This is a genomic window from Nonomuraea sp. NPDC049400 (genome assembly GCF_044466425.1).
GTDB lineage: Bacteria > Actinomycetota > Actinomycetes > Streptosporangiales > Streptosporangiaceae > Nonomuraea.
The window spans coordinates 56,959-112,940 of record NZ_JBITMP010000014.1 but is presented as its reverse complement, the minus strand read 5'-3'; the positions used below and the strand labels follow the sequence as shown (position 1 = coordinate 112,940).

54 protein-coding genes (2 of these 54 only partly in view) are annotated in these 55,982 nt (G+C 70.0%); 37 read left to right on the top strand and 17 right to left on the bottom strand.

Features of this window, described 5'->3' with window-relative positions:
- The 13 genes from ACIBVN_RS23455 to ACIBVN_RS23395 form a co-directional block, all read left to right on the top strand.
- Positions 1 to 659 carry the 3' portion of an endonuclease/exonuclease/phosphatase family protein gene (locus ACIBVN_RS23455; protein ID WP_397139603.1) on the top strand. The gene continues 190 nt to the left of window position 1, outside the view, so 659 of the gene's 849 nt are visible here — the last part of the coding sequence; the start codon falls outside the window, past its left edge; its stop codon occupies positions 657 to 659.
- 52 nt (positions 660 to 711) lie between these two features.
- Complete coding sequence (pdxT, locus tag ACIBVN_RS23450; RefSeq protein WP_397139601.1) at positions 712 to 1,326, top strand: pyridoxal 5'-phosphate synthase glutaminase subunit PdxT; 615 nt, start codon at positions 712 to 714, stop codon at positions 1,324 to 1,326.
- A gap of 3 nt (positions 1,327 to 1,329) precedes the next feature.
- A complete protein-coding gene (locus ACIBVN_RS23445; RefSeq protein WP_349451082.1) occupies positions 1,330 to 2,079 on the top strand; it encodes a YebC/PmpR family DNA-binding transcriptional regulator in 750 nt (249 codons plus the stop codon).
- Positions 2,080 to 2,237: 158 nt separating this feature from the next.
- Entirely contained in the window at positions 2,238 to 3,974 is a 1,737-nt protein-coding gene (locus ACIBVN_RS23440; RefSeq protein ID WP_397139599.1) for a hypothetical protein, read from the top strand.
- An 11-nt stretch (positions 3,975 to 3,985) separates the two neighbouring features.
- Positions 3,986 to 5,128: an enhanced intracellular survival protein Eis gene (gene eis / locus ACIBVN_RS23435; RefSeq protein ID WP_397139597.1), complete on the top strand. Its 1,143-nt coding sequence runs from the start codon at positions 3,986 to 3,988 to the stop codon at positions 5,126 to 5,128.
- Positions 5,129 to 5,244: 116 nt separating this feature from the next.
- Positions 5,245 to 5,775 carry a crossover junction endodeoxyribonuclease RuvC gene (gene ruvC, locus ACIBVN_RS23430; RefSeq protein WP_397139595.1) on the top strand — a complete coding sequence of 177 codons (531 nt, stop codon included), beginning with the start codon at positions 5,245 to 5,247 and terminating at the stop codon, positions 5,773 to 5,775.
- A 148-nt stretch (positions 5,776 to 5,923) separates the two neighbouring features.
- Complete coding sequence (gene ruvA / locus ACIBVN_RS23425) at positions 5,924 to 6,544, top strand: Holliday junction branch migration protein RuvA (RefSeq protein ID WP_397139593.1); 621 nt, start codon at positions 5,924 to 5,926, stop codon at positions 6,542 to 6,544.
- 249 nt (positions 6,545 to 6,793) lie between these two features.
- On the top strand, positions 6,794 to 7,825 hold the full coding sequence (ruvB, locus tag ACIBVN_RS23420; RefSeq protein WP_397139591.1) for a Holliday junction branch migration DNA helicase RuvB: 1,032 nt from the start codon (positions 6,794 to 6,796) through the stop codon (positions 7,823 to 7,825).
- A gap of 212 nt (positions 7,826 to 8,037) precedes the next feature.
- Positions 8,038 to 8,427 carry a preprotein translocase subunit YajC gene (yajC, locus tag ACIBVN_RS23415; protein WP_397139589.1) on the top strand — a complete coding sequence of 130 codons (390 nt, stop codon included), beginning with the start codon at positions 8,038 to 8,040 and terminating at the stop codon, positions 8,425 to 8,427.
- Between the two features lie 43 nt (positions 8,428 to 8,470).
- Complete coding sequence (secD, locus tag ACIBVN_RS23410; protein ID WP_397139587.1) at positions 8,471 to 10,273, top strand: protein translocase subunit SecD; 1,803 nt, start codon at positions 8,471 to 8,473, stop codon at positions 10,271 to 10,273.
- Position 10,274: 1 nt separating this feature from the next.
- Positions 10,275 to 11,270: a protein translocase subunit SecF gene (gene secF, locus ACIBVN_RS23405; protein WP_397139585.1), complete on the top strand. Its 996-nt coding sequence runs from the start codon at positions 10,275 to 10,277 to the stop codon at positions 11,268 to 11,270.
- A gap of 117 nt (positions 11,271 to 11,387) precedes the next feature.
- A complete protein-coding gene (locus ACIBVN_RS23400) occupies positions 11,388 to 11,906 on the top strand; it encodes an adenine phosphoribosyltransferase (protein WP_397139583.1) in 519 nt (172 codons plus the stop codon).
- Positions 11,907 to 12,090: 184 nt separating this feature from the next.
- The gene (locus ACIBVN_RS23395; RefSeq protein WP_397139581.1) at positions 12,091 to 14,280 is read left to right on the top strand and encodes a RelA/SpoT family protein; all 2,190 of its coding nucleotides are present in this window, start codon (positions 12,091 to 12,093) and stop codon (positions 14,278 to 14,280) included.
- Positions 14,281 to 14,485: 205 nt separating this feature from the next.
- On the opposite strand, the gene ACIBVN_RS23390 is transcribed toward ACIBVN_RS23395, so the two are convergent.
- The 3 genes from ACIBVN_RS23390 to ACIBVN_RS23380 form a co-directional block, all read right to left on the bottom strand.
- A complete protein-coding gene (locus ACIBVN_RS23390; RefSeq protein ID WP_397139579.1) occupies positions 14,486 to 15,577 on the bottom strand; it encodes a cupin domain-containing protein in 1,092 nt (363 codons plus the stop codon).
- 242 nt (positions 15,578 to 15,819) lie between these two features.
- Positions 15,820 to 17,049 (bottom strand): DUF349 domain-containing protein, encoded by a 1,230-nt coding sequence (locus ACIBVN_RS23385; protein WP_397139577.1) that lies wholly within the window; start codon positions 17,047 to 17,049, stop codon positions 15,820 to 15,822.
- A 62-nt stretch (positions 17,050 to 17,111) separates the two neighbouring features.
- A complete protein-coding gene (locus ACIBVN_RS23380) occupies positions 17,112 to 17,996 on the bottom strand; it encodes a peptidylprolyl isomerase (protein ID WP_397139575.1) in 885 nt (294 codons plus the stop codon).
- Positions 17,997 to 18,134: 138 nt separating this feature from the next.
- Here ACIBVN_RS23380 and ACIBVN_RS23375 point away from each other — a divergent pair, with 138 nt between their 5' ends.
- Genes ACIBVN_RS23375 through aspS form a run of 3 tightly spaced genes read left to right on the top strand, consistent with a single transcriptional unit; the run spans position 18,135 to position 21,819 of the window.
- Positions 18,135 to 18,815, top strand: coding sequence for an MBL fold metallo-hydrolase (locus tag ACIBVN_RS23375; RefSeq protein WP_397139573.1), 681 nt, complete (start codon positions 18,135 to 18,137; stop codon positions 18,813 to 18,815).
- A complete protein-coding gene (gene hisS / locus ACIBVN_RS23370; protein WP_397139571.1) occupies positions 18,815 to 20,071 on the top strand; it encodes a histidine--tRNA ligase in 1,257 nt (418 codons plus the stop codon). Before ACIBVN_RS23375 ends, hisS begins: the two co-directional genes overlap by 1 nt.
- Positions 20,068 to 21,819, top strand: coding sequence for an aspartate--tRNA ligase (aspS, locus tag ACIBVN_RS23365; protein WP_397139569.1), 1,752 nt, complete (start codon positions 20,068 to 20,070; stop codon positions 21,817 to 21,819). Before hisS ends, aspS begins: the two co-directional genes overlap by 4 nt.
- Before the next feature lie 55 nt (positions 21,820 to 21,874).
- Here aspS and ACIBVN_RS23360 read toward each other — a convergent pair whose 3' ends face one another.
- A complete protein-coding gene (locus tag ACIBVN_RS23360) occupies positions 21,875 to 22,780 on the bottom strand; it encodes a peptidylprolyl isomerase (protein ID WP_397139567.1) in 906 nt (301 codons plus the stop codon).
- Positions 22,781 to 22,948: 168 nt separating this feature from the next.
- Between ACIBVN_RS23360 and ACIBVN_RS23355 the strand changes: the two genes are divergently transcribed.
- The 10 genes from ACIBVN_RS23355 to ACIBVN_RS23310 all read left to right on the top strand — a co-directional run bounded on the left by ACIBVN_RS23355 (position 22,949) and on the right by ACIBVN_RS23310 (position 33,261).
- Entirely contained in the window at positions 22,949 to 23,431 is a 483-nt protein-coding gene (locus tag ACIBVN_RS23355) for a DUF2231 domain-containing protein (RefSeq protein ID WP_397139565.1), read from the top strand.
- Positions 23,432 to 23,500: 69 nt separating this feature from the next.
- Positions 23,501 to 24,742, top strand: a complete 1,242-nt coding sequence (locus ACIBVN_RS23350; RefSeq protein WP_397139840.1) for a replication-associated recombination protein A — start codon at positions 23,501 to 23,503, stop codon at positions 24,740 to 24,742.
- A 576-nt stretch (positions 24,743 to 25,318) separates the two neighbouring features.
- A complete protein-coding gene (locus ACIBVN_RS23345) occupies positions 25,319 to 25,753 on the top strand; it encodes a DUF948 domain-containing protein (protein ID WP_397139563.1) in 435 nt (144 codons plus the stop codon).
- A complete protein-coding gene (locus ACIBVN_RS23340; protein ID WP_397139561.1) occupies positions 25,750 to 25,980 on the top strand; it encodes a hypothetical protein in 231 nt (76 codons plus the stop codon). The genes ACIBVN_RS23345 and ACIBVN_RS23340 overlap by 4 nt, the downstream gene beginning before the upstream one ends.
- Positions 25,981 to 25,997: 17 nt before the next feature.
- Positions 25,998 to 28,670, top strand: a complete 2,673-nt coding sequence (alaS, locus tag ACIBVN_RS23335; protein ID WP_397139559.1) for an alanine--tRNA ligase — start codon at positions 25,998 to 26,000, stop codon at positions 28,668 to 28,670.
- Position 28,671: 1 nt separating this feature from the next.
- Positions 28,672 to 29,151 (top strand): Holliday junction resolvase RuvX, encoded by a 480-nt coding sequence (ruvX, locus tag ACIBVN_RS23330; RefSeq protein ID WP_397139557.1) that lies wholly within the window; start codon positions 28,672 to 28,674, stop codon positions 29,149 to 29,151.
- On the top strand, positions 29,148 to 29,291 hold the full coding sequence (locus ACIBVN_RS23325) for a hypothetical protein (protein WP_397139555.1): 144 nt from the start codon (positions 29,148 to 29,150) through the stop codon (positions 29,289 to 29,291). Before ruvX ends, ACIBVN_RS23325 begins: the two co-directional genes overlap by 4 nt.
- Positions 29,288 to 30,763, top strand: a complete 1,476-nt coding sequence (gene mltG / locus ACIBVN_RS23320; protein ID WP_397139553.1) for an endolytic transglycosylase MltG — start codon at positions 29,288 to 29,290, stop codon at positions 30,761 to 30,763. Before ACIBVN_RS23325 ends, mltG (ACIBVN_RS23320) begins: the two co-directional genes overlap by 4 nt.
- Before the next feature lie 214 nt (positions 30,764 to 30,977).
- On the top strand, positions 30,978 to 32,141 hold the full coding sequence (gene mltG, locus ACIBVN_RS23315; RefSeq protein ID WP_397139551.1) for an endolytic transglycosylase MltG: 1,164 nt from the start codon (positions 30,978 to 30,980) through the stop codon (positions 32,139 to 32,141).
- 265 nt (positions 32,142 to 32,406) lie between these two features.
- Complete coding sequence (locus ACIBVN_RS23310) at positions 32,407 to 33,261, top strand: shikimate dehydrogenase (protein WP_397139549.1); 855 nt, start codon at positions 32,407 to 32,409, stop codon at positions 33,259 to 33,261.
- On the opposite strand, the gene ACIBVN_RS23305 is transcribed toward ACIBVN_RS23310, so the two are convergent.
- Positions 33,236 to 33,472: a PIN domain-containing protein gene (locus tag ACIBVN_RS23305; protein ID WP_397139547.1), complete on the bottom strand. Its 237-nt coding sequence runs from the start codon at positions 33,470 to 33,472 to the stop codon at positions 33,236 to 33,238. The genes ACIBVN_RS23310 and ACIBVN_RS23305 overlap by 26 nt on opposite strands.
- A 181-nt stretch (positions 33,473 to 33,653) precedes the next feature.
- Positions 33,654 to 33,929 carry a type II toxin-antitoxin system Phd/YefM family antitoxin gene (locus ACIBVN_RS23300; protein ID WP_397139545.1) on the bottom strand — a complete coding sequence of 92 codons (276 nt, stop codon included), beginning with the start codon at positions 33,927 to 33,929 and terminating at the stop codon, positions 33,654 to 33,656.
- 328 nt (positions 33,930 to 34,257) lie between these two features.
- Between ACIBVN_RS23300 and infC the strand changes: the two genes are divergently transcribed.
- From infC to ACIBVN_RS23265, 7 genes are all read left to right on the top strand, one after another.
- The gene (gene infC, locus ACIBVN_RS23295) at positions 34,258 to 34,845 is read left to right on the top strand and encodes a translation initiation factor IF-3 (protein ID WP_090945400.1); all 588 of its coding nucleotides are present in this window, start codon (positions 34,258 to 34,260) and stop codon (positions 34,843 to 34,845) included.
- A gap of 125 nt (positions 34,846 to 34,970) precedes the next feature.
- Positions 34,971 to 35,165, top strand: coding sequence for a 50S ribosomal protein L35 (rpmI, locus tag ACIBVN_RS23290; RefSeq protein ID WP_043622108.1), 195 nt, complete (start codon positions 34,971 to 34,973; stop codon positions 35,163 to 35,165).
- Between the two features lie 24 nt (positions 35,166 to 35,189).
- The gene (gene rplT / locus ACIBVN_RS23285; protein ID WP_349451110.1) at positions 35,190 to 35,573 is read left to right on the top strand and encodes a 50S ribosomal protein L20; all 384 of its coding nucleotides are present in this window, start codon (positions 35,190 to 35,192) and stop codon (positions 35,571 to 35,573) included.
- Between the two features lie 87 nt (positions 35,574 to 35,660).
- Complete coding sequence (locus ACIBVN_RS23280) at positions 35,661 to 36,464, top strand: TrmH family RNA methyltransferase (protein WP_397139542.1); 804 nt, start codon at positions 35,661 to 35,663, stop codon at positions 36,462 to 36,464.
- A 49-nt stretch (positions 36,465 to 36,513) separates the two neighbouring features.
- Entirely contained in the window at positions 36,514 to 37,605 is a 1,092-nt protein-coding gene (locus ACIBVN_RS23275; RefSeq protein WP_397139540.1) for an ATP-binding protein, read from the top strand.
- Positions 37,606 to 37,734: 129 nt separating this feature from the next.
- Entirely contained in the window at positions 37,735 to 38,775 is a 1,041-nt protein-coding gene (gene pheS, locus ACIBVN_RS23270; RefSeq protein ID WP_397139838.1) for a phenylalanine--tRNA ligase subunit alpha, read from the top strand.
- The gene (locus ACIBVN_RS23265) at positions 38,775 to 41,330 is read left to right on the top strand and encodes a phenylalanine--tRNA ligase subunit beta (RefSeq protein WP_397139538.1); all 2,556 of its coding nucleotides are present in this window, start codon (positions 38,775 to 38,777) and stop codon (positions 41,328 to 41,330) included. The genes pheS and ACIBVN_RS23265 overlap by 1 nt, the downstream gene beginning before the upstream one ends.
- A 42-nt stretch (positions 41,331 to 41,372) precedes the next feature.
- On the opposite strand, the gene ACIBVN_RS23260 is transcribed toward ACIBVN_RS23265, so the two are convergent.
- Positions 41,373 to 41,960 (bottom strand): Uma2 family endonuclease, encoded by a 588-nt coding sequence (locus ACIBVN_RS23260; protein ID WP_397139836.1) that lies wholly within the window; start codon positions 41,958 to 41,960, stop codon positions 41,373 to 41,375.
- Positions 41,961 to 42,040: 80 nt separating this feature from the next.
- Between ACIBVN_RS23260 and ACIBVN_RS23255 the strand changes: the two genes are divergently transcribed.
- Positions 42,041 to 42,274, top strand: a complete 234-nt coding sequence (locus tag ACIBVN_RS23255; RefSeq protein ID WP_397139536.1) for a hypothetical protein — start codon at positions 42,041 to 42,043, stop codon at positions 42,272 to 42,274.
- A 6-nt stretch (positions 42,275 to 42,280) separates the two neighbouring features.
- Here ACIBVN_RS23255 and ACIBVN_RS23250 read toward each other — a convergent pair whose 3' ends face one another.
- Positions 42,281 to 42,859: a Uma2 family endonuclease gene (locus tag ACIBVN_RS23250; protein ID WP_397139834.1), complete on the bottom strand. Its 579-nt coding sequence runs from the start codon at positions 42,857 to 42,859 to the stop codon at positions 42,281 to 42,283.
- A 148-nt stretch (positions 42,860 to 43,007) separates the two neighbouring features.
- Here ACIBVN_RS23250 and ACIBVN_RS23245 point away from each other — a divergent pair, with 148 nt between their 5' ends.
- Entirely contained in the window at positions 43,008 to 43,748 is a 741-nt protein-coding gene (locus ACIBVN_RS23245; protein ID WP_397139534.1) for a metallophosphoesterase family protein, read from the top strand.
- A gap of 75 nt (positions 43,749 to 43,823) precedes the next feature.
- Here the strand turns inward: ACIBVN_RS23245 and ACIBVN_RS23240 are convergent, their stop codons facing one another.
- The 6 genes from ACIBVN_RS23240 to ACIBVN_RS23215 form a co-directional block, all read right to left on the bottom strand.
- Positions 43,824 to 46,838, bottom strand: a complete 3,015-nt coding sequence (locus ACIBVN_RS23240; RefSeq protein ID WP_397139533.1) for a BRCT domain-containing protein — start codon at positions 46,836 to 46,838, stop codon at positions 43,824 to 43,826.
- A gap of 64 nt (positions 46,839 to 46,902) precedes the next feature.
- Positions 46,903 to 48,192, bottom strand: a complete 1,290-nt coding sequence (locus ACIBVN_RS23235; RefSeq protein ID WP_397139532.1) for an MFS transporter — start codon at positions 48,190 to 48,192, stop codon at positions 46,903 to 46,905.
- A gap of 52 nt (positions 48,193 to 48,244) precedes the next feature.
- Complete coding sequence (locus ACIBVN_RS23230) at positions 48,245 to 48,598, bottom strand: nuclear transport factor 2 family protein (RefSeq protein ID WP_397139530.1); 354 nt, start codon at positions 48,596 to 48,598, stop codon at positions 48,245 to 48,247.
- 24 nt (positions 48,599 to 48,622) lie between these two features.
- Positions 48,623 to 49,033 (bottom strand): hypothetical protein, encoded by a 411-nt coding sequence (locus tag ACIBVN_RS23225; protein WP_397139528.1) that lies wholly within the window; start codon positions 49,031 to 49,033, stop codon positions 48,623 to 48,625.
- Between the two features lie 119 nt (positions 49,034 to 49,152).
- Positions 49,153 to 50,814, bottom strand: a complete 1,662-nt coding sequence (locus ACIBVN_RS23220; RefSeq protein ID WP_397139526.1) for a class I adenylate-forming enzyme family protein — start codon at positions 50,812 to 50,814, stop codon at positions 49,153 to 49,155.
- Positions 50,815 to 50,902: 88 nt separating this feature from the next.
- Positions 50,903 to 51,409 (bottom strand): cupin domain-containing protein, encoded by a 507-nt coding sequence (locus ACIBVN_RS23215; protein WP_397139524.1) that lies wholly within the window; start codon positions 51,407 to 51,409, stop codon positions 50,903 to 50,905.
- A gap of 279 nt (positions 51,410 to 51,688) precedes the next feature.
- On the opposite strand from ACIBVN_RS23215, the gene ACIBVN_RS23210 reads away from it, so the two are divergent.
- Entirely contained in the window at positions 51,689 to 53,302 is a 1,614-nt protein-coding gene (locus ACIBVN_RS23210; RefSeq protein WP_397139522.1) for an endo-1,4-beta-xylanase, read from the top strand.
- Between the two features lie 203 nt (positions 53,303 to 53,505).
- Entirely contained in the window at positions 53,506 to 53,820 is a 315-nt protein-coding gene (locus ACIBVN_RS23205; RefSeq protein ID WP_397139520.1) for a hypothetical protein, read from the top strand.
- Between the two features lie 48 nt (positions 53,821 to 53,868).
- Here ACIBVN_RS23205 and ACIBVN_RS23200 read toward each other — a convergent pair whose 3' ends face one another.
- The 3 genes in view from ACIBVN_RS23200 to ACIBVN_RS23190 are tightly spaced (each overlapping or abutting the next) and all read right to left on the bottom strand, a layout consistent with a single transcriptional unit that may run on beyond the window.
- Positions 53,869 to 54,690 carry a carbohydrate ABC transporter permease gene (locus ACIBVN_RS23200; RefSeq protein ID WP_397139518.1) on the bottom strand — a complete coding sequence of 274 codons (822 nt, stop codon included), beginning with the start codon at positions 54,688 to 54,690 and terminating at the stop codon, positions 53,869 to 53,871.
- A complete protein-coding gene (locus ACIBVN_RS23195; protein WP_397139516.1) occupies positions 54,687 to 55,601 on the bottom strand; it encodes a carbohydrate ABC transporter permease in 915 nt (304 codons plus the stop codon). Before ACIBVN_RS23195 ends, ACIBVN_RS23200 begins: the two co-directional genes overlap by 4 nt.
- Positions 55,598 to 55,982 carry the end of an extracellular solute-binding protein gene (locus ACIBVN_RS23190; RefSeq protein WP_397139514.1) on the bottom strand. It continues 971 nt past the right edge of the window, so 385 of the gene's 1,356 nt are visible here — the last part of the coding sequence; the start codon falls outside the window, past its right edge — the gene reads right to left on this strand; the stop codon is at positions 55,598 to 55,600. Before ACIBVN_RS23190 ends, ACIBVN_RS23195 begins: the two co-directional genes overlap by 4 nt.

Sequence of the window (55,982 nt, the reverse complement as noted above, 5' to 3'; positions counted from 1 at the left end):
TCCTGCAGGAGTTCTGCACGGGCGCGGCCGGCACGCTGGAACTCTGGCTCGAACAGCGCACCGGACGGAGCTGGACCATCGGCTCATGGGGCCTGACCTCCCTTGACGGCACCCCGTACGCCTGCCACCCCGACCGCCTCGGCCGCCCGCGCGGCGCGCAGAGCATCGCGGTCGCCGTGGCGGGTGACGCCGCCACCTTCGAGACCCACCCGCTGCCCGCCCCGCCCTGGTACGTCACGCGCGCCGCCCTCTGCGCCATCATCCCCGCCAAGAAGGTGCGCGCCTGCGGCACCCACCTGTCCTCCGGCCGGGCCGACGACGACCGCCAGCCCGGTGCCCCCTACCGGACCAGGCAGATCAGGCGGCTGCTCGAGATCGCGGCCAAGCCGGGACACCGGGCGATCCTCGGCGGCGACCTCAACGTGGCGCCTCCGGACAGCGAATACGGCAGCGCCGCCGGCCGCCGGGCCGTCGCGCCGCTCTACCGGAGGTACCAGGAATGCGACCAGCGCGGCGCGCGGCGCACCGGACGGTGGACCAGGGAGGGCAAGAAGCTCGACTACCTGTTCGCCCCCAAGGGCACGGTGCGGGGCTGCCGCGTCGCGCAGGACGTGAAGCTGTCCGACCACAAGCCCGTCCACGTCAAAGTGGTCCTCTAGGCGTGGACTGCGGCGGGCGCTGAAGGAAGATCCCAGGCCATCCTGGTGTTGAATGGTCGGAACCCGCACCCAGACGGAAGGATCGACTGTGCCCACGATCGGTGTACTCGCTCTCCAGGGAGACGTGCGCGAGCATGTGCGCATGCTTCAGGAGGCAGGCGCGTCGGCGACCGCCGTGCGCAGGCCGGCGGAGCTGGAGGCGGTCGACGGTCTGGTCGTCCCCGGCGGGGAGTCGACCACCATGTGGAAGCTCGCCGAGACCTTCGACATGCTGGAGCCGCTGCGGATGCGGATCAAGGAAGGCATGCCCGCCTACGGCTCCTGCGCCGGCATGATCATGCTGGCCGACAGGATCGAGGACGGCATCGCCGGCCAGCAGACCATCGGCGGCATCGACATGGTGGTCAGGCGCAACGCGTTCGGCCGCCAGGTCGACTCGTTCGAGTCCGACCTGGACTTCGCGGGGGAGCGGGTGCACGCGGTGTTCATCCGCGCGCCCTGGGTCGAGTCCGTCGGCGGCGATGTCGAAGTGCTGGGCCGGTGCGAGCCTGGGGATAGGATCGTCGCGGTCCGTCAAGGGCCGCTGCTCGCGACGTCGTTCCATCCCGAGCTGACCGGGGACACGCGCGTGCACCGTTACTTCGTAGACATGGTGAGGGAGCTCTAGGTAATGTCCGGCCACTCCAAATGGGCGACGACGAAGCACAAGAAGGCCGCACTCGACGCCAAGCGCGGCAAGCTGTTCGCGAAGCTCATCAAGAACATCGAGGTGGCGGCACGGACCGGTGGCCCTGACCCGGACGCCAACCCCACCCTCTTCGACGCCATCTTCAAGGCGAAGAAGAACTCCGTGCCCAACGACAACATCGAGCGCGCCCGCAAGCGCGGCGGCGGCCTCGAGGCCGGTGGCGCCGACTGGCAGACGATCATGTATGAGGGCTACGCGCCCGGCGGCGTCGCGGTGCTCATCGAGTGCCTCACCGACAACCGCAACCGCGCCGCCTCCGAGGTACGCGTGGCGCTGACCCGCAACGGCGGCTCGCTGGCCGACCCGGGCTCGGTCTCCTACATGTTCAACCGCAAGGGTGTCGTGATCGTCCCCAAGAACGGGCTCGACGAGGACACCGTGCTGATGGCCGTGCTCGACGCGGGCGCCGAGGAGGTCAATGACATCGGCGACTCGTTCGAGGTCGTCTGCGAGGCCGGCGACCTCGTGCCGGTGCGCAAGGCCCTGCAGGACGCCGGGATCGACTACGACTCGGCGGAGTCGAGCTTCCTGCCGACGATGAGCGTGGCGCTGGACGAGGAGGGGGCCAAGAAGGTCTTCCGCCTCATCGACGCGCTGGAGGACAGCGACGACGTGCAGAACGTCTTCGCCAACTTCGACGTCTCCGACGAGGTGCTGGCGGCGCTGGACTAGCGCGGCAGGCTCGTGGCGGGCTCGGCTCGGCGCCGGGCCCTTTGCTCGTGCGTGCGCCGTTCACCGGCTCTGCACGAGGGGCTTCCGGCCGGGCCCGGCCGGCTCCGGAGCGCTCTCCGGGTGCGCGAAAGGGGCGGGGCAGCGTAGGGTCGGGCGACGTGACTCCCCCCACCACCACTACACAGGCACCTCATCGGGCGCTCGGCTGGCTGCTGGCCGTGCCGGCGCTGTTCGGCACCCTCATCACGCTCGTCCTGCCGACCGTGCAGACGATCTGGCTCAGCCTCCAGAGCGGCGGCGTCCTGCGGGAAAGCTCCTTCGTGGGGATGGACAACTACCACGAGCTGGCCAGGCGCGGCGAGGTCTGGCGGGCGCTGTGGTTCACGTTGTCGCTGACCGTGGTGCCGTTGCTGGTGGCCGTGGTGGTGGCGCCGCTGCTGGCGCTGGCGCTCGAGCGGGCGGGCACGTGGCCGAGGCGGGCCGGGCGGATCGCGCTGTCGCTGGCCGTCGTGACGTTCTCGCCCGTGGGGGTGGCGGCGGCCTGGATGCGCGGGCTCATGCCGGACGCCCCGGGCCTGGCCGGCCTGGCCCAAGAGCTGCGCGAGCCGGCGAGCGCCCCTGGAGCGCTCCGGCTGATCGTCGCGGCCGCCACGTTCGGGGTGGTGTGCGCTCTGGCGGTCATGGCGTTCCTGCCCGCCCTGCGCGCCGGCTCCGTCCCATCCGGCGGCTCCGTCTCATCCGGCGGCTCCGTCCCACATGCCGCCGGCGGGGCCGATCCGAGCGGGGGCGCTCTTCCTCCCGGCGCCCCCGGGCAGCGCGGTGGTGCGGTGGCGCCCGCGATGCTCGTGGTGGGGGCGCTCCTGGTGATCACCATGCTCGCCGTCGGGCTCCAGGCCTTCTCGATAGGGCTGACGCTCACCAGGGGAGGCCCTGAGCGCTCCACAGAGACGCTCGCGGGCCTCGAGTACGACCTCGCCTTCAGAATGGCCCAGTTCGGCCCTGGCGCGGCCGTTGCGACGCTCACAGGGGTGATCCTTGGCGTGCTGGGCATCATCGCGACCGTCATCGCGGCGGCCTCGCGGCTGAGCATCACGCTGACCCCGCGCGTCACGCGGGAAGACGGGGGAGAGGCGGCGGCCGAGCGCAGGCCCGGCGCCGCCGGCCTGGCCGTCGGGGTGACGGCGCTGATCGTCTTCGTGGCCGTGGCCCTCGTGTGCGCCTGGCCGTGGATCGACGGCGTGCTCGCCTCGCCCGACTCCGCGGCGGGCGCCCTCCGCGCCCAGGTGAACACCTGGGTGCCCGCGATCGCCGGAGCGATCATCTCGGTCGGCGTCGCCTACCTGGCCGCGCTCGGCATCGGCGGCCTGCGGCCGCTCGGGCGCGGGAGCGAGTGGCTGCTGCTGGCGTTCGCGCCGTGGCTGTTCGTCGGCCCCGGCCCGCTCGGCGTCGCGAACTGGCAGAACGTCCGCAACATGGGCCTCATCGACTCCTTCCTGGCTCTCTTCCCGCCCCTCCTGGTCAGCGTCCCCGCCCTGCTGGTGCTCACCCTGCTGTGCAAGGGGCTGGCGGAGCGCACCGACAAGGACTTCTTCAGCGGCGTCTTCCTCCCGTCGCTGCCCATGGCGGGCATCCTCGCCGGGGCCGTCGCCCTGGTGAACGCGCAGGACCTCCTCTGGCCGCTGCTGGTGGCCCAGAAGCCCACCCTGTACACCGCGCCGGTCGCGCAGGTGGCCCAGCTCAGCGGCTTCTCCGGCACCGGACCGGACGTCGGCGCCGCCACGCCGCTCCTCGTCGTTGCCGTCGCGCTGATCGCGGTCGTGGCCGCCCAGCTGCTCTATCTGGACAGGCTCGCCCTCACGACAAATGGTTCGCGACCGCGTACCCCCGCTGCATAGGTTGTCGTTTCGTGGAAATTCGCGACCTGACTCCTGAGGATCTGGACGACGTCCTCGACATCCGCAAGCGCTCGTTCGGCCCGCTGGCCGCGGGCGACGCCGACAGGTGGCGCCAGGCGGTGTTCCCGGCGCTCGGCGAGGGCCGCTACCTGGGGGCCTTCGACGGCTCCAGGCTCGCCGGCGCGGCCCGGCTGCGCCAGTTCACGCAGTGGTGGCACGGCAAGCCGCAGCCGATGGCGGGGATCCAGGGGGTCACCATCAACCCCGAGGACCGCGGCCGCGGCATGGGCACCCGGCTCATGCGTGCCGTCGTCGAACGGGCCGCCGCGCTCGGCGACGCGGTCTCCGCTCTCTATCCGGCGACAACGCCCCTCTACCGCTCGGTCGGCTACGAGCACGCCGGAGCCCAGCACAACGTGACGCTCCCCGCCGAGGCGTTGCGCCAGATCAGACCGTCCGGGCAGGTCAAGCTGCGCAGGATGGGACCGGGCGACGCCGCCGAGCTCGTCTCCGTGCTCCACCGCGTCCACGCCGCCGCCCGCTCCAGCGGCCCCGTCGCGTGGGACGAGGACACCTGGAGCCTGTGGCTCGGGATCGAGGACGACTTCCTCTACCTCGCCGATGACGGCTTCGTCGTCTACCGCTGGCGCGGCGACGACATCCTGGTCGACAACCTCGTCGCCGGCTCCGGCGAGACCGCCAGGGCCCTGTGGTCCATGGTGGGCAGCGCGTCGACGATCGCGCGCAACGTCATCGCCCCCGTGGCCCCGGACGACCCGGTGCTGTGGCTGCTGCGCGAGCGGTCGAGGGAGGAGGTGAAGCAGGCGCGGTGGATGTTCAGGGTGCTGGACGTGGCCGCCGCGGTCGAGCGCCGGGGCTATCCGGCGTACGTGACCTGCGACGCCGTGGTCACCGTGGAGGACCCGTTGCTGGGCGCGGGGACGTGGCGGCTGGAGTTCGCGGGCGGGTCCTGCGCGGCCACCGCGGTCTCCGAGCCTGGGGTCGTGCTCAGCGTGAACGCGTTCTCGGCGCTGTATGCCGGGGTTCCGACGGCCACGCTGCGGATGAGCGGGCTCATGTCCGGCGACGAACGGTACGACGAGGCCCTCGACACGGCCTTCGCCGCGAAGCCGTACATGCTGGACTCCTTCTGACCGCTCAGGGCTGGTCGATTCCCCGGGCGTACGGGCGGTTCCGGTGCGTGGGGCACCGCTGCCGGGGTAGAGTCTCGTGCCGAACAGATGTTCGGCAGTGCGGGAGGGGTGGGCCGGTGCGGGTGATGGGCGTCGATCCCGGGCTGACCCGGTGCGGCGTGGGCGCCGTGGAGGGGCGGCCTGGAGCGCCGCTGCGGCTGGTGGCCGTCGGGGTGGTGCGCACGGGAGCCGACGACGAGCTCGGCGCCCGGCTCGTCGGCATCGAGGCCGGGATCGAGCAGTGGCTCGACGAGGTGCGGCCCGACGCGGTGGCGGTCGAGCGCGTCTTCAGCCAGCACAACGTACGCACCGTCATGGGCACCGCCCAGGCCGCCGGGATCGCCGTGCTGTGCGCGGCCCGGCGCGGGCTGCCGGTGGCGCTGCACACGCCGTCCGAGGTCAAGGCGGCCATCACCGGCAGCGGCACGGCCGACAAGAAGCAGATCGGCGCCATGGTCACCCGGCTGCTGCGCCTGACGGAGATGCCCAGGCCCGCCGACGCGGCAGACGCCCTCGCCCTGGCCATCTGCCACGTCTGGCGCGGCGGCGCCCAGCACCGCCTCGCCGAGGCCCTGGCCAAGGCCACCCGGAAGGACACCAGGTCGTGACGTTCCGGGAGACGGGCCTTGCCGGCGATGCGACGCGCCGCCGCACCGCGTGCCCGCGGCGTGTCGTCACCGGTCATGCGAGAGGATGTCGGGCTGTGATGCTTGCCGGCGGCGTGCGGGCCGTGGCGGCGTGGAAGGATGGTGGGCTGTGATCGCGTCGGTGTCGGGCAAGGTGACCGCGATCGCTCCCGACGGAGCCGTGATCGAGGTCGGCGGCGTCGGCATCCTCACCCACTGCACTCCGGGCACGCTCGCCACGCTGCGGGTCGGCGAGGAGGCGCGCCTGGCCACGTCGCTGGTGGTGCGGGAGGAGTCGCTCACGCTCTACGGGTTCGCCACCGACGACGAGCGGGCCGTGTTCGAGCTGCTGCAGACGGCCAGCGGGGTCGGGCCCAAGCTGGCGCTGGCGATGCTCGCCGTGCACACGCCCAACGCGCTGCGCGTCGCCGTGGCGAGTGCCGACCTCAAGGCGCTCACGCAGGTGCCGGGGATCGGGCAGAAGGGGGCACAGCGGATCGTGCTGGAGCTGAAGGACCGGCTCGGCACGCCCGAGGAGGCCGTCAACGCCGCGCTCAACGGGGACCGGCGGGCGGCGGCGTGGCGCGAGCAGGTCCACTCGGGACTGGTGGGGCTGGGCTACTCGAGCAAGGACGCCGACGAGGCCGTCGCCATCGTGGAGCCGCGCGCCGACGCCGACCTCGCCGCCGGCCGCCAGCCCCAGGTCGCCGCGCTCCTGAAGGCCGCACTCCAAGCCCTGAGCCTTCGATGAGCGCGCCCGTCAGCCGTCCGCACGTCGGGGCCGGCGTGGCTCCGAGCCGTTGGCATCGGGCTGAGCCCTGCCGCACGACAGCCCGCCGATGCGGTGCTGTGCGGGCGAGCGTGATGGTGGTGCCGCGGCGTCCCAGCGCCCCCGTGGGCGGCGGCCGTTGTGACGGGCTCCGCTGGGCCGCGTTTCGCCGTCGTGGTGTGGTGACGGGAGAGCGTGCCGGTGGGGGAGCTGTCTGGAGGAGGCGGGGACGTGGGGTTTGAGCGGGAGCTCGTGTCGCCCGATGCCGGGGGCGATGAGCTGCAGATCGAGGCGGCGCTCCGGCCCAAGCGGCTGGGCGAGTTCATCGGCCAGGGCCGCGTGCGTGAGCAGCTCTCCCTGGTGCTGGAGAGCGCATTGCGCAGGCAGCGGCCGCCCGATCACGTGCTGATGAGCGGGTCGCCGGGGCTGGGCAAGACCACGCTGGCCATGATCATCGCGGCGGAGCTCAACGCGCCGCTCAGGATCACCTCGGGCCCCGCGCTGGAGAGGGCCGGGGATCTCGCCGCCATCCTGTCCACACTCGCCGAGGGCGAGGTGCTGTTCATCGACGAGATCCACCGGATGGCCAGGCCCGCGGAAGAGATGCTCTACCTCGCCATGGAGGACTTCAGGGTCGACATCGTCGTCGGCAAGGGACCGGGAGCCACGGCGATCCCGCTGGAGATCGCGCCGTTCACGCTCGTCGGCGCCACCACGCGCGCCGGGCTGCTGCCGGCGCCGCTGCGCGACCGGTTCGGGTTCACCGCGCACATGGACTTCTACGAGGTCGGCGAGCTCGAGCAGGTGCTTTACCGGTCGGCCAAGCTGCTCGGCGTCACGCTTCCTGAGGACGGGGCGCACGAAATCGCCCGGCGGTCCAGGGGGACGCCCCGAATCGCGAACCGCCTGCTCAGGCGAGTGCGGGATTTTGCGGACGTGAGGGCCGATGGGGTGATAAATCGGGAAATCGCCGCAGCGGCGCTCAACCTGTACGAGGTCGACGCCGAAGGGCTCGACCGGCTCGACCGGGCGGTGCTGGGCGTGCTGCTGAAGAAGTTCGGCGGCGGTCCGGTCGGGCTGTCCACGCTCGCCGTGGCCGTGGGGGAGGAGCCGGAGACCGTCGAAGTGGTGGCCGAGCCGTTCCTCGTACGCCAGGGACTGCTGGCCAGGACGCCGCGCGGCCGGGTCGCGACCGCCGCCGCGTGGAGCCATCTCGGCATGACCCCGCCCCCCGACGCGTTCGGAGCATCCCTTTTCGACTGATCACAGAACGGTTGCAACCGTTTCACAATGGGAACTTCCCCGCGCGCCGAAACGCTGCCTCGTTGCCGCGTTTCGCAACAAGCGCCTACACTCCGTGGCTTGGCTGGCTGTGTAGGCTGACGGGCTGATGCGGCGCGGCCCGACGCAACGCACGGAATTTCCGGCGCGAGGCCGGTGTCAACTTCCTTGTACGACAATGAAGGGTGCCCCTTATGGACATGGGACAACTCGGAAGTATCCTGCCGCTGATTCTTCTGGTGGTGGTGTTCTACTTCCTGCTGATCCGCCCCCAGCGCAAGCGCCAGCAGGAGGCGATCCAGATGCAGAACTCCTTGGCCCCCGGCGCCCGGGTCATGACCACGACCGGTCTGTTCGGCACCGTGGTCGCGGTGGAGAATGAGGATGTGATCCTCGAGGTCGCGCCAGGGATCGAGACCCGCTGGGTGAAGGCCGCGATCGGCCGGGTCGTGACGCCCGGCGACGCTCCCGCGGACGACGAGTCCTCGGCCGGCGAGGCCGAGACCGGCGAGGAGGGTAAGAAAGAGTCCGAAGCCACCGCTGAGCGCGAAGGCGGCCAGGACTCCAGCACGAAGCAGTCCTGACTAAGCTCTGCGACAAACCTCTACCCGAAAGAACTGACGACCAGTGGCCCGACCGACCAGCCGCCACAGCAGACCGGGGCGCACGCTCCTGGTGCTGCTGGCGCTCATCCTCGCCCTGGGCGGGACGATGTTCTTGCAGAAGGCGTTCACGCCGAAGCTGGGACTCGACCTCGCCGGCGGCACGACGATGACTCTGCTTCCCGTGACTCTCAACAACGCGCCCCCGCCGGAGGAGGTGCTCGACCGCGCGGTCAGCATCATCCGCGACCGGGTCAACGGCACCGGCATCTCCGACGCGGAGGTCGCCAAGTCCGGCAGCAACATCGTCATCTCGATCCCGGGCGTCGGACAGAGCGAGGCCCTCAAGCTGGTCTCCACCACTGCGGAGATGCGTTTCCGCCAGGTGCTTGCCGCGGAGGCGACCCAGGCGCCGCAGGATCTGGCCACCAGCGCGCCGACGCCGACCCCGTCGGCCTCGGCGAGCCCGACCGCCACCCCCAAGTCCGGCAAGTCCGGCAAGTCCAGCCAGGTCTCCACGCCCGAGCCCAGCACGTCCCCGACGGGCAAGGCGCTGTCGTCGGCGCTGACGGCACCGACCCCCAGCGCGTCGGCGGAGGCGCCCAGCGTCTCGGCCAGCGCGGAGCCGTCCGCGGCGCAGAGCCCGCAGAAGCAGCAGAAGGGCCAGAAGGCCACGCCGAAGGCGACGCCGACCGGCCAGCCCAGCACGCCGCCCGCGCAGGACCCGGGCATCAACACCCAGGGCATCGACCCCGCGGTGCTCGCCCAGTTCAACAAGCTCGACTGCGCCAAGAAGGAAAACCGCGGCCAGGGCGTCCAGGACGACCCGAGCAAGCAGTACGCCGCCTGCGAGAGCGACGGCAGCGTCAAGTACGTGCTCGACGTCGCCAAGGTCGTCGGCACGGACATCGACTCGGCCTCCGCGGGCATCCCCCAGGGCAGCGTCAACTGGGCCGTCGAGCTCAACTTCAAGAGCAAGGGCGCGGGCGAGTGGGCCAAGCTCACCACGGCCGCCTACAACGCCCAGCCGCCGCGCAACCAGGTCGCGGTCGTGCTCGACGGCGTCGTCATCACCGCACCCAACATCGAGGGCCCCATCCCCGGCGGCCGGGCTCAGATCACCGGCAACTTCGACCAGGTCAGCGCCACTCAGCTGGCCGACCAGCTCAAGTACGGCGCGCTGCCGCTGAAGTTCAACCGCGGTTCCATCGTCACGGTCTCCTCGACCCTGGGCCAGGACCAGCTCGAGGGCGGTCTGATCGCCGGACTCATCGGCCTGGTGCTGGTGGTGGTCTACGCCATGCTGTACTACCGCGGTCTGGGCATCGTGGCGGTGCTGAGCCTCTTCGTCGCCACGATCATCACCTACACCTCGGTGGTCGTGCTCGGTCACAACGCCAACTTCCGGCTGTCCCTGCCGCACATCATCGGTCTCGTGGTCTCGATCGGCATCACGGCCGACTCGTTCATCGTGTACTTCGAACGCATACGCGACGAGATGAAGGAGGGCCACAGGTCGCTCCGCGCGGCGGTCGAAGTGGCCTGGGTCCGTGCCCGGCGCACGATCCTGATCGCCGACGCCGTCATGTTCATCGCCGCGGTCGTGCTCTACTTCCTGGCGGTGGGCGGCGTGGCCGGGTTCGCGTTCGCGATGGGCCTGACCACACTGATCGACATCGTGGTGGTGTTCCTGTTCACGAAGCCGTTCATCGCCCTGCTGGCGAGGATGAAGTTCTTCGCCAAGGGGCATCCGCTGTCCGGCCTCGACGCCGAGCGCATGAGCGAGGCGCACACGTCGGGCCGCACGACCAAACCGCAGGAGGCCTGAGATGGGATTGGCGCGTCGCCTCTATCGCGGCGAGATCGACGTTGACTTCGTCGGCAAGTGGAGACTCTGGTACAGCCTGTCGGGCTTCCTCCTCATCGTCTCGCTGGCCGGGTTGCTGATCAACGGGCTCAACCTGGGCGTGGAGTTCAAGGGCGGCAGCGTCTTCTCGTTCAAGGCGCCCAGCGCGAGCATCGAGCAGGTCCGCGAGGTCTTCCAAGAGGAGGGCGTGCACCAGCCGATCGTGCAGACGGCCGGCGAGGGCTGGCGGGTCACCACCGAGACCCTCCAGGAGAGCACTCTCACCCAGGTGCAGACCGCGGTCTCCAAGGACTTCAACGTGCCCGCCAGCGAGGTCAGCGTCGAGTCGATCGGCGCCTCCTGGGGTGGTGAGGTCTCCCAGAAGGCCTGGATCGGCCTCGGCGTGTTCATGCTGGCGATCATCCTGTACCTGTCGATGGCGTTCGAGCCGAAGATGGCGCTGGCCGCCATCGTCGCGCTCATCCATGACCTCGTCATCACGGCCGGCATCTACGCGTGGTCGGGCTTCGAGGTCACGCCGGCGACGCTGCTCGGCTTCCTGACCATCCTCGGTTACTCGCTCTACGACGCGGTCGTGGTGTTCGACATGATCAAGGAGGTCACGGCCAAGCTGGGGCACACGTCGAAGCAGACCTACTCGATGGCGGCCAACAACGCGCTCAACCACACGCTGATCCGGTCGCTGAACACCTCGCTGGTCGCGATCCTGCCGGTGGCGGCGATCCTGTTCATCGGCACCACGCTGCTCGGCGCGGGCACGCTGAAGGACCTGTCGCTGGCGCTGTTCGTCGGCATGATCGTCGGCACGTACTCCTCGCTGTGTGTCGCCACGCCGCTGCTGGTGACGCTGAAGGAGCGGGAGCCGAAGTACCAGGCCATCGCCAAGAGGCTCGCCTCCACGGGAGGTGGTGGCAAGGGGTCCAAGGGCTCCAAAAGCGCAGCGGTAGCCAACGGGTAGCCGCACACGTACGACGCCCTCGCCCTGCACCGGGGCGGGGGCGTCGTCGTGTGCGGGCGGAATGCACCATCATGGAGCCCGGCACACCGCCGGTGGAGAATTGCGAGGGATATACCCATGACCGAGCTCAGCACGATGATCCTGGACAGGATCAGGGACGTGCCCGACTACCCCAAGCCGGGCGTGCTGTTCAAGGACATCACCCCATTGCTGGCCGACCCTGTCGCCATGGCGGCCGTGGTGGACGAGCTGGCCGGGCTCTGCGAGGTGGACAAGATCGTGGGGATCGAGGCGCGGGGGTTCATTCTCGCGGCCCCGGTGGCGTACCGGGCGGCGGCCGGGTTCGTGCCCGTGCGCAAGAAGGGGAAACTGCCCGCCGCGACCCTGGAAGAGTCCTACGATCTGGAGTACGGCTCGGCCACCATCGAGGTCCACCGTGACGCCTTCACGCCCGGCGACCGCGTTCTCGTGGTCGACGACGTGCTGGCCACGGGCGGCACCGCGAGGGCGGCCGTGGACCTGGTGAAGCGGGCCGGAGCCGAGGTCGTCGGCATCGCCGTGCTCATGGAGCTGGCGTTTCTCAAGGGACGCGAGCGTCTGCCGGGAGTGGACGTGCACTCCCTCGTGATCGTCTGAGCCCGGCCCGCGACGGTCCAGGTTCGCCGCCTGGATACACTAGGGGACCTGGACTCGAACGTGAGGAGCCATTGCGTGAGGAGTCTGTGTGCCCCGTGATGTGGTCGCGCCCGACGTAACCGACGCCGGCAATGCCGATGCGCCCGGCGTCCCGGCGCGTCGAAGGCGGTTCGGGGGTGGGGCCATGAATCCGGTGCTGGAGCCGCTGTTCCGTACGGTCCGCGCCACCCATCCCAAGGCTGACCTGCGCCTGATCGAGCGTGCGTACGACGTCGCCGCCTACCACCACCGCGACCAGAAGCGGAAGTCCGGCGACCCGTACATCACGCACCCGCTGGCCGTGGCCACGATCCTGGCCGAGCTCGGCACCGACGACGAGACCCTGTGCGCCGCGCTGCTGCACGACACGGTGGAGGACACCGCCTACAGCCTTGACGAGCTGCGCGGCGACTTCGGCGACACCATCGGGTCCCTGGTCGACGGCGTGACCAAGCTGGACAAGGTGAAGTTCGGCGACGCCGCACAGGCTGAGACCGTGCGCAAGATGGTCGTCGCCATGTCGCGCGACATTCGCGTGCTGATCATCAAGCTCGCCGACCGGCTGCACAACATGCGCACCATGCGCTACCTGCCCGAGCACAAGCGCCACCAGAAGTCCCGCGAGACCCTCGAGATCTTCGCCCCGCTCGCCCACCGCCTGGGCATGAACACGATCAAGTGGGAGCTCGAGGACCTCGCCTTCGCGATGCTCTACCCCAAGCGCTACGACGAGATCGCGCGCATGGTGTCGGAGCGCGCGCCGCGCCGCGACCTGTTCCTGCAGGAGGTCATCGAGAAGGTCTCCGGCGACCTGCGCGAGGCCAAGATCCGCGCCGTGGTCAAGGGGCGGCCGAAGCACTACTACTCGGTCTACCAGAAGATGATCGCCCGGGACGTGGCGTTCGACGACATCTACGACCTGGTGGGCATCCGCGTGCTGGTCGACAGCGTGCGCGACTGTTATGCCGCGCTCGGCACCATCCACGCCCGGTGGAACCCGGTGCCGGGGCGGTTCAAAGACTACATAGCGATGCCCAAGTTCAACATGTACCAGTCACTGCACACGACGGTGATCGGTCCCGAGGGCAAGCCGGTTGAGCTGCAGATCCGCACCCACGCGATGCACCACAGGGCCGAATACGGCGTGGCCGCGCACTGGAAGTACAAAGAGGAGGTCGGCACCCCCGGCCCCACCGGCAAGGTCAAGCCGGGCAGCGACATGGCCTGGCTGCGCCAGCTCCTCGACTGGCAGAAGGAGACCTCCGACCCCGGCGAGTTCCTGGAGTCGCTGCGTTTCGACCTGTCGGTGTCCGAGGTCTACGTGTTCACCCCGAAGGGGCAGGTCATCGCGCTGCCCGAGGGGGCCACGCCGGTCGACTTCGCGTACGCCGTGCACACCGAGGTGGGCCACCGCTGCATCGGCGCGCGGGTCAACGGGCGCCTGGTGCCGCTGGAGTCGCGGCTCGGCAACGGCGACACGGTCGAGATCTTCACCTCCAAGTCGCCCGACGCCGGGCCCTCGCGCGACTGGCTCAAGTTCGTCAAGTCGGGCCGGGCCCGTAACAAGATCCGGCAGTGGTTCTCCAAGGAGCGCCGCGAGACCGCGATCGAGGCGGGCAAGGAGGCCATCGGGCGGGCCATGCGCAAGCAGGGCCTGCCGCTGCAGCGGCTGATGTCCGGCGAGGCGCTGCTCGCGCTCGCCCGCGACCTGCGCTATCCCGACGTGTCCGCGCTGTACGCGGCCGTGGGGGAGGGGCACATCGCCGCCCAGGCCGTCGTGCAGAAGCTCGTGGCCTCGATCGGCGGCGTCGAGAGCGCCGAGGAGGACATCGCCGAGACCTCCCTGCCCACCCGGCTGCGCGGCCGTCCGCGCGGCGGCGGCGCGGGCGTGGTCGTGGCGGGCGACGCCGACGTGTGGGTACGCCTGTCGAAGTGCTGCACGCCGGTGCCCGGCGACGAGATCGTCGGGTTCGTCACCCGGGGGCACGGCGTCTCGGTGCACCGGGCCGACTGCACCAACGTGCAGCAGCTCAAGGAGCAGCCGGACCGGCTGGTCGAGGTCAGCTGGTCGCCGGGCGACGACAGCGTGTTCCTGGTGGCGATCCAGGTGGAGGCGCTGGACCGGCCGCGGCTGCTGTCGGACGTCACCCGTACGCTGTCGGACCAGCACGTGAACATCCTGAGCGCGTCCGTGACGACGTCGCGGGACCGGGTGGCGATCAGCAAGTTCACGTTCGAGATGGGGGACCCCAAGCACCTGGGGCATGTGCTCAAGGCAGTGCGCAGCATCCAGGGCGTGTTCGACGTCTATCGGGTCAGCGGCGCGGGCGGCTGACCCGCCACTGGCGCGCGCCACGCCGGGGACGCATCGGCGCGCGAACGGCTGGGCTCTGTGCGGTGCGCGCCGCCCTCCACACGCGGACGGCATGCGGGAAGGCTTCGCGCGAATGCGGCGGCCACGGGACAGAGCGGAGCGCGGATGCGGCGCTCATGTGCGGGCCGCGGCGGGACGGGTGAGGCGTCGGCGGGTGGCCGGTGGGTCAGCGCGGGCGGAGGTCCGGGAGGTTGACCACGATGGCCTCCTGGGTGCTGCGGGCGATGACGACCACGGCCTCCTGGGACGGGTCGGGATTTTCCTCGCGATGGGGCACGTACGGCGGGACGAAGATGTAGTCGCCGGGCTTGGTGTCCAGCCGCACCTCCCGGTCGTCCTCCAGAAAGACGAACGACGGCGTGCCGCTGACCACGTAAATGGCCGTCTCCGAGGCCCCGTGGTGGTGATCGGACGAGCGGGTGGCGGGAGCGACGTGGGTCTGGCCCATCCAGAGGCGGCTGGACCCGGCCGTGGCGCCGCTGATCGCGGCCAGCCGGCGCATGCCGGAGCTCTGCGCCGTTTCGCCCGAGAGCTCCCCTGAGGGCACGTGACGCAGTGGCTGGTGGAACGGGTCACCCTCGGCCCGGTAACCCTCCCAGAGACGCCCTCCAGCGCGTTCCAGCACGTCCGAGGCGACGCCGGCCAGCCGTGCGGAGTCGTCGTGGGCGGCGAGCAGCTTCTCGGCCAGCTCCGGGTCGTGGGCGCGCAGCTCGCGCAGCAGCCACTTGCCGCTCCCCTGCCACCTGCGCCCCAGGCCGAGCGCCATCCTGGCGGTCTCCTGCACCACCTGCCAGCGGACGAACGTCTGCTCGCCCGGATCCGTGACCCCCGACAGGTCGTCCAGGAGGTCGGACAGGGCGTATCTGGCCCGTTCGGCCTGTGAGCTCGTCAGTCCACCCGGTCCGGCCGCCAGGCGCTCGCTCAGCGCCGTCTGGAGGTCACTGGCCCGGCCGCTCGTGCGGTCGGTGAGCACCGCGCCCTCGGCGCACATGCGGGCGAGGCTGGGCTGTCGCCTGTCGAAGTCCTTGTCGAGGTAGGCGTGGAGGCTGGTCTCGCTGTGCACGAACAGCTCGACGGGCCACTCCCGCCACCGCAGGGACTCGCGATAGGGGGTGGGCAGACCGTCGAGCACCACCACGACGTCGAGGTCGGAGGTGCTGGTGCGGTGCTCGGTGAGCGCGCTGCCGCCGACGAAGGCGTACAGGGCGCCCGGGAACATGTCCTCGACGAGGGCGCGCGCGGCGCTGACCGGATCCATGCCCGCCAGCCTAGGTCTCCGCCCCCTCCGCCGGTGCCCCATTTCGCGCACCGGCCCCCGGGCTTCGCGCCCCCTCGGCTCGCGCGCCGTTCGAGGCCCACCCACCGCACTTCGGCGCGGCTCCTTCGGGGGGAGGGGCATGAGGCCCCGATCGCCTCAAGCGCCGGCGCGGGCACCTGGGCATGGCACACCGCACTCGGGCACGCGTGAGGCCGGTGGAGGCCGTGAGGGCCTCCACCGGGTCAGCTGAACTCGGCGAGCGTGCGCTCGGCCTCCTCCAGCCACGAGCGGCGGGCGGTCAGCGCTTCCTCGGTCTCCTTGATGTCCTTGGCGCGACCGGCGGCCTGCGCCTTGGACAGCCGCTTCTCGAGCTGGTCGATCGAGGTCCGCAGCTGGTCGACCGTGCTCTGCGCCCGGGCCCTTGCCTCCGGGTTGGACCGCTTCCACTCCGCGTCCTCGGCCTTGCGCACGGCCTCGTCCACCTTACGCAGGCCGCCCTCGAGCCGGTCGCGCTGCTCGCGCGGCACCGGTCCTGCCGCCTCCCAGCGCTCGAGGATGCTGCGCAGCGCCGCGCGGGCCGTCCGCACGTCCGTGACCGGGAGGATCTTCTCGGCCTCGGCCAGGAGCTCCTCCTTGACCTCCGCGTTGGCGGCCAGCGAGGCGTCACGCTCGGCGAAGACGGCCGAACGGGCCTGGAAGAACTGGTCCTGGGCGCTCTTGAAGCGGGCCCACAGCTCGTCCTCGGCCTCGCGCGATGCCCGCCCCGCGCTCTTCCACTGCTGCATCAGGTCGCGGTAGACGGCCGCGGTCTGGCCCCAGTCGGTCGAGTCGGCCAGCGCCTCGGCCTCGGCGACGATGCGCTCCTTGGCCGCGCGCACGCCCTCGCGCTGCTCGTCCAGCCCCGCGAAGTACGCCTTGCGCCGCTTGGCGAAGGCCGTGCGCGCCGCCGACAGCCGCTTCCACAGCGCGGCCTCGGTGACCCTGTCGATGCGGTCGGCGGCCTTCCACTCCTCGACGAGCTGGCGCAGTCGTTCGCCACCCGACTTCCAGTGGGTGGTCTCGTCGGCGATGCGCTCGGCCTCGGCGACGATGCGCTCCTTGACCGCTCTGGCCTCGGCCCGCGCGTGCTCGCGGGCCGCCTTGACCTCCTCGCGACGCTGGGCGACCAGCTCAGTCAGGCCGTCGAGCCGGGCCGTCAGGGCGTCCAGGTCGCCGATGGCGTGGGCGTCCGCGACGGCCTCCCGCAGCTTGGCGATGCTTGCCTCGGCCTGGGCCGGAGCCAGGTCCGTGCCCCTGACGCGCTGCTCGAGCAACTGCACCTGACCGGCCAGCTCGTCGTACTTGCGATGGAAGTAGGCCAGTGCCTCTTCGGGTTCACCGGCCTGCCAGGAGCCGACGGCCCGCTCTCCCTCAGCCGTACGCACGTAGACGGTGCCGTCGTCGTCTACCCGGCCCCACGGGTCGGTGCTCACCGTGTCCTCCCGCACTTTCCATCAGACCCTTCGGGACTACTTCGTCCCTAGTTTGTATTACGTCAGCTCTTGCTGGCGATTGTCACGTCTTTGATTTCGACGGTTTGCTTCGGTGCTCCTGTCCCGTCCCCCATGTCGGCGATGACGCCTGCTTTGTTCACCTTGTCCAGGATGTCGAGCCCCTTGGTGATCGTACCCACCGGCGTGTAATCCGGGGTGAGTCCGATGTCTCCGTAAACGAGGAAGAACTGGCTGCCCGTGCTCCCTGGCGCCTGCGTTTTGGCCATCGCCATCACGCCGCGCTTGTACTGGGCGCCCTGGAGGTTCTCCTCGGCCATGACGTAGCCGGGGCCGCCGGAGCCGTCCTGCTGGCTCTTGCCGTCGGCCTTGGCGGCCGGGTCGCCGCACTGCAGCATCGGGAATTTGTCGCTGCCGAGCCGGTGGCACTTGCTGCCGTCGTAGTACTTCTTCTTCGCCAGGAACTCCAGCGAGTTGGTCGTGCAGGGCGCCTTGGCGTTGTTGAGCTCGACCACGATGTCGCCCAGGTTCGTCTTGAACGTCATCGTCTTCGTGGCGGGCGTGGTGTTGACCTTCGCCGGCGGCATGCCGACGTCCTTGATCTTGCCGCCCGCGGTGTCCTTGACGTAGTCGCAGGTGCCGGTGGCCGCGTCGTAGGGCTTGGGCCCCGTGCCCGCGCTGGGCGCCGCCGTCGCCGTGTCGGCGGCGGACGCCGACGCCGTGGGCGAGGAGGCCGCGTCGGTCCCTGTGCCGTTCCCGCCGAGCAGCGCGACCGCGGCCACGATGCCGCCGACCACGATCACGACGCCCACAGTGGAGCCGATGATCGCCGTGCGCTTGGCCTTCTGCTCGCGCTCGAGCCGGCGCTGCATCTGCCGCTCGTAGTGCTCACGCGCCAGCTGCTTCTGCCGGTCCTTCCCCGTGGCCACCGCTTTGCCTCCCATAGTCAATCAACTGAGGTGGGCGAATCGTATCGGCCAACGGGTAATGATTCGCAGCCCGGCGACCCGCACCGGTACCCTTCGGTTACATTCCCATTGGCTTTTCGACGAGATCACCTGAGGCAGATGCTCATCGCCGGCTTCCCCGCAGGGGCCTTCCAGACCAATTGTTACGTAGTCGCGCCTGCCCCCGGCGAGGAATGCGTGATCGTCGATCCAGGTCAGGACGCGACCGACGGCGTCGACGAGCTGCTGCGCGAGCACCGGCTCAAGCCGGTCGCGGTCCTGCTCACCCACGGCCACCTCGACCACGTCTGGTCGGTCGCCCCGGTCTGCGGCGCGCGCGACGTCCCGGCGTGGATCCACCCCGACGACCGCCACCTGCTGAGCGACCCGGCCGCCGGCTGGTCGGGCACGAGCGCCTCGTTGTTCGGCGGGCTGGAGCTGAGCGAGCCCGACGACGTGCGCGAGCTGTCCGACGGCGCCGTGCTCGAGCTCGCGGGCCTGGAGCTCGCGGTCGACCACACGCCCGGCCATACCAGGGGGTCGGTGAGCTTCCGGCTGCCCGGTGAAGAGATCATGTTCTCGGGCGACCTGCTGTTCGCCGGCTCCATCGGCCGCACCGACCTTCCCGGCGGCGACTACGCGACCATCCTGCGCAGCCTGGCTACCAAGTGTCTGACGCTGCCTGACGATACGGTCGTGCTGCCGGGCCACGGACCACAGACGACGATCGGCCGCGAGCGCGCCACGAACCCATACTTGAAAGAAGCGGCGCCGCAGGCCGGTCCCACACGAGGGATCTAATGAGTTTCCAAGCACCTAAAGGTGTCAAAGAGTACGTTCCACCGCAGGCTTCGACGTTCTACGCGATCCGCGGAGCGTTCGCGGAGACGGCGCGGCGGGCGGGTTACTCCTACCTGGAGACCGCGGTCTTCGAGGACACCCAGCTGTTCGCGCGCGGCGTCGGCGAGTCCACCGACGTCGTGAGCAAGGAGATGTACACCTTCACCGACCGCGGCGGCAGGTCGCTGACGCTGCGCCCGGAGTTCACCGCCGGCGTGCTGCGCGCGGTCCTGGAGTACGGCCTGCACCGCGGCCAGCTCCCGGTGAAGGTCTGGACCGACGGCCCGGTCTTCCGCGCCGAGGCGCCCCAGGAGGGCCGCTACCGGCAGTTCTACCAGCTCGACCTGGAGGCCATCGGCAGCGAGGACCCGGCCGTCGACGCCGAGACCATCGCGCTGGCCTGGCAGTGGTACGCCGCGCTCGGCCTCACCCGGGTCCGGCTGCTGCTCAACTCGCTGGGCTGCAAGGAGTGCCGCCCGATCTACCGGGCCCGGCTGCAGGACTTCCTGCGCGGGCTCGACCTCGACGAGGCCACCAGGGCGCGGATCGAGATCAATCCGTTGCGCGTGCTCGACGACAGGCGTCCCGAGGTGCGCGCGCAGCTGGCGAACGCGCCGCTCATCGGCGACCACCTGTGCGCCGACTGCAAGGCCCACCACGACCGGGTCAAGCAGCTCCTGGGCGATCTCGGCATCGCGTGGGAGGACGCGCCCCGGCTCGTCCGCGGGCTCGACTACTACACCCGCACCACCTTCGAGTTCGACCACCCGCTGCTGGGCGCGCAGTCAGGCATCGGCGGCGGCGGCCGCTACGACGGGCTCTCGGAGGCCATCGGCGGGCCGGCGCTGCCCGGCATCGGCTTCGGCCTCGGCCTTGACCGGACCGTCATCGCCATGGAGCGGGAAGGCATCGAGCTCGCCACCCCGCCCCGCTGCGAGGTGTACGGTGTGGCGCTGGGCGACGAGGCGGCGCGGGCCATGTTCAAGCTCGTGAGCGAGCTGCGCGCGGCCGGTGTCGCCGCCGACATGTCCTTCGGCGGCAAGGGGCTCAAGGGCGCGATGAAGGGGGCCGATCGATCCGGCGCCCGCTTCGCGCTGATCCTGGGCGAGCGTGACCTGGCGGCCGAGGCCGTGCAAGTGAAGGACCTGACCACCGCTGAGCAGACCGAGGTGCCCTTGGCCGAGGTCGTCGACGTTTTGAAAGGGAAAGTGCAGTGATCCGCACGCATCAGGCCGGGTCGCTCCGCGAGGAGCACGCCGGGCAGCAGGTGACGCTCGCAGGATGGGTGGCCCGCCGCCGTGACCACGGCGGCGTGGTCTTCATCGACCTGCGCGACGCCTCCGGCTCGGCACAGGTGGTCTTCCGCGAGGAGGACCACGCCCACGACCTGCGGGCCGAATACTGCGTGAAGGTCGTCGGCCAGGTCAGGGTGCGCCCCGAGGGCAACGAGAACCCCGACCTGCCCACCGGCGCCATCGAGGTGGTGGCCGAGCGGGTCGAGGTGCTGAGCGAGTCCGCGCCGCTGCCGTTCCCCATCGAGGGCAACGTGGGCGTGTCGGAGGAGGCCCGGCTCAAGTACCGCTACCTCGACATCCGCCGCCAGCAGGTGGCCAACGCGATGCGCACCCGCTCCAAGGCCACCTACCTCGCCAACGAGGTGATGCACGAGCTCGGCTTCGTCTACGTCGAGACGCCGACGCTGACCCGCTCCACCCCCGAGGGCGCGCGCGACTTCCTGGTCCCGGTACGCCTGCAGCCCGGCAACTGGTATGCCCTGCCCCAGTCGCCCCAGCTGTTCAAGCAGCTCCTCCAGGTCGCCGGCCTCGAGCGCTACTACCAGCTCGCCAAGTGCTACCGCGACGAGGACCTGCGCGCGGACCGGCAGCCGGAGTTCACGCAGATCGACGTCGAGATGTCGTTCGTGGACCAGGAGGACGTCATCGAGGTCGGCGAGAAGCTGATCGGCCGGCTGTGGAAGGAGATCGTCGGCTACGAGCTGCCGACCCCGCTGCCGCGCATGACGTACGCCGACGCCATGGCCCGCTACGGCTCCGACAAGCCCGACCTGCGCTTCGGCCAGGAGCTGGTCGAGATGACCGGCTACTTCGCCAACACCTCCTTCCGCGTCTTCCAGGCCGAATACGTCGGCGCCGTGGTCATGCCCGGCGGGGCCTCGCAGACGCGCAAGGAGCTCGACGCCTGGCAGGAGTGGGCCCGCAGCCGTGGCGCCAGGGGCCTGGCGTACGTGCTCGTCCAGGAGGACGGGACGCTGGGCGGCCCGGTCGCCAAGAACCTCTCGGAGGAGGAGCTCTCCGGGCTCGCGGCCAAGGTGGGCGCCGAGCCGGGCGACGCGATCTTCTTCGCGGCCGGTCTGCAGCACGCCTCGCGCGAGCTGCTCGGCGCCGCCCGCCTGGAGATCGGCCGCCGCTGCGGTCTGATCGACGAGTCGGCGTGGGCGTTCCTGTGGGTCGTCGACGCGCCCATGTTCGAGCCGGTGCACGACGAGGTGGGCCGCGAGATCGGCTGGACGGCCGTGCACCACCCGTTCACCGGGCCCAAGCCGGAGTGGGCCGACAACTTCCAGGACCACCCGGGCGAGGCGCTGGCGTACGCCTACGACATGGTCTGCAACGGCATGGAGATCGGCGGCGGCTCCATCCGTATCCACCGCGCGGAGATGCAGCAGCGCGTGTTCGACGTGCTGGGCATCTCCAAGGAGGAGGCGGAGAGCAAGTTCGGCTTCCTGCTGGAGGCGTTCAAGTACGGGCCCCCGCCGCACGGCGGCATCGCCTACGGCTGGGACCGCATCTGCATGCTGCTGTCCGGCGGCGAGTCGATCCGCGACGTGATCGCCTTCCCGAAGACCGCCTCCGGCTTCGACCCGCTCACGGCCGCGCCCACGCCGATCACGGCCGAGCAGCGCAAGGAGGCGGGCGTCGACGCCCAGCCCAAGGCCGAGGTCTAGGCATGTGAAAAACGGCGGGCACCGGCCACGGTGCCCGCCGTTTCGCGTCGTCGTCCTACTTGAACGTGATGCTCTTGATGATCACGGGCTTCTTGGGTGCGGTGGTGCCGCCGTCGCCGGTGATGTCGGCGTTGTTGAGCAGCAGGTCCTTGCCGCTGGTGGCCAGCCCCAGCAGCATGTCCATGCCCTCGCTGACCACGCCGACGACGTTGTAGCCCGAGCCGATCTGGGTGTTCTCGTCCGACAGCGAGATGGCGAACTGGCTGTTGTTCTGGCCCATCGCGTCACCCGCCTGGGTCATGAACACCACCCCCTTGGCCAGGGGGATGTCGGTGTTCTCGTCACCGTAGACGTACCCCGCGGTGCCCTGCCCGTCGGTCGGGTTCTTGCCGTCGGCCTTGGCCAGCGGGTCGCCGCACTGCAGCATGTGCACGCCGGACACGTCGGGCGTGACCAGGCGGTGGCATTTCATGTCGTTGTAGAACTTCTTCTTCGCCAGGAAGCTCAGCGAGTTGATCGAGCACGGCGCGGCGTCGGTCATGAGGTCGACGACGACCGTGCCACGGTTGGTGGTGATCGTCATCTTCTTCAGCTTCATGTTGGGCCGCTTGCCGGGCAGACCGACGAACTTGTTCGGCACCCCGGTCTCCCGCTTGTAGGTGCAGGTGACCGGGCCCGTCTTGGCAGGCGGAGTGGACGGCGTCGTCGCACTCGGGGAGGCGCTCGCGCTCGCGGAGGCGCTGCTCTTCGCCGCCGCCTCGCCGGCTGGGTCCTTGTTGACCAGCGTGGTCGCGGCGAAGATGCCGCCCGCGACCACCACGACGGCCACGCCTGCGCCGATGAAGGTGTTCCGCCTCGCCTTGGCGGTCTGAGCGGCGGCGCGCTGGGCCTGCCGTTCCTTGTGCTCCCGCGCCAGCTCGTTCTGGCGGTCTTCCTCGTTCTGGCGGTCGTCGCCGCTCACCGCTATGTCCTCTCATTTTGCACGTGCATGACCAAACAGCTTCCGCGCATGCTACCGGCCCCCGATATGTGCCGGACGTAAGTGGCGAAAGCCGCGCATGCGACAGCTGAGGTCGCGAACCATATGGTGCTCCCATTCGTAGTTGAAATGAGAACCAAGGAGCCCCCCATGTTCGACCAAATCCTGGGCCTGCCGGCTCACCCCCTGATCATTCACTTCGCCGTCGTGCTGACCCCGCTGCTGGTCGTCACCGCCGCGGTCTACGCGCTGGCGCCGCGCTGGCGCACCCACGCGGCCTGGGCGGTGGTCCTGCTCTCCCTGGCCGCGCCCGGGACGGTCTTCGCGGCCAAGGAGAGCGGCGAGAGCCTCAAGGCGGCCCGCTTCGCCACGGCGGACGGCGAACTCGGGGCCCGCATCTCCACGCACGAGAGCTTCGCCAACCCGCTGCTGCTGTCGGTGCTCGGGCTGGCCGCCTCCGCCCTCCTGCTCGTGTACGCCACCCGCCCCGCCCGCGACTCGGTCGGCCGCGACAGGTTCGGCCGGACCGCCACGCTGGCCCTGTCGGCGCTGACACTGGTGCTGGCCGCGGTGGCCGGCTACTACGTCTTCCGCGCCGGAGACTCGGGAGCGAGAGCCGTCTGGGGCATGTAATCTCGCGTTGTGGATAGCCTGTTCGATTCGGCGGCCGAGGAAGCCACCCCGCAACCCCTCGCGGTGCGGATGCGCCCGCGCACGCTCGACGAGGTGATCGGCCAGCGGCACCTGCTCGGCTCAGGCACCCCGCTGCGGCGCCTGGTCGAGAGCGAGGCTCCCATGTCGCTGTTCCTGTGGGGGCCGCCGGGCACCGGCAAGACCACGCTCGCCTACGTCGTCTCCAACGTCACCAAGCGCCGCTTCGTCGAGATCTCCGCCGTCTCGGCCGGTGTCAAGGACGTACGGGCCGCCATCGACAACGCGCGGCGCGAGCTGGGCATGACGGGCCGCCAGACCGTGCTGTTCGTGGACGAGGTGCACCGCTTCAACAAGGCCCAGCAGGACGCGCTGCTGCCCGCCGTCGAGAACCGCTGGGTCACCTTCATCGGCGCCACCACGGAAAACCCGTTCTTCTCGGTCATCTCACCGCTGCTGTCGCGCTCGCTGCTGCTCACGCTTGAGTCACTGTCCGACGACGACGTGCGCGCAGTGCTGGAGCGCGCGGTGTCCGACCCGCGCGGTCTCGGCGGTCGCGCCACGCTCGCGCCCGAGGCCCTCGACCATCTGGTACGCCTGGCGGGCGGTGACGCGCGCCGGTCGCTGACGTACCTGGAGGCCGCGGCGCTGCTGGCCGACGACATCACCGTGGAGGTGGTGGAGAAGGCCGTCGACAAGGCCGCCGTACGCTATGACCGGCAGGGCGACCAGCACTACGACGTGATCAGCGCGTTCATCAAGTCGATGCGCGGATCCGACGCCGACGCGGCGCTCCACTACCTGGCCCGCATGATCGAGGCCGGCGAGGACCCGCGCTTCATCGCCCGCCGCATCGTCATCTTCGCCTCCGAGGACGTCGGCATGGCCGACCCGACGTGCCTGCAGACCGCGGTGGCCGCCGCTCAGGCGGTGCAGCTGATCGGGCTGCCCGAGGGGCAGATCAACCTGGCGCACGCGGTCATCCACTGCGCCATGGCCCCCAAGTCCAACGCCGTCGTCAAGGCCATCGGGGCGGCCGTCGGCGACGTCCGGCGGGGCCTGATCGGCCAGGTGCCCGGCCACCTCCGCGACGCCCACTACCCGGGCGCGGCCAAGCTCGGCCACGGGGACGGGTACAAGTACCCGCACGACTTCGACCACGGGGTGGTGCGGCAGGAGTACGCGCCCGAGCAGGTGCGCGACCGCCGCTACTACGAGCCGACCCGCCATGGCGCCGAGGCCCCGGTGGCCGAACGCTGGGCCAAGATCCGCGACTTTCTCCGAGGGTCGTGATCGTGGCGTTTGCGTCAGGCGGCGCTCGAGCGCTCTTGCTGTGATCTACATCGTAAAGGGCGTCGCTCAGGTTCTTGGGGTGCGTGACGTCGGGCGTTCGGCCGGCGCGACTGGTGCGGGCAGGGGGTCGGCGGTGCGTCGGGCGTCGGCTCGGCCACCGGCCCGGCGGGCCGGGCGTGCGGGATGGCGTAAGTTGGGGGTGCGGACGTGTCAAGGCACGACCGGGCCGGGACCGGCCGGCGGCGCGTGGTGTCAGCGCGGCCCGTGCTGCGAGGTGGCCCGTGGTGCAAGGCGGCGCTGGTGCCAAGGCAGCATGTGGTGCCAGGGCAGCGCTTGGTGTCAGGGCGGCGTATGGCGTCTGGCCCGCGAGGTCCAGAGTGGTGAGCGAGGTCGAGGAGACCAGCGAAGCCGGGCCGGTGTGCGAGGTCGGGGCGGGTGCGGTGCGGCGGGTGACGGTCGCGGAAGTGACGGGTGCCGACGCGGCGGGTCGATCAAGACCGGCGACCTCACCAAGGTTGTCACTTCAACGCGATAGGGTCTTGCCGTTCCGGCCCAGCGCACGAGGGAGATGAGCGGATGCTTACCGCTGGAGAGCTCGCCGGGCTGATCGCGGCCATCGGCTGGATAGTCCTGGTCTGCGTTCTGGCCATGGTGCTCGTCAAGCTCGCCAGGCTGCTCACCGAGACCACCAAGGCGGTCTCCGACCTGAACGATCGCCTGGCGCCGCTGCTGGACGACATGAGCGTCACGGTCAACGAGACCAACAGGCAGCTGGTCGCCGTCGAGGCCATCGCCAAGGACGTCAAGCAGGTCAGCGGCCACGCCGCCAAGCTCAGCGCGGTCACCCAGACCATCTTCACCGGGCCGCTGATCAAGGTGTCGTCGCTCGGATACGGCGTGCGGCGCGCGATCGAGGCCCGCAGGGCGCCCAGGCTCAGGGCGAGGCCCCAGCCCGGGTTCACGGCCGAAGCCAAGGCCGAGACCAAGGTCGCGCGGAGGCGGACGCGATGATCAGGCGGCTGTTCTATCTGTCGCTGGGCGCGTTCCTCACCTTCTGGGTGATGCGCAGGCTGCAGGCGCTCCATCCCAACCACGTCGCACGCAGGACGGCGGACAGCGCCGCGGGGATGCTCCAGCAGGTGAGAGACTTTACTTTCGACGCGCTCGGCGAGGCCGCGGAGCGCGAAACCGAGTTGCGAGCACGCTTCGGGCTCGACAAGGCTGAAGACAACAACTAACGCAAAGGATGGCCAACATGGAGTCGGCAGAGATCGCCCGCCGCTTCCTACGCTTCTTCGAGGAGCGTGGGCACAAGGTAGTGCCCTCGGCCAGCCTGATCGCCGAAGACCCCACGCTGCTCCTGGTTAATGCCGGTATGGTGCCGTTCAAGCCGTACTTCCTGGGGCAGCGCAAGCCTCCGGCGTCCCGGCTGGCCACCGCGCAGAAGTGCGTGCGCACCCCCGACATCGACGAGGTCGGCAAGACGACCCGGCACGCCACGTTCTTCCAGATGCTGGGCAACTTCTCCATCGGCGACTACTTCAAGTCCGAAGTGATCCCGTTCGCGTGGGAGCTGCTCACCCGCTCGGAGTCCGACGGCGGCTTCGGCTTCCCCGAGGAGCGGCTCTGGGCGACCGTCTACCAGGACGACGACGAGGCGTACGACATCTGGCGCAACCGCGTCGGCGTGCCGGAGCAGCGCATCCAGCGGCGGGGCCTGGAGGACAACTACTGGCACATGGGCGTGCCCGGTCCCGGCGGCCCCTGCTCGGAGATCTACTACGACCGCGGCGCCGAATACGGCAAGGAGGGCGGCCCCGTCGCCGACGAGGACCGCTACCTCGAGGTGTGGAACCTCGTCTTCATGCAGTACCAGCTCAGCGCGGTCCGGACCAAGGTCGACTTCGACGTGGCGGGCGAGCTGCCGGCGAAGAACATCGACACCGGCATGGGCCTCGAGCGCATGGCGACGATCCTGCAGGGCGTCGACAACCTCTACGAGATCGACACCACGTACAAGATCCTCGACAAGGCGGCCGAGCTCACCAAGACCCGCTACGGGCGCGACCACCGCGCCGACGTCAGTCTGCGCGTGATCGCCGACCACGTCCGCACCGGCACCATGCTGGTGGCCGACGGCGTGCTGCCCAGCAACGAGGGCCGCGGCTACGTGCTGCGCCGCATCCTGCGCAGGTCCGTGCGCAACCTGCGGCTGCTCGGCTCCGGCGACGACCGCTACATGCACGAGCTGACCGACGTCGCGATCAACGTCATGGGCGAGCAGTACCCCGAGCTCAAGGCCGACGCGCCGCAGATCCACGCCGTCATCGACGCCGAGGAGGCGTCGTTCCTCGGCACGCTCCGCACCGGCACGGCGATCTTCGACGTGGCGGTCGAGGAGACCAAGCGCAAGTCCGGCACCTCGCTCTCCGGCGACCAGGCGTTCCAGCTCCACGACACCTACGGCTTCCCGATCGACCTGACGCTGGAGATGGCGGCCGAGCAGGGGCTCAAGGTCGACGAGGAGGGCTTCCGCCGGCTCATGAAGGAGCAGCGGGAGCGGGCCAAGGCCGACGCCGCGGCGAAGAAGACCGGCAACGCCGACATCTCCGTCTTCGGGCACCTGCTGGAGAAGGCGGGCAAGGTCGAGTTCCTCGGCTACGACCAGACCGAGGCCGACACGAGCGTGGTCGGCATCCTCGCCGACGGCGTGTCCGTGCCGGTGGCGGGGGCGGGGACGACCGTGGAGGTCGTGCTCGCGCGCACCCCGTTCTACGCCGAGGGCGGCGGCCAGCTCGCCGACCAGGGCGTGATCCGCACCAGCGGCGGCGAGATCGAGATCGTCGACGTGCAGTCGCCGCTCGCGGGCCTCGTCGTCCACCGGGGCAAGGTCCGCAGCGGCGAGGTCAAGGTCGGCGACGAGGCGCAGGCGGAGATCGACATCGAGCGCCGCCGCGCGATCTCGCGTAGCCACAGCGCGACCCACCTCGTCCACCGCGGCTTCAAGAACGCGCTGGGCGAGACGGCCGCGCAGGCGGGCTCGGAAAACTCTCCCGGCCGCTTCCGCTTCGACTTCACCGCGGCGGGCGCGGTGCCCGCGAGCGTGCTGCGCGACGTCGAGGACGAGGTCAACGCGGTGCTCATCAACGACCTCAAGGTCAACGCCTTCTACACCTCGCAGGCGGAGGCCAGGGCGATGGGCGCGCTGGCGATGTTCGGCGAGAAGTACGGCGACGAGGTCCGCGTGGTCGAGATCGGCGACTACTCGCGCGAGCTGTGCGGTGGCACCCACGTTCACAGCTCCGGCCAGCTCGGCCTGGTCAAGGTGCTGGGCGAGCAGTCGGTCGGCGCGGGCGTGCGCCGGGTCGAGGCGCTCGTCGGCATCGACGCCTTCCGCTTCCTGGCCCGCGAGAGCGTGCTGGTCGCGCAGCTCACCGAGCAGCTCAAGGCGCGCCGCGAGGAGCTGCCCGAGCGCATCGACGGCATCGTCACCCGGCTGCGCACGGCGGAGAAGGAGCTGGACAAGCTCCGCTCCGCGCAGGTGCTCCAGGTGGCGGGCGATCTGGCGGCCAACGCCCGTGACCTGCGGGAAGTCTCTGTCGTGACACACCGCGCGCCTGATGGCACCGGTGCCGACGATCTGCGTAAGCTCGCGCTTGACGTGCGTGGCAGGTTCCCGGCCGGCCGGCCGGCGGTCATCGTGATCGCCGGCGTCCCCTCCGACCGTCCTGTGGTGGTTGCCGCGGTCAACGAGGCGGGGCGCGAGCGGGGGCTCAAGGCCGGACGGCTGGTCGGCGTCGCCGCCAAGGCTCTTGGGGGTGGCGGTGGCGGCAAGGACGATGTCGCGCAGGGTGGCGGCACACGACCGGAGGGGATCGGCGACGCCCTTCAGCAGGTCGAGCAGGCTATCGCGGATCAGCTCGGCTGACATGCGATTCGGCACGCGGATCGGCGTGGACGTCGGTTCCGTACGCGTCGGCGTGGCCCGCAGCGACCCTTCGGGGCTGCTGGCCACGCCGGTCGAGACCGTCAAGCGGGGCAAGGGCGACCTCGACCGCATCGCCGCGATCGTCTCCGAGCACGAGGCGATCGAGGTGATCGTGGGGTTGCCCACCTCGCTGTCCGGACGCGAGGGGCAGGCGGCCTCGCTGGCCCGCCAGTTCGCCGCCGACCTCGCGGTCCGGCTCGCGCCGACGCCCGTGCGGCTGTTCGACGAGCGGCTGACCACGGTCGCCGCGACGCACGGGCTACGGGCGAGCGGCATGAAGGCCAAGAAGCAGCGCGGCGTCGTCGACCAGGCGGCGGCGGTCGTGCTGCTGCAGGACGCGCTCGACTCCGAGCGCGCCACAGACAGACCCCCAGGCAGGCCCGTCGCACCGCCCCCAGCGGCCGGCGGACCTGCCTCATGAGCGCGCGCGTCACGGGGGCCACGCCCGCGCCGGACGCGCACGCGTACGGGCAGGTCGAGCGCTGGTCCGTACGGCTCTCACCGGCGACGGCGTTCCGGGCCTCGAGCACCCGCCAGGGGGACTGGGGGGTGGTCGCGTGAACGGCACGCCCGAGAACGGCACGCCCGAGGACGAGGACGACCTCGGCGACGTGATCCCGTTCGCCGCCGACGACTCCACGCCGGAGGAGTACGAGTCACCACAGGCCGCGCCCGAGGCGGAGCCGGAGGCTGTCTCCGAGGCGCAGGCTGTCCATGAGGCGCAGGCTGTCTCTGAGGCGGGCACTGTGCCGGAAGCGGAGGCCGGTCCGAAGGCGGATCCCGTGCACGAGGCCGGAACCGCCCAGGAGGCGCAGGCTGCGCGTGAGGGAGAGATCGCTCCGGAGGCGGATGCCGTGCACGAGGCGGGAACTGCTCCGGAGGCGGGGACCGTGCGCGGGGGAGGGATCGCTCCAGAGGCGGAGGCTGCGCGCGAGGGAGGGATCGCTCCGGAGGTAGGGACCGTTCCAGCGGCGGAGGTCGTAAGCCCGTCCGGGCGACGCCGTCAGGCCCTGCGCAAGGCCGGGATCGTCTCCGCGGGCCTGGTCGTGTCCCTGGTGGCGATGGGGGCCGGGATGATCGCGGTGGTCAAGCCGTACCTCAGCCCCGACGACTTCGACGGGCCCGGCGGTGGCGTCGTGACGGTGCGGATCGCGCCGGGCGCCAGCGCGGAGGACATCGGCTCGACGCTGGCCGAGGCCGGGGTGGTGGCGAGCGCGCGGTCGTTCGTGCGGGCGGCGGAGGAGCGAGCGGTCACCAACCGGCTGCGGCCGGGACACTACCGCCTGCGCAAGGGCATGGCCGCAGGGGCGGCGCTCGACCTGCTGCTCGCCCCGGCCTCCAGGGTCGTGCGGCGGGTCACCATACCCGAGGGCATGCGGACGTCCGAGGTGCTCGCCCGGGTCGCCAAGCAGACCGGGCTGCCGCTCAAGGAGCTGCAGAGCGTCGACAAGGGTCTTGTCGGCCTGCCCAAATACGCTGCGGGGCTCGAAGGGTTCCTGTTTCCCGCGACGTACGAGATCGAGCCCGGCGACACGGCCGTGGACGTGCTGGCGGCGATGGTCGAGCGCTTCGGCGTCGCCGCGCGGCAGGTGGGTCTGGAGGCGCAGGCGGCGCGCAGGCACCTGACGCCGCTGGAGGCCGTCACAGTGGCCAGCATGATCCAGGCCGAGGGCGGGACCGACGCGGACTACCCGAAGATCTCCAGGGTGATCTACAACCGCCTCCAGAAGGACACCAAGCTGGAGATCGACAGCACCGTTCTGTACGCACAGAACCGCCGGACCCTGAGGATCACGGAGCGTGATACCAAGGTCGACTCCCCGTACAACACCTATCGCCACAAGGGACTGCCGCCCGGGCCCATCGCGAATCCGGGGGAGAAGGCACTGATTGCGGCCCTGAACCCGGCCAAGGGTGATTGGCACTGGTTTGTCACGACAGATCCGGCGCATAGAATCACCAAATTCACCAACAAAGAGAGCGAGTTCGTGAGATACCGGGAAGAGTTGAAAAAGAACCTCGGGACGAACTGATGTTCGATGGAACTCCCCCCGTTCCGGCGCAAATGCCCCAAAACCGGGCATGCGCCCTCTTTCCATCCCCTAGCATGGCTACTCAGCGTGCTCTCCGCTGGTCGTGGGAGCATGTCCGGCGGACCCCCCAGTTCCGCTCGGTAACGACGCCAGCCGTTTTGGCAGTTTCGCTTGACGCCTGGCCGGCCGTACCGGGAGATTGGCCAGCGCACCTATGAACGATCTCGATCTGAACACTCTGCTCGGCGCCGAGGACGACGAAGGTCGTGCCCGGCGCCGTCCTCGCGGTTCCGGCAAGCGCGGCGGGCGCCGACGGCGCAGGCGCCGCAACCGGGGCGGCTTGATAGCGCCGCTGCTCGCCTTCGTCGTGCTGGCGGGCATCATCGGCGGCGGCGGATACTACGGCTACCTGTGGCTCAGCGACGCGCTCGTGCCCGACGACTTCACCGGCCAGGGCACCGGCGAGGTCGTCCTGGAGATCAAGGACGGCCAGAGCGCATCCGAGGTGGCGCAGGAACTCGAGCGGCTGGGGGTCGTGGCCAGCGCCAGGGCGTTCACCAACGCGATCGGCAACGCCAACAAGAGCGGCTCGCTCCAGCCCGGCTCGTACAAGCTGCGCAAGAAGATGTCCGCCGCGCAGGCGGTGGCGATGCTCATCCCGGAGAACCGGCTGCTGGCCAGGGTGTCGATCCCGGAGGGCAAGCGCCTGTCCGACACCTTGAGCATCCTCGCCAAGGCGACCGGCAAGCCCGCCAAGGAGTTCACCGCCGCGGCCAAGGACGTCGGCGAGCTCGATCTGCCGCCCTACGCCAGGAACAAGCTCGAGGGGTACGCCTTCCCGGCCACGTACGACTTCCAGCCCAAGACCACGCCGAAGGAGATGCTGGCGACCATGGTCAAGCGGTTCAACCAGACCGCCGAGACCATGGATCTCGAGGGCGGCGCCAAGGCGCTCGGCCACACGCCACACGAGATCATGGTCATCGCGAGCATCGTGCAGGCCGAGGCCGGCCGGGCCGAGGACATGTCGAAGATCGCCCGCGTCATCTACAACCGGCTCGAGCGCAAGCCGCCGATGAAGTTGGAGATGGACAGCACGGTCATGTACGCGCTGAACAAGTACCGCACCTACGCCACCCACGCCGAGCTGCAGACCAAGTCCCGCTACAACACCTACATGTACGAGGGGCTGCCGCCCGGCCCGATCGCCAACCCCGGCGACCACGCGATCGAGGCAGCGCTCAATCCGGCGAAGGGCTCCTGGCTGTACTTCGTGGCCACCGACCCCAAGGGCAGCATCACCGAGTTCGCCACCACCGAGGCCGAGCGTCAGGCGCTGCTGGCCAAGTGCACCAGGAACGGCGGCTGCGGCGGCTGATGCCCGCCTCGCCCGCCCTCTGCGCCACCATGGGCACCGACCGTCCTCAGCGGGCGCGGCCGTGTTCCGTGCCGCGGGAGGGCGGTGGGGCGCCGATGCGTCGTGCGCTTGCAGATGCAGGCGGGTGACGGGCGGGGCCGCGCCCTGGCACCTGCCCAAGGGACGCTCCTCCGATGTGGGACGAAGCGTCGCGACGCGCGCACTGCGGGCCGTCCAGGTGGCAGGGCGTTGGCGATAGGGTCTTGCGTGTTCGGAAGGAGTGTGGATGCGGGCTGCGGTGATGGGGTCGCCCATCGGTCATTCGCTCTCGCCCTACCTGCACCGCGCCGCGTACCAGGCGATGGGGCTCGACGGGTGGAGCTACGAGGCGTTCGAGTGCGACGAGGCGCGGCTGCCCGGACTGCTGGGTGAGCTGGTGCCCGTGCGCGGCCAGGGGCCGGACGACGCGGACGCCTGGGCGGGGCTGTCGCTGACCATGCCGCTCAAGCGGGCCGTGCTGCCCCTGCTCGACACCGTGTCCGAGCCGGCTCTGGAGGTCGGCGGCGCCAACACCGTGGTGTTCCGCGACGGGCTGCGGCACGGCCACAACACCGACGTCTACGGCATCGAGCAGGCGCTGGCCGAGGCCGGGGTGCCCGCGCCGCGCTCGGCGACCGTGCTGGGCGGAGGGGCCACGGCGGCCTCGGCGCTCGCGGCGCTGCGTAACCTGGGGCTGTTCTCGGCGACCCTGCTGGTGCGCGACCCCGCGCGGGCGGGGGAGACGATGGAGGTGGCCGAGCGGCTGGGCGTGGCGCTGGCGGTGGAGACGTTCGACAAGCTCGACGCCCTGACGCGGGTGGATCTGGTGGTGTCGACGCTGCCCGGCGGGGCCGCGGACGCGTTCGCCGACCGGCTGGCTCGGGTGCCCGCGCTCTTCGACGTGGTCTACTCGCCCTGGCCGACCAGCGCGGCGGCGGCCGTCCGAGCCGCGGGCGGCACCGTGGTCGGGGGGTTCGCGATGCTGTTGCACCAAGCGGTGCGGCAGGTGGAGCTGATGACGGGCCGCACGGACGTGCCGGTGGAGGCCATGCGCGCGGCAGGCGAGGCGGAGCTCGCTAGGCGGGCATCTCGAACGGGTTGATCACGGTCACGCCGGTGTCCGCGAAGTCCTTCACGTTCCGCGTGACCACGCTCCAGCCGTGAATCCTGGCTGTGGCTGCGATTAACGCGTCGGAGACGGAAAGTGTGCGCATGCAGCGCATGCGCCCCCATTCCTCTGCGACATCGTTGGTGATGGGGATGATCCGATCCTGGAAGGAGCGGAAGAGCCGGGCGAGCCACCTTTCGAGCACCAAGGCCTGCTGGGATCGCTCTTGCGGCGCTGCTCGATGCCCCAGCGGATTTCACCGATCGACATGACGCTGAGGTAGAGAGTCGGCCCCAGGGATGCATCAACCCACCCCTTCACCTGCACGTCGCCGTGCGGCTTGCGCACCTCGGAGATGATGTTGGTGTCGAGGATGTAGCCGACGCTCACCAGCCGAGGTCCACTTCTCGCGGGAGGCCCTTGTCGCGTGGGAACTCCAAATCGTCTGGCCAGTCCGGATCATGGAGCAGGAACTCCTTGAAGTCCGGCTGCTTCCCCTTGAGCCGGCGGTATTCCTCCATGTCGAGGATCACCACCACGTCCCTGCCGTGCTTCGTGACGATCTGCGGCCCTTCGTCGTGAGCCTTCCTGACGACTTCACTGAAGTGCTGCTTGGCCTCTTGTAGCTGCCATTTGGTCACCTCTGCCTGGATTGCGGCCATGAGACCCCTTTCTGTCTAGTCTGGACAGAAGTCCATCGCGGGGACTTTGGCCAGGCGGGATGATTCGGGGAAGTCCAGTGGTTGTGGTAATGTAGCTCTCTGATCGGTCCGGCATGCACTGCTGGACGCGCAAGCGGAGGTCTCCCTCCCACCTGAGTCGCCGAAAGGCGGCCGGGTCCAGGATCACGCCGGACTACTCCGGGGAGCTCAAAGGCCACGAAGCCAAAGAGCTCAGTGGCCCCGCATGCGCGACGTGCGGGGCTTTTCGCGTTCAGTGAGAAGTCCCCGCCACGACGAGCACGTAGGGATCGCAAACCTAGGAGGCCCCATCAGCACTGAGCCCCGCATCAACGAGCGTATCCGAGTTCCCGAGGTTCGCCTCGTGGGCCCGAACGGCGAGCAGGTAGGCATCGTCTCGATTCACGACGCCCTGAAGCTCGCCCAGGAGGCCGATCTCGACCTCGTCGAGGTCGCGGCCACGGCTCGACCGCCCGTGTGCAAGCTCATGGACTACGGCAAGTTCAAGTACGAGTCCGCGATGAAGGCGCGCGAGGCGCGCAAGAATCAGGCGCACACGATCATCAAGGAGATCAAGCTCCGGCCGAAGATCGACCCGCACGACTACGAGACCAAGAAGGGTCACGTGGTCCGGTTCCTCAAGGCAGGAGACAAGGTCAAAGTCACGATCATGTTCCGTGGTCGCGAGCAGTCCCGGCCGGAGCTCGGCTTCCGGCTGCTGCAGCGGCTGGCGGACGACGTCCAGGAGCTGGGGTTCGTGGAGTCCCACGCCAAGCAGGACGGGCGCAACATGATCATGGTGATCGGTCCGCACAAGAAGAAGGCCGAGGCCAAGGCCGAAAAGGCCGCAGCCAAGGCACAGCGTGGCAGCGAGGACACTTCCCCACAGGAAGGATGACCCGCGGTTGGGGTTAGCCTTACAGGACACCCCGATTCAGCCACCAGCAGACGAAGACGCCGCGACCGGGTCGGCCCAGCACCGGCCCGGCCCGTGGCACGACCGAAACGAGGAGAGACGGCGACATGCCGAAGATGAAGACGCACAGCGGTGCGAAGAAGCGGTTCCGGCTTACCGGCACCGGCAAGATCAAGCGTCGCCGTGCCAACCGCGCGCACTACAACGAGTGGAAGTCCTCCACGCTGACGCGCCGTCTCAAGAACGAGGTCGTCCTTTCCGACGCCGATTCCAAGAAGATCAAGAAGCTGCTCGCTAAGTAGCGCGATTCCCCGGGGAGAAGAAACATGGCACGCGTGAAGCGGGCGCTCAACGCCAAGAAGAAGCGCAGGGTCGTCCTCGAAAGGGCAAGCGGTTACCGCGGCCAGCGGTCGCGTCTTTACCGCAAGGCCAAGGAGCAGATGCTCCACTCGATGACGTACGCCTACCGGGACCGCAAGGACCGTAAGGGCGCGTTCCGTCGTCTGTGGATCCAGCGGATCAACGCCGCCGCCCGACAGAACGGCATGACCTACAACCGCCTGATCCAGGGTCTGCGCCTGGCCGGCGTCGAGGTCGACCGCAAGATCCTCGCCGACCTCGCGGTCAATGACAGCCAGACCTTCGCCGCGCTGGTCGAGGCCGCCAAGAAGGCGCTGCCGGCGAACGTGAACGCCCCGGCCGCGAGCTGACGAGCCGCGAGCTGAGGTAATTGCCTTAATCGAGGGGCCCACCGATGACGGTGGGCCCTTTGTTGCTGTACGGGACAGGGAGAGAGCATGGCCGGGTCCGAGCTGACCAACGTGAAGTCGCCGAGGGTGAAGGCGGCCAGGCGGCTCACCAAGCGGGCCTTCAGGGAGCAGGACCGCAGGTTCCTGGCCGAGGGGCCGCAGGCGGTGCGCGAGGCGCTCAAGCTGGAGGGTGTGCCGCTGGAGCTGTTCAGCACAGCCGACGCCGAGCTGCGCCATCCCGAGCTGATCACCGAGGCCACCCTCAAGGGCATACCCGTGCACCGGGCCAGCGGCGAGGTCATGTCGGAGCTGTCTCAGACCGTGACGCCGCAGGGGCTGGTGGCGGTCTGCAAGCTCGTCCACGTGCCCCTGGACGAAGCCCTGGAAGGCACGCCCCGCCTGGTCGCGGTGCTCGCCCACGTGCGCGACCCCGGCAACGCCGGCACCGTCATGCGGGCCGCCGACGCGGCCGGCGCCGACGCGGTCATCTTCACCGACGCCTCCGTCGACCCGTACAACGGGAAATGTGTACGCGCCAGCGCCGGCAGCCTGTTCCACTTGCCCGTCGTCATCGGTGCACCAGTGAGCGCCGCCGTGCGTCAACTGAAGGAGCGGGGACTGCGCGTGCTGGCGGCCGACGGCGCGGGCAAGCACACGCTCGACGATGTCGATCTCACGGGGCCCACCGCGTGGATCTTCGGTAACGAGGCTTGGGGACTGCCGGAGGAGATACTGTCCGAGGCGGACGATGTGGTCAGAGTGCCCATCTATGGACAGGCTGAAAGCCTGAACCTGGCCGCCGCCGCGGCGGTATGCCTTTACTCCTCTGCTAGGGCTCAGCGAGTGCCCTAGGCGGCGGGAAACCCGCTATTGTCGGCGTTGTAGGCGGAGGAGGCAGGTCGTGCACGGCGCAGACACCGACGGGCGAGTAGTGGCCGCCGCGTGCACGATAGCCATCGACGACCTTCCCGACGGCCTCATCGTGACCGACCGATATGGCTGTGTGCTGGCCGTCAACCGGGCCGCCGCCCGGCTCACCGGCGTGGCCGTGGAGCGCGCGGTCGGCGGGCACATGAGCGACGTCTTCCCCTTTCGCGACCACGACGGGCGCGACTGGTGGAAGGCGCTCGACCCCGAGGGCGGTCTGCGCATCAGGAGCAGGGTGCCGGAGCGGCCGCTGCACCTGCCCGGCGGCCAGGAGCTCTACGTCGCGGCCAGGCTCGTACGCGAGCCCGAGCGCTGCGGCGAGGTCGAGCGCGTCACGATCACCCTGCGCGACGGCGGCGCCCGCGCGCGGCTGGAGCGCAGCCGCGCCGACCTGGTCTCCACCGTGGCCCATGAGCTGCGCTCGCCGCTGACCAGCGTCAAGGGGTTCACCGCGACCATGCTGGCCAAGTGGTCGCGCTTCACCGACGAGCAGAAACGGGTCATGCTCGAGACCGTCAACAACGACGCCGACCGGGTCACGCGGCTCATCACCGAGCTGCTCGACGTCTCGCGCATCGAGTCCGGCCGGCTGGAGGTGCGCCGCCAGGTCGTCGACATCCCCGCCAGGGTGCGCCGCCTGATCGCCGGGCGGGTCGCGGCCGGGGAGGCCGAAGAGCGCTTTCGCCTGGTGACCGGCGATGACCTGCCGGAAATGTGGCTCGACCAGGACAAGATCGACCAGATCCTGGGTAATCTGGTGGAAAACGCGCTGCGCCACGGGCGTGGCACTGTGACAATCGAGATCGAGTCTGTCGGATGGGGAGTTGCCGTGTCGGTGCGCGATGAGGGCGAGGGCATCGAGCCCGAGCTGGCTCCGCGTGTCTTCAGGCAGTTCTGGCGGGGCGGCAACAGCCGCAGGCGCGGCGGCACCGGGCTCGGCCTCTTCATCGTCAAGGGCCTGGTCGAGGCGCACGGCGGCACGATCACCGTGCAGCGTGCGCCCGAGGGCGGGGCGGAGTTTCGATTTACCGTGCCCACCGGCACGCCCGACTTCGCCACCCCGTAGCGATCGAGTCGGCCCCGGTGGGCGGGCCCACTAGACTCTTTTCCGCTCAAGCCCTGGATACGGAGCTCACTCTTGTCTGACTACGACCCCGTCGAGGTGACACCGTTGCATGCCGACGAGGTGTCCCGCATGGAGGCCGACGCCATCGCGGCGATCAAGGCGGCCGACAGCCTCGACGCACTCAAGCAGGCCAGGCTGGCGCATGCCGGCGACCGCTCGCCCATCGCCCTGGCCAACCGCGAGATCGGCGCCCTGCCGCCGGCCGCCCGCGCCGAGGCGGGCAAGCGCGTCGGCACCGCCCGCAAGGCGATCAACGAGGCGCTCGCCGCCCGCCAGGCCGAGCTGGAGGCCGAGCGTGACGCGCGGGTGCTCGTCGAGGAGAGCGTCGACGTCACCCTGCCCTGGGACCGGCGGCCGCGCGGCGCCCGCCACCCGCTGACCACGCTGCAGGAGCGCATCGCCGACGCGTTCGTCGCCATGGGATACGAGGTGGCCGAGGGGCCCGACCTCGAAGGCGAGTGGTTCAACTTCGACGCTCTCAACATCGCGAAGGACCACCCGGCCCGCTCCGACCACGACACGTTCTTCGTCGGGTCCACCGACTCCGGCATGGTGCTGCGCACGCAGACCTCGCCGGTGCAGATCCGCGCGCTGCTCCAGCGCGAGCTGCCGGTCTACGTGATCTCGCCGGGCAAGACGTTCCGCACCGACGAGCTCGACGCCACCCACACCCCGGTCTTCCACCAGACCGAGGGGCTGGCCGTGGACGAGGGCCTGACGATGGCCCACCTAAAGGGCACGCTCGACCGGTTCGCGGAGGTGATGTTCGGCAAGGGCATCACGACCCGGTTCCGGCCCAACTACTTCCCGTTCACCGAGCCGTCCGCCGAGATGGACCTCAAGTGCTTCGTCTGCCGCGGCGCCTCGGCCGTCCCCGGCAATCCGCCCTGCCGCACCTGCAAGTCGGAGGGCTGGATCGAGTGGGGCGGCTGCGGCATGGTCAACCCGCGCGTGCTGATCGCCTGCGGGGTCGATCCGTCGCGGTATTCGGGCTTCGCCTTCGGCATGGGCATCGAGCGGACGCTGATGTTCCGCCACAACGCCGAGGACATGCGTGACATGGTCGAGGGAGACGTGCGCTTCACCCTCCCGTTCGGAATGGAGATCTGATGAAGGTCCCGCTTTCCTGGCTGCGGGAGTATGTCGATCTCCCAGCGGTCACCGCCCACGAGGTGGCCGACAAGCTCACCGCCGCCGGCCTCAAGCTGGAGTCGATCAGCTCGCACGGCCACGACGTCAAGAACGTCGTCGTCGGCGAGGTGCTCGAGATCGAGGAGCTGACCGGCTTCAAGAAGCCGATCAGGCACTGCAAGGTCGAGACGGGCGAGGCGACGCCACGCGAGATCGTCTGCGGCGCCACCAACTTCTCCGCCGGCGACCGCGTGCCCGTCGTGCTGCCCGGTGGCGTGCTGCCCGGCGGGTTCGAGGTCGGGGCGCGCAAGACGTACGGGCGCATGTCGGAGGGCATGATCTGCTCCGAGCGCGAGCTCGGGCTCGGCGACGAGCACGGCGGCATCATGGTGCTGCCACCGGACACCCCGATCGGCGCGGACGTGGTCGAGCTGCTCGGCCTGCGTGACGAGGTCATCGAGCTGGAGATCACGCCCGACATCGGCTACGCGCTGTCGATCAGGGGCGTCGCGCGCGAGGTGGCGACCGCGTTCGGGGTGGAGTTCCGCGACCCCGCCGGCATCGAGCCGCCCGCCGAGACCGGCCCGTCGTGGCCGGCCTCGATCGCCGACCCCACCGCCTGCGACAGGTTCGTGCTGCGCGAGGTCCGCGGCTTCGACCCCGCCGCCCAGAGCCCGCTCTGGATGCGGGTACGCCTCACGCGTGCCGGCATGCGGCCCGTGTCGCTGGCCGTCGACATCACCAACTACCTGATGCTCGAGCTGGGCCAGCCGCTGCACGCGTTCGACCGCGGCAAGCTGAGCGGCGAGATCGTCGTGCGCAGGGCCGTGGCGGGCGAGCGCCTCGAGACGCTCGACCACGTCGTACGCGAGCTCGACCCCGACGACATCCTCATCACCGACCAGTCGGGGCCGATCTCGATGGCCGGCACCATGGGCGGGCTCGAGACCGAGATCTCCGGCAGCTCGACCGACATCGTCATCGAGGCCGCCCACTTCTCGGCGACCGGCATCTCGCGCGAGTCGCGCAGGCACGGGCTGGTGTCGGAGGCGTCCAAGCGGTTCGAGCGCGGCGTCGACCGGGAGCTGCCGCTCGTCGCCTCGTGGCGGGCCGTGCAGCTGCTGGCCGAGCTGGGCGGCGCGACCATACAGGCCGGCGTCACGCACGCCGAGGTCGAGGTGTCGCCGGCGCGCATCGCGATCCCGGCGGGCTACCCCAGCACCGTGGCCGGCGTCGACTACTCCAGGGACACCGTGATCACCCGGCTGGAGCAGGTCGGCTGCGTCGTGACAGCCGGCAACGACCCGGCCGTGCGCAAGGGCGGCGTCGACCCGACCGGCGTCGTCACCGGCGGCGCGCTGGCGGCCAAGCTGGCCGTCACCGGCGACGACATGATCACGGTGACGCCGCCGTCCTGGCGTCCCGACCTCACCGACCCGAACGACCTGGCCGAAGAGGTCATCCGGCTGGAGGGCTACGAGAGCCTGCCGTCCGTGCTGCCCGCCGCCCCCGCCGGCGCGGGCCTCACCGAGGGGCAGCGGCTGCGCAGGCGGGTCGGCAGGGCGCTGGCCGAGGGCGGCTACGTCGAGGTGCTCAGCTACCCGTTCATCAGCCCCGATGACTTCGACCGGCTGCTGCTGCCCGCCGAGGACGCGCGCCGCCACGCCATGCGGCTGGCCAACCCGCTGTCGGAGGACGAGCCGCTGATGCGCACGACGCTGCTGCCGGGGCTGCTCAAGACCCTGGTGCGCAACGTCGGCCGCGGGTTCTCCGACGTGGCGCTGTTCGAGACGGGGCCGGTCTACCGGCCGCGCGAGGGCGCTCCCGAGGTGGCGCCGGTGCTCGGGGTCGAGCGCCGGCCGACCGCCGAGGAGCTGGCCTCGATCGAGGCGGCGCTGCCCGACCAGCCGCTGCGGGTCGCCGTGGTGCTGGCCGGGGAGTTCGAGCGGTCCGGCTGGTGGGGCGGCGGGCGCGCGGCCTCCTGGGCCGACGCGGTGCAGGCCGCGCGGCTGGTCGCGGGCGAGGCACGGCTGGAGCTGTCGATCAGCGCCGACCAGCACGAGCCCTGGCACCCCGGCCGCTGCGCCGCCCTCTACGTGGGCGACACGCTGGTGGGACACGCGGGCGAGCTGCACCCACGCGTCATCGAGGCGTACGGGCTGCCCAAGCGGACCGCGGCCATGGAGCTGGAGATCTCGCGCCTGGAAGCGGCCATGCCCGGGCCGGTGCAGACGCCGGCGGTGTCGGCCTACCCGGTGGCCACGCAGGACGTCGCGCTGATCGTGCCCGACTTCACGCCGGTCGCCGACGTGGAGGCCGCGCTGCGGGACGGCGCGGGCGAGCTGCTGGAGTCGATCCGGCTGTTCGACGTGTACGCGGGGGAGCAGGTGGGTGAGGGGAACAAGTCGCTCGCCTACACGATGCGCTTCCGCGCCGCGGACCGGACGTTGACGGTGGAGGAGACGACGGCGGCTCGGGACGCGGCGGTGGCCATGGCGGCCGACCGCGTGGGAGCTCAGCTGCGTAGCGCCTGAGCTGCTTTCACGGGGCTGGTACGGCTGGTGCCGTGCCGGCCCTTAGCGGGTTCTTGCCTTGTACAGATTGGTGAGATCGATGTCGATGTCGAACGGAACCGTGACTTTGAGTCTGTCGTGGTGGACGCCGCCCGGTGCGTAGGTCTGTGTGCCGGGAATGAGCTCGAAGACGAAGACAACCGGCTTGCCATCGACTTTCTCAATTCGCCAGAAGTGGGCAATCCCTGCCTTCGCGTAGAGGAGGGGCTTGCGCTCTCTGTCACGCGCCTCGGAGTCGGGTGAGACCACTTCTACAGCGAGGATGACGTCGTCGGCCTGGAAGCAGGTGACCTCGTTGTCGATGATCGCGTTGGGGCCCACGACGATCAGGTCAGGCTCTGGGCGCTGTTGCCGAGCTAGCTTGACGCTCATTCTCTGGACCACTTCATGGCCTGCCGGCATGAAATCTTCCAGTGCGTTGCACAGCCGGTGGATGGCCGATTGGTGGAAGTATCGCTGGGGGCTCGCGAAGACCAAGCTCCCATCAATCAACTCTGTGTGCGCAGGCAAATCCGGAATGCGATCGAGATCTTCTGCTACGAAGCCCTCCGGCGGCGGGAAGGCCCAGTCGGGTAGCGAGCGAGGAGTCATCTCATCCAACGCTACCGATGTATTGCGCTCACGCCACGTAAACGACTGCATACGCTTGCGGACATGAAGGCGGGAGGACGATGAGGCAGTTTCTGGTGTTCGCCGAGCGGGACGACGCCGAGGAGGTGGCGGAGACGCTCGAGGAGTGGTTTCCAGCGCTCGGGGTGCCGCGGGTGGTGCGGGAGACGCTGGCCGGGGAGGACGACGCCGACGACGCGCAGTGGCTGGTCGTCGTCGAAGGGCTGGACGAGGGTGCGCTGGCCAAGGTGGATGAGCTGGTGGAGCGGTACGAAGGGTGGCGCGAAGCGGGGTGAGTCGGCTCAGAGCTGGTCGAGCTCGGTCAGGTCGATGGCAATCTCGAAGGGCACCGATACCTTCAGAAAGTCGCGGTGAATGCCGGTGATGGCGTATGTCTTGGATGCCGGGTCCAGCTCGTAGACATAGACCACGGGCTTGCCGGTGTTCTTCTCGATCCGCCACAAGTGTTGAATCGCGGCCTGGGCATAGAGCTGCGGTTTGCGGTCACGGTCGCGGACCTCGGACGCCGGAGAGACGACCTCTACAACGAGGAGCACATCTCGCGCCTCGTAGAAGGTCTCGTCGTCGTCGCGCACGGCTTCGGCCTTGATCACCATCAGGTCAGGCTCCGGGCGCTGGCGTGGACCCAGAATGACGCTCATGTCGCGTCGCACCCGGAAGTCCTTCGGAGTGGCTTGGCGCAGGGCGACGACAAGGAGGTCGACGATCAGCGCATGGAAGGAGGCTTGGGGGCTCACGAAGACCAAGCTTCCATCAATCAACTCTGTGTGCGCAGGCAAATCCGGAATGCGATCGAGATCTTCGGCGACGAACCCACCCGGCGGAGGAAAGACCCAGTCTGGCAGCGAGGAATGCGTCATCTCGTGGATCACCGCTTCGGCCGTCATGGTGCAACGCTACCAATCTAATGCGCTCACGCTCTGTGAATGCGTACATACATTCAGCATGAGAGTTCGTCCGTCGCGAACGGGCTGTCCGTGACGCGGTGGGGCGGTGGAGAGTGGCGGCATGCGTATCGCCGTGTTGTCCGACATTCATGGAGTGCTGCCCGCGCTGGAGGCTGTGCTGGCCGAGCCCGAGGTGGCCGGGGCCGATCTGATCGTGTTGACCGGGGACATGGCCGCGGGGCCGATGCCGGTCGAGACGCTTGACGTGCTCGTCTCGCTGGGGGAGCGGGCGTTGTGGGTCAACGGGAACGCCGACCGGGAGCTGGTGGAGGTGGTCCGGGGGAAGGACAGCCCGTATCCCGTGTCGCAGTGGGCGGCCGAGCAGCTTCGGGACGATCAGGTCGAGTTGCTGGCTGGGCTGCCCGATCGGCAGGTGGTCGAGCTGGGGCGGCTGGGGACCACGTTGTTCGTGCACGCGACGCCGCGCAGGGATGACGAGATGATCCTCGTGGACAGCTCGCTGGAGCGGTGGGCAGAGGTGCTGGCGGGGGAGAGCGCCGACACCGTGGTGCTGGGGAACACGCACATGCCGTTCGTGCGGCTGGCCGACCGGGTGCTGGTCGTCAACCCTGGATCCATCGGGATGCCGTACGGGACGGACGGGGCGCACTGGGCGCTGCTGGACGGCGAGAGCGGGGCCGTGACCCTGCGGCGGACCCTGCTGGATGCCGCCCTGGTAGGGGAGCGGCTGGTCCGGGAGAGCGGGTTCGACGGGATCGAGGAGTGGGTGGCCGACTATGTGACCGGCGTTCACTCCGACGCGGAGGCGTTGCGGGTGTTCGCCGGGGCGGAGGGCAGATGAGCGTGCGCCCGGTCGGGTTGCGGGAGGCCGGCGCCACGTGGAGTGCCGCCGGACTCACCACGGCCGGGCGCTCGATCACCACACGTCGACGTCCACGCCGATCGCGATGGTCCGCAGGGCGCTGAGCGCGACCCAGGTGCGCGTGTTGCTGTCCAGCCCGTACTGGCCGGGCTCGCCGGTCTCGGGCAGCAGGTCGAGCACGGCGCTGATGTGGCCGCACTCCGCCGCGTTCCGGGCCACGTGTGCGGACTCGCGCCGCTTGGCCGCCTTGGGGAGTTTCGCGAGCCCGGCGTGCTGGGCGGCGAGATCGATGATCTGATCGGCGGTCGGACCGAGGGGCCGGCCCTCGGCCGCGATCCGTTCCGCCTCCGGCAGGCTGTCCCGCACCCAGTCCCGGTTGACCTCGCCCCACAGCTGGAGCAGATCCGGCTGCCCGTAGACGGCGAGGGCGCGGGCTGCCGGCCAGTCGTCGAACCAGCGCACGCCGTAGGCGTGCGGCTTGTCCGGGTCGTTCGGCTCGCTGCGCTCCCCGATCAGCTCGCGCACCAGCTTGGTCTCGCCCCGCCTGAGCAGGCAGACCAGCCAGGGCACGCCGTGGTACCGGCCCCTCGGCGTGCCCAGGCCGTCGTCCAGCACGACCCGGGCCTCCCGCTCCCGGCCGCACTCGGTGAGCGCCCACACCAGCGGCAGGCGGACTCCCCAGTTCGAACGGTGGGCATCGGCGGCCTCGCGCGCGGAGGCGAACCACTGCTCGGCGCGTTCGCGTTGCCCCAGGACCGCGCAGGCCCCGGCGATCGCCGGCATGTCCGCCGCGTCGTCCACGTCCGCGAGATCGCTGCCGGCGAGGACCGCGGCGGCTTCGGTGTCGAAACCGGCCGCGCCGAGCGCGAGCGCGATCCGCGCGAGGTGTCCGGGACGTCGCCGGTGTTCCGGGATCGCGAGGGCCAGTTCGCGGGCCTCGGCGGCCTCGCCCCGCCGGGCGCAGATCATCGCGAGTTGCTGGAGCGTGTCGACGACCCACTCCCTGTGAGAGATCGAGCTCTGAACAGCCAGGTCGACGAGGGTTCCCCGGACCACCGTGATCAGATCGGTGACGGTGGCGGTGTCGGGCGGCGGCCACGTCCCCGTCGCCTCCGCCGTGCTGCCACGTCCCCGGAACGGCGCCAGCAGCCGCTCGCTCTCCGGCGAGGCCGCCCCCACTCCCGCGTGGGCGGGATCGGGGAAGATTTCCTGCTCGCCCCAGCGGAACGGCCAGGCGAAGCGGCGGGCGACGGCCCAGCAGAGCCGGGCGTCGAGATCGTCGTCCCGGCCGGGCGGCGCGATGACCGTGCCGTCCTCGAACGCCACCGCCCAGGTGTCCTCGTCCAGCGCGAACGCCGGGTTGAGCCGGAGCCGGTCGCCGAGGTCGCGGCCGGTGAACAAGAGCGGGCGACGGGCGGCCGGGGCGTGGTGGAAGGGGTGGTCGGCCACGATCTCGCCGCTGCCGGGGCGAAGGAAGCGCACCGCGTGCGAACCGATCGCGATCAGCACGTCGCCGGCGGGCCATTCCAGGCCGAAGCTGTGATCCCACTGATCGATGGTGCGCTCCAGGACGCGCAGCCGCTCGGGGCGTCCGGCGAGCGACCAGATCTCGATCCGCCCCTCGGCGGTGACGCAGGCCGCCTGCTCGCCGTCCGGCGACCAGGCCCACGACCGGGCGTCCGAGCCGCGCGGGTTGGACGCGTCCGCCTGAACGTTCAGGTCGTGCCGGTGCTCGCCGGTCGTTCCGTCGATGATCCCGACGATCCCGCCCGCCGGGTCCACCACCGCCAGCCGGCCGCCCGGACCCCAGCACAGGACGTCGGCGCCCGGGTAACCCGGAAGCTCCGCCGTCGTCTCACCCGTCAGCGCGTCGGCGACGATGAGCTTCCCGTCGCGCTGGTAGGCCAGGAGCCGCTCGTCCAGGCTCCACTCGGGCGGAGCCGCATCCTGATCCTCTTCCAGGCGCAGAATCCAGGAGACCTGCTGTTTCTCCACGTCGAGCGAGATCGCCGCGTACTCGTCCGCCGACTCGCCATAGATCCGGGAGCCGTCGCGTGACCAGAACGCCCGGTCGAGGATGTGCGCGGGCTCGTCGCTCCAGGTTTCCCGGGACTCCTCCGGCGGTCCGCTGAACTCGATCGGCTGCGTTCCCTCAGGACGGGCGTCCGGTGGCCCGGCGACCGAGCCCTCGTGCATCGCCACGATGACGTTGCGCAGGAAGTCAGACTCGCCTCCGTAGACGGACGCGCGCCGGCCTTCGGGGGCGAAGGCCATGCCCGACGGCCTGCCGGAGGCGAGGAAGAACGCGTCGGCGATCGGCTCGCGGGCGGTGCCGAACGGGTCCCACACGCCGGTCGCGTTGGTGTTGTACTCCAGCGCGATTCGTGTGCCGTCCGCCGACCACTGGAAGCTGCGCGTGCGGTCCGGGAACCCGATGCCGCCCATGATGCCGTCGATCGCGTGGACGCAGTGGCCGGTGGCGACCTCGAAGACCTGCAGGACGCCGCCCCGCTCGTAGTCGTCGCCGGTCCAGCTCCCCACCGCGAGGTGGCGGCCGTCCGGGCTGAGCGCGTGGCCGGTCAGCTCGCCGTGGTGCACGTCGGAGTGGCGCAGCAGCGCGCCCGCGGCGCGGAGCCGGGCGGTCGCGAGGCGGTGCGCGTCGGTGACGCCGTGGGCGAGCTCCAGCGTCCGCAGGGCCTCTCGCAGCGGTACGGTGTCGCGCTCCGGGGAGAACGCGGACCAATCGGCGTTCTTGAGGGTGTCGAGGGCCTCGCCGGGTCCCATCCGCTCATCCGGGACGCCGGCGAACGGAGGAGACGGCGGCGGAGTGCCGGGCTCCCGGCCTTCGAGCACGGCCACCAGTGCGTCCTCGTCGTAGATGGGAATGCCGCGCACCGCCGCCGGGCCCGCCTTGGCCCCCGACTTCGCCCCGGCGAAGACCAGGTCCGTCTTCGCCGAGACCGACGCGGTCACCTTCGCGCCCAGCGCCTCCAGAGCGCGCCTGGCCTCATCCTTCGCAAGCCGGCCGAACCGCCCGGCCAGCACGATCGTGCTGCCACTGATGATCATGCCAGGCGACCATAGCGGAAAAGGCGGGCGGGATCTGGAGCATGTAGGACGTAGGGCTCTGCGGCTAAGCCGCGGCCGCCTCCCTGCGGGCCTTCTCCGCCAGGGCGTGCTCGTCCGTTCTGGCGTCGTACCTGCGGAACTTCGGCAGTGCGGCGGCCAGGCCGAGCACGGCGGCCACGCACAGCAGGCCGCCGGCCCCCAGGGAGAAGCGGGTGCCGCCGATGTTCGCCATCAGACTGGCTCGGGCGTTGCCCAGCATCGGGCCGGACGCGTACGACAGGAGCTCGATCCCGGCCAGGCGGCCGCGTAGCTCCTGCGGGATCGTCTGGTTCCACATCGTCATGCGGAAGATGCCGCTGACCATGTCGGCGGCGCCCGCGAGCGCGATGAAGACGACCACGACCCAGACGTTCGGGGCCAGCGCGCACAGGGCCACCGCCACGCCCCACAGTGTCGCCGCCACGATCACGCCGAGGCCCTGGCGCTGGACGCGGGCCGCCCAGGAGCCGGTGATCGAGGCGATCAGCGCGCCCACGGCCGCGGCGGAGTACAGCAGGCCCAGCGCCTGCGGGGCGCGCAGCTCGTCGGCCAGGAACGGGAACAGCGACGTCGCCATCGCGAACAGCATGGCCGCGATGTCCACCAGGTACGTCCCCATCAGGTCGCTGCGGCGCACCGCGTACCGCATGCCCTCGACCAGCGACTCCAAGGAGGCGGGCGCGGCGTCCTCGGCGGGCGGCAGCGACCTGATCCGCCACAGCAGGACCAGCGACAGCAGGAAGCTCAGCGTGTCGACGGCGTACGCCGCCGCCGATCCGTATGCCGTCACCAGCAGGCCGCCCAGGGCCGGGGCCACGATGGCGCCGAAGTTCCAGCGCATGCTCGACAACACCGCCGCCGCGCCCTGCTGCTCGTGCTTGACCACCTGCTGGAACACGGCCTCCAGGCTCGGCCGCTGCAGGCAGGAGATGCCCGTGGAGATGGCGCCCATCACGTACAGAACCCAGATCTGGGGGTTCGGGAGCAGCGCGTTGACCATGAGGGCGGCCGTGGTGACGAGGAGGCCCAGCTCGCTCAGCACGATGATCTTGCGGCGGTCGAGCGCGTCGGCGATGGCCCCGCCCCACAGGCCGCACACCACCATCGGGACGAACTCCGCCAGGCTCACCAGGCCCACCGCCACGTAGGAGTCCGTCAGCTCCTTCATCTGGTACGGCACCGCGACCATGGTGATGAGGGTGCCGAACATCGTGATGACGCCCGAGCTGAACAGGAGGCGGTAGTCGCGGGAGTCGCGGAGCGGGCTCAGGTCAATGGAGAGGTGGCGGAGGAGGTGCTTCAGTCCATCGGGCACGAGGGTAAATTTTCCGGCCTGTGGAGTTATCTAGGCAAATGATTTGTGAGCGTCAGGCGGCCGGGACCTTGTCCAGGAAGCCGAGGACCGCGCGGATCCGGCCGTCCTCGGCCAGCTGCACCACGTCGAACCCGACCGCGACCGGCTCCCCGCCCTCGGGGCCGAGGTGCCAGGTGAAGCGGGCGATGTTGTGGTGGGCGTCGTGCATCTCGCCCGGGGTGAACACCAGGCCGGGGAACATGCCCTGCGCGCCCTCGATCACCGCGGCGATTCCGGCATGGCCGCTCACGTCGGCCAGCGGGTCGGTGTAGGTGCCGTCCTCGGTCCACAGCTCGGCCACGGCCTTGGCGCGGGCCTCGGCGTCGGTCTCGTTCCAGGCGGCGCAGTAGCGTTCGATGAGGTTCATGATCATTCCCTTTGTGGTGAATTGTTAGTTGCTGCGGGCCTTGCGGAGGCCGGTGATCTGGAGCTCGGCGAACACGCCGACCACCAGGGCCTGGGCGATGGCCCAGATCGCGCCGATCGTGGTGAAGGCCGCGGCGCCGGTGACGACGGCGGCGATGCTGCCCAGGGTCCAGATGATGTTCAGCGCGATGACCGCCCAGGTGGCGGCCGGGCTGATCGTGCGGCGGGCGGCCAGGAGGCCGACCGCGGCGCCGTACACGAGGAGGAAGGCGCCGATCTCGCGCAGGAGGCCCGCGCCGGGGCCGAGCAGATCGCTCACGGGGGCGGCGAAGGCGAGGTAGACCAGCCCGTTGACGCCGGTGACGACGGCGTCGGCGGCCAGCGCGAGGCGCAGGAACTTCGTGCGGTCGGCGGTGACGGTCAGGGCGGTGGTCATGTCGGGCTCCCCTTTGTGGCGGTTCGTTGTGACACCTGAAAGATGCCAGCCGGCACGTAGGGGGCGCGATTACCCGGCACGTAATGGAGGAAACCGCGAGCTGGGGAGCCCGTCGAAGGTTACGCGCCGAGGATCTCCCTGCGGAGGTGGGTCTTGAGGATCTTGCCGCCGGGGTTGCGGGGCAGCTCCCCCTCCCGGAACCAGAAGTGGGCAGGGATCTTGAACTTGGCGATCCGGTCCTTGAGGAACGACTGGAGGTCCTCCGTGGCGACCGAGGTGCCCGGCGCCAGCCGGATGACCGCGCCCACCTCCTCGCCGAGCTCCTCGTGCGGCACGCCGATCACGGCCGCGTCGTCCACCGCCGGATGCTCGAACAGGGCCGCCTCCACCTCCGCGCAGTAGACGTTCTCGCCGCCCCTGATCACCATGTCCTTGGCCCGGTCGACGATGTAGACGAAGCCCTCCTCGTCGATCTTGGCCAGGTCGCCGGTGTGCAGCCAGCCGCCCACGAAGGTCTGTGCCGTGGCCTCCGGCTTGTTCCAGTAGCCCAGGATGACGTTCGGGCCGCGTACGCACAGCTCGCCCACCTCTCCGGGCGGCAGCTCGGCGCCCATCGGGTCCACCACGCGCACGTCCACCACGGGCGAGGGCAGGCCGATGCTGTCGGGCTTGGCCTGGTAGTCGGCGCCGCCGTTGCCGATGGCCAGTGCGGTCGTCTCGGTCATGCCGTAGCCGTTGGAGGGGGCGCGGTTGGGGAGGTTCCGGGTGATGCGCTCCAGCAGCTTGGGCGGGGCGGGGGCGCCGCCGTAGCCGAGGGTGGTCAGGGACGACAGGTCGTACTTGCCGAAGTCGGGGTGGGACATGAGCTGCCAGGCGTTCGTGGGCACGCCGATCATGGCGGTCACGCGCTCGCGCTCGATCAGGCGCAGCGCCTGCTCCGGGTCCCACTTGTACATGAGCACCAGGCCGCCGCCGCTGAACATGGTGGTGGTCAGGGCCGAGAAGCAGCCCGTGACGTGGAACAGGGGGACGGTGAGAAGCGTGACCCTGCGGGTGGCGGCCGCGGCCGCGATGTCCTTGCCCGCCATGGCCACCGCACGCAGGAGGCCGTAGGCGACCGTCATGGGGGACTGGCCGAGATTGCGGTGGCTGCCCAGCGCGCCCTTGGGGCTGCCGGTCGTGCCGGAGGTGTAGAAGATCGTGGCGGGGTCCTCCGGGGACAGTTCGACGTCGGGGAGCCGGACGTCGGCGGCGACCTCGCCCATCACCTCGCCGAACGCGCGCGCGCCCGCCGGGACCTCGCCTCGGGTGACGATGAGCGGGACGCCCGCCGAGGCCAGCCTGGCGGCGCGCTCGCCGTCCGCGATCAGCACCTTGGCGCCGGAGTCGCTCACGCCGTAGGCCAGCTCGGCCTCCGTCCACCAGGCATTGAGCGGTACGGCGACGGCCCCGGCAGCCAGCGCGGCCGACATCGAGACCACCCATTCGGGGTAGTTGCGCATGGCCACGCCCACCCGGTCGCCCTTGCGCACCCCGTACTCCTCGACCAGGCGGTTGGCCAGGGTGGCGGCGCGGCGGAAGTGCTCCTCGAACGTGATGTGCTCGTCCTCGTACACGAGGAAGACCTTCTCGCCGTGGAACCTGCTCATCTCCAGCAGCGCCCGGAAGTGGGCCGGCGCGTGCTTCCACGTGCGTATCCCGGTGTCGCCGAGCTCCTCGATCTCGAACAGCTGGCCGGGTCCGGTGAGCTGGGCCTGGACCTGGGCGTGCGAAAGAGACATGCGCCGAACTCCCGGCTTGTGGACGATTATTCTGGATAAATCACAGTACCGACCGGTAGGTACGCTGCGCTAGAGAGGCGGGAACGGCTCAGCCGAGGCCGATGGGAGACAACTGCTGGATGTCGTACCGGGCCCGCAGTTCGATCACGGCGGCCTGGTCGGGCGGTCCCGGGCGGGACAGCAGTTCGCCGAGCTCTCGCAGGTAGTGCTCATGGCCCGACGGCGTGACGACGAAGAGCATCCTGGTGGGCGTGGCGCCGGGGTTGGCGAAGGCGTGGGGGCAGCCCGCGGGCACGTACATGAGGCTGCCGGGGCCGCCGCGCACCGCCCGGGCGCCGCTCTCCGACTCCCAGGTCTGCCACGGGCCCTCGGTGACCAGGCGCGGCTGGAACGCGAGCAGGTCCAGCTCCCCCTCGAGGATGTAGAACAGCTCCTCGGCCTGATGGTGGAAGTGGGCGCCGACGTCGAAGCCCGGTGCGATCGTGTTCTCGAACACCGACCAGGTCTTCGAGTGCTCCGCCCCTACCTTGAGCGTCATCCCCATGGAACCGAGCGGCTGCCCGGAACCGGGGGACAGTACGAGCCCGTCTGCCATTGGTCTGCCCTTCCATGAGGGGGATTGCTACCAATGTTCACGAGAGGCCCGGCCTCGGCAAGCCATGTGAAAGTTTCATTTCTTAACCGATAGTTTCTGGTGGTTAGCTGCTGGTTTAGTGCCGGGACGCCACTGGCATTGACCGCTCTCTTGCATGTCAATACCGTCTTCGGTGCGATCCGACGAGGATCGAAAACTTTCGGGAACCGAGTGCCTGCCCTTCGGAGGTAGATGTCCGTGCATTCGTCGTTGCTCGTCAGAGTCCTCACCCTGGTGGGAATGTTCGCAGCCTTCCTCCTTCCGGCCACCTCGGCCGACGCCTCCGCGCCTCTGCGCACGCACGCGGCGAGCCGGGGCAAGTTCATCGGCGCGGCGCTCGCCACGGGCCCGCTCGCCAACGAGACGTCGTACCGCAACATCGCGGCCGGCGAGTTCAACCAGGTCACGGCCGAGAACGCGATGAAGTGGGACGCGACCGAGCCCAGCCAGGGCCAGTTCAACTTCTCCGGCGCCGACGCCATCGTCAACTTCGCCACCCAGAACAACATGCAGGTCCACGGCCACACGCTCGTCTGGCACAGCCAGACGCCGAGCTGGGTCCAGAACCTCGGCGCGAGCGCCATGCGCACGGCCATGCAGAACCACATCAGCCAGGTCGTCGGCCACTACGCGAACAACCCGGCCGTGGTCTCCTGGGACGTGGTGAACGAGGTCTTCGACGACAGCGGCAACCTGCGCACGTCGTTCTGGTACAACACGCTCGGCCAGAGCTACATCGCCGACGCCTTCCGCGCCGCCCGCGCCGCCGACCCGGACGCGCGGTTGTGCATCAACGACTACAACACCGAGGGGATCAACGCCAAGAGCACGGCGATCTACAACCTGGTCTCGTCGCTGCGCCAGCAGGGCGTGCCGGTCGACTGCGTCGGCTTCCAGGGGCACCTCGCGATCCAGTACGGCTTCCCGAACGACTTCCAGCAGAACCTCCAGCGCTTCGCCGCCCTCGGCGTCCAGGTGCGGATCACCGAGCTGGACGTGCGCATGGTGATGCCCAGGGACGCCACCAAGGACGCCACGCAGGCTACCTACTACCGCAACGTCGTCAACGCCTGCCTGGCGGTGACCGCCTGCGCGGGTGTGACGATCTGGGGCTTCACCGACAAGTACTCCTGGGTGCCCGACACGTTCTCCGGGCAGGGCGCGGCCCTGATCTACAACGAGAGCTACCAGCAGAAGCCGTCGTACACCGCCGTGCACGACGCGCTGGCCGGCGGCTCGACCACCGACCCCACCCCGCCAACCACGCCCGGCACGCCCTCGGCGAGCAACGTGACCGCCAACTCGGCCACGCTGACCTGGACCGCCTCGACCGACAGCGGCGGCAGCGGGCTCGCCGGGTACGACGTCTACCGCGAGCAGGGCACGACCGACCAGCTGCTCGGCCAGTCCACGACCAGCTCGATCGCGCTGACCGGGCTGAGCCCCTCCACCCAGTACCAGGTGTACGTGCGGGCGCGTGACGGAGCCGGGAACGTGTCGGCCAACTCCGCCCTGGGCGCCTTCGCCACGACGGCCGGCCCCGGCGGCGGTGGCTGCACGGCCACCGGGACCGTGCAGACCCAGTGGGCCACCGGGTACGTCGTCCAGCCCGTGACCGTCACCAACACCGGTACCTCCAGCATCAGCGGCTGGACGGTCACCTTCACGCTGCCCGCCGGGCACACGCTGACCGGCTCGTGGAACGCGTCCCTCACCGTCAGCGGGCAGACCGTCACCGCCAAGAACCTCAGCTACAACGGCACCCTGGCCCCGAACGCCGGCACCACTTTCGGCTTCCAGGCGAGCCGGCCGAGCGGCAACACGCAGACGCCTTCCGGATACACCTGCGCCTGAGGCCTGCTTTGAGATTCCCCTGGCGTCGGCCGGGGGAATCTCTGTCCGGGCTGCCGAGACTTTTGCCTCCGCCGGATGACTCGCGTCATCCCCGCCGCCTTGCGTGAAAGGTGATGCAGCCAGGTCGGTGTCTGTTACGCGCTGATATGGCTGCTGAGTCGGGGTGTCGCCCGAGTCCACGACAAGGCATGAGGTGATCTCTCATGAGGAAGAGCCACAATGCTCTCGCGGCCTGCGCGATGACGGCGTCGGCCCTCGTCGCCCCGGTGATGGCGGCGGCCGAGCCCGCCGGTGCCACGCCCACGGCCCAGCAGGCCACCGCGGAGACGATCTCCCACGCGATACCGTGCAGGCTTGCCGAGGATCCCGCCAAGTGCCGCGCCGAGAGACGGGCCCGCCACGGCGGCGGAGGCGGTGACGGTCCGGGAGGCCCAGGCGGCCGGGACGATGGGGTCTCCCGCGAGGTCGGGGGCCATGGCGGGCCGGGTGGTGGTCCGGGCGGCGGGGGACTGCAGTAGATCGAGCGTAGGAAGCCGTGGCCGAGGGCGTCGGTGACCTCGCAGGGATCACCCCTTCACCGAGCCGGCGAAGCTGAACGAACTCGCCAGGTACTTGTTGACCGCCACGTACAAGACCACGGCCGGTGCCGTGTACAGGATCGAGAAGGCGGCCAGCTGGCCGTACGCCACCTGCCCGTACTGCGAGAAGAACGTGTAGACGGTCACGGCGGCCGGCTGCTTCTCGGGGGTGTCCAGCAGCACGAACGGGGCGAAGAAGTTTCCCCACTGCCCGACGAAGACGAAGATGGCGACCACGGCTATCCCGGGGGCCATCAAGGGGCCGACCACCGCCGTCAGCGAGCGGACCCAGCCGGCGCCGTCCACCCAGGCCGCCTCCTCCAGGCTCACCGGCACCCCGTCCATGAAGTTCTTCATCATCCAGATGGAGAACGGCAACGAGCTCGCCGTCAGGAACAGCACCATCGCCGGTACGGAGCCGTACAGGTTGAAGCGGAAGAACATCGCGTAGACCGGCACGAGGATGGCCGTCACCGGCAGGCCCGTGGTGAACAGGAGGGTCAGCATGAAGTGGCGGCGGTAGCGGAGCTGGTAACGCGACAGCGGATACGCCGCCAGGCCCGCCACCAGGACCGTCAGCACCGCCGTTGAGCCCGAGATCACGATCGAGTTGATCAGGGGCAGGATGATCGTGTCCCAGGTCAGGACGGCCTTGAAGTTGTCCAGGGAGAAGGAGAGCGTGGGCTGGGCGGCCAGGCTGGCCTCGGGCTCGACCGAGGCAAGCAGGACCCAGAGGAACGGGCCGAGGAAGGCCAGGGTGATGAGCGCGAGCGCGAGCCAGGCGGCACCGCGGGCGGCGAGTCGCGTCATGCGTCCTCCACCTTGATCAGGCGCAGGTAGACCAGGGAGAACAGCGCGCCGATCACCAGCATGACCAGCGCGATCGCCGAGCCGTAGCCGATCTCGAAATAGCGGAACGCCTGCTCGTACATGTACAGCGGCGTCGTCTGGCTGGCCGTGCCCGGGCCGCCGCCCGTCAGGGCGTAGATGAGGCCGAAGCTGGCCAGGGTCTGCAACGTGATCAGCATGAGGTTCGCCATGATGGAGTGGCGGATCAGCGGGAGCGTGATGTGCAGGAGGCGGCGGCCCGGCCCTGCGCCGTCCACCGCGGCGGACTCCAGCAGGTCGGCGGGGACCTCCGAGAGTGCGGCCGAGTAGACGAGCATGGAGAAGGCCGTGCCGCGCCAGATGTTCGCCAGGATCACCGCCAGCATGGGGGCGGTGTAGAGCCATTCCTGGGAGATGCCGAGCACCGTGTTCAGGGTGCCCTCCTCGGCCAGGAAGGAGAACCAGCAGGCCGCGGCCACGACCTCCGGCACCACCCAGGCGGCTATCACCACGCCGTTGACGACGCTGCGCGTCACGCGGCCCCGGCCGCGCTGGAGCAGCGCGATGATCAGGCCCAGGGTGTTCTGGCCGATGACCGCCGAGCCGATGACGAAGACGAACGTGAGCAGGAACGAGTTCAGGAAGTTCGGGTCGCCGAAGAGCTTGACGAAATTGGCCACGCCGACGAACTGCGAATGAACCGAGGCCGAGCCCGTCAGCGTCTCGTTGGTGAAGGCTATGTAGACGCTCCAGAGGATCGGGCCCGCCAGGAAGAGCACGAGGAGCACGAGGGCGGGGCCGAGGGGGAGGAGCCAGCGCAGAGCGCCCCGCCGTGACGAGCCGCGTACCGGGCGGCTCGTCACGGACGGGGGTGGTGCCGTGACGAGTGTCATCGGGCCAGGACCTTGTCGGGGCCGCCGACGGCCGCGGGCAGTGCCTTGACGTAGTTCGCGGTGGCCTCCTCAGGGGTCCTGGAGCCGGTCGTGACCCCCTCCATGGCCTCCTGGACCTGGGCGGACACCTTCGGGTACACCTCGTACGCGGGCCGGTAGCGGGTGACGGAGGCCAGGTCGGTCCAGAACTTGACGCTCGGGTTGTCGGCGCTGTACTTCGGGTCGGCGGCCACGTCCTTGCGGGCGGCCAGGTCACCCGTGCCGACCGAGTACGCCATCGAGTTCTCCTTGTTCGTGGCCGTCGTGATGAAGTCGAACGCCTCCTGCTTGTGCTTGGTGTACGCGCTCATCGCCACGACCCAGCCGCCCGACATGCTGACC

Excerpts from the sequence above, each read along its gene's own strand:
- pdxT (WP_397139601.1), top strand. The coding sequence starts at position 712 with ATGGTCGGAACCCGCACCCAGACGGAAGGATCGACTGTGCCCACGATC.
- ACIBVN_RS23445 (WP_349451082.1), top strand. The coding sequence starts at position 1,330 with ATGTCCGGCCACTCCAAATGGGCGACGACGAAGCACAAGAAGGCCGCA.
- yajC (WP_397139589.1), top strand. The coding sequence starts at position 8,038 with ATGGACATGGGACAACTCGGAAGTATCCTGCCGCTGATTCTTCTGGTG.
- secF (WP_397139585.1), top strand. The coding sequence starts at position 10,275 with ATGGGATTGGCGCGTCGCCTCTATCGCGGCGAGATCGACGTTGACTTC.
- ACIBVN_RS23400 (WP_397139583.1), top strand. The coding sequence starts at position 11,388 with ATGACCGAGCTCAGCACGATGATCCTGGACAGGATCAGGGACGTGCCC.
- ACIBVN_RS23395 (WP_397139581.1), top strand. The coding sequence starts at position 12,091 with ATGAATCCGGTGCTGGAGCCGCTGTTCCGTACGGTCCGCGCCACCCAT.
- ACIBVN_RS23390 (WP_397139579.1), bottom strand. The coding sequence starts at position 15,577 with ATGGATCCGGTCAGCGCCGCGCGCGCCCTCGTCGAGGACATGTTCCCG.
- ACIBVN_RS23375 (WP_397139573.1), top strand. The coding sequence starts at position 18,135 with ATGCTCATCGCCGGCTTCCCCGCAGGGGCCTTCCAGACCAATTGTTAC.
- hisS (WP_397139571.1), top strand. The coding sequence starts at position 18,815 with ATGAGTTTCCAAGCACCTAAAGGTGTCAAAGAGTACGTTCCACCGCAG.
- ACIBVN_RS23355 (WP_397139565.1), top strand. The coding sequence starts at position 22,949 with ATGTTCGACCAAATCCTGGGCCTGCCGGCTCACCCCCTGATCATTCAC.
- ACIBVN_RS23350 (WP_397139840.1), top strand. The coding sequence starts at position 23,501 with ATGCGCCCGCGCACGCTCGACGAGGTGATCGGCCAGCGGCACCTGCTC.
- ACIBVN_RS23345 (WP_397139563.1), top strand. The coding sequence starts at position 25,319 with ATGCTTACCGCTGGAGAGCTCGCCGGGCTGATCGCGGCCATCGGCTGG.
- ACIBVN_RS23340 (WP_397139561.1), top strand. The coding sequence starts at position 25,750 with ATGATCAGGCGGCTGTTCTATCTGTCGCTGGGCGCGTTCCTCACCTTC.
- alaS (WP_397139559.1), top strand. The coding sequence starts at position 25,998 with ATGGAGTCGGCAGAGATCGCCCGCCGCTTCCTACGCTTCTTCGAGGAG.
- ruvX (WP_397139557.1), top strand. The coding sequence starts at position 28,672 with ATGCGATTCGGCACGCGGATCGGCGTGGACGTCGGTTCCGTACGCGTC.
- ACIBVN_RS23325 (WP_397139555.1), top strand. The coding sequence starts at position 29,148 with ATGAGCGCGCGCGTCACGGGGGCCACGCCCGCGCCGGACGCGCACGCG.
- mltG (WP_397139551.1), top strand. The coding sequence starts at position 30,978 with ATGAACGATCTCGATCTGAACACTCTGCTCGGCGCCGAGGACGACGAA.
- ACIBVN_RS23310 (WP_397139549.1), top strand. The coding sequence starts at position 32,407 with ATGCGGGCTGCGGTGATGGGGTCGCCCATCGGTCATTCGCTCTCGCCC.
- ACIBVN_RS23300 (WP_397139545.1), bottom strand. The coding sequence starts at position 33,929 with ATGGCCGCAATCCAGGCAGAGGTGACCAAATGGCAGCTACAAGAGGCC.
- rpmI (WP_043622108.1), top strand. The coding sequence starts at position 34,971 with ATGCCGAAGATGAAGACGCACAGCGGTGCGAAGAAGCGGTTCCGGCTT.
- rplT (WP_349451110.1), top strand. The coding sequence starts at position 35,190 with ATGGCACGCGTGAAGCGGGCGCTCAACGCCAAGAAGAAGCGCAGGGTC.
- ACIBVN_RS23280 (WP_397139542.1), top strand. The coding sequence starts at position 35,661 with ATGGCCGGGTCCGAGCTGACCAACGTGAAGTCGCCGAGGGTGAAGGCG.
- pheS (WP_397139838.1), top strand. The coding sequence starts at position 37,735 with ATGGAGGCCGACGCCATCGCGGCGATCAAGGCGGCCGACAGCCTCGAC.
- ACIBVN_RS23265 (WP_397139538.1), top strand. The coding sequence starts at position 38,775 with ATGAAGGTCCCGCTTTCCTGGCTGCGGGAGTATGTCGATCTCCCAGCG.
- ACIBVN_RS23260 (WP_397139836.1), bottom strand. The coding sequence starts at position 41,960 with ATGACTCCTCGCTCGCTACCCGACTGGGCCTTCCCGCCGCCGGAGGGC.
- ACIBVN_RS23255 (WP_397139536.1), top strand. The coding sequence starts at position 42,041 with ATGAGGCAGTTTCTGGTGTTCGCCGAGCGGGACGACGCCGAGGAGGTG.
- ACIBVN_RS23250 (WP_397139834.1), bottom strand. The coding sequence starts at position 42,859 with ATGACGCATTCCTCGCTGCCAGACTGGGTCTTTCCTCCGCCGGGTGGG.
- ACIBVN_RS23245 (WP_397139534.1), top strand. The coding sequence starts at position 43,008 with ATGCGTATCGCCGTGTTGTCCGACATTCATGGAGTGCTGCCCGCGCTG.
- ACIBVN_RS23240 (WP_397139533.1), bottom strand. The coding sequence starts at position 46,838 with ATGATCATCAGTGGCAGCACGATCGTGCTGGCCGGGCGGTTCGGCCGG.
- ACIBVN_RS23230 (WP_397139530.1), bottom strand. The coding sequence starts at position 48,598 with ATGAACCTCATCGAACGCTACTGCGCCGCCTGGAACGAGACCGACGCC.
- ACIBVN_RS23225 (WP_397139528.1), bottom strand. The coding sequence starts at position 49,033 with ATGACCACCGCCCTGACCGTCACCGCCGACCGCACGAAGTTCCTGCGC.
- ACIBVN_RS23220 (WP_397139526.1), bottom strand. The coding sequence starts at position 50,814 with ATGTCTCTTTCGCACGCCCAGGTCCAGGCCCAGCTCACCGGACCCGGC.
- ACIBVN_RS23215 (WP_397139524.1), bottom strand. The coding sequence starts at position 51,409 with ATGGCAGACGGGCTCGTACTGTCCCCCGGTTCCGGGCAGCCGCTCGGT.
- ACIBVN_RS23210 (WP_397139522.1), top strand. The coding sequence starts at position 51,689 with ATGTTCGCAGCCTTCCTCCTTCCGGCCACCTCGGCCGACGCCTCCGCG.
- ACIBVN_RS23205 (WP_397139520.1), top strand. The coding sequence starts at position 53,506 with ATGAGGAAGAGCCACAATGCTCTCGCGGCCTGCGCGATGACGGCGTCG.
- ACIBVN_RS23200 (WP_397139518.1), bottom strand. The coding sequence starts at position 54,690 with ATGACGCGACTCGCCGCCCGCGGTGCCGCCTGGCTCGCGCTCGCGCTC.
- ACIBVN_RS23195 (WP_397139516.1), bottom strand. The coding sequence starts at position 55,601 with ATGACACTCGTCACGGCACCACCCCCGTCCGTGACGAGCCGCCCGGTA.